The organism is Streptomyces sp. NPDC048514 (assembly GCF_043199955.1).
GTDB lineage: Bacteria > Actinomycetota > Actinomycetes > Streptomycetales > Streptomycetaceae > Streptomyces.
Window position 1 is genome coordinate 117565 of the sequence record NZ_JBICWT010000010.1, and the last position, 55555, is coordinate 173119.

The window sequence follows — 55555 nt, forward strand, 5'->3', positions numbered from 1 at the left end:
CCCGGGCATGCGCCCGGGCCCCGACTCGGCGGCGAGATTGACCCCTTCGAGGGAACGCTTCCGCGTGGCGCGCCGATCCGCTCCGCCCGTGCGCGCTCTGCCCGGCCGGGCCCGGCCCGGGCGGTGGGCGGGCGGCGGCCACGCTCCCGCTGCGATGCGGAGCGCCGGCTGGGGTCAGCTGCCCGAGACGGCCAGCTGGTCGGCCAGCCGGTGGGCCTGTGCGAGGAGCGCGCCGTAGGTGGCCAGCTCGTCGGGGTCGTCCGTCACGGAGCGGACCAGGTCCCGGCGCAGTTCCTGCAGCGTCTCCCGTAGGTCCGCCACGGCCTCGTGCAGTTCGTCGTAGCGCTCGTCGGTGAACCGGCTGTGGCTGTAGAGCCACAGCGCGTGGGCGGTGCGGCAGAGGAACTCGGCGTAGCGGCGCGCGAGTTCGGGGCGCGGTGCCGTGCGGCCCTCGGCGGCGGCCTCCAGCACCGTCCGGGTCACTCCCGCGGTGTGCACGGCCGCGCAGTCCAGGACCACGACGGCGTCGTCGTACTCCTTGCCCATCGCCGGGACGGTGCCGGTGCGGCGGAGCCGCAGGTTCCCGCGCAGGCTCTCCCGGCTCCAGCCGACCGCCGAGTGGGCCTCCTCCACCTGCTGGCGCAGTCGCAGGGCCCGGTCGTGCCAGACGCCGGCCTCCTCGGCGTCCCAGCGCCCCTCGGCCAGCCCGTCCGCCACGGCCCGAAGGATGTCGTGGGCCTCCTCGGTCGCGTCCCGCAGCACGGCCTTGCTGTCCCGCAGATACAGCGGCGGCCGGATCAGCGCGTTGACGGCGATCCCGACCACCGCGCCGAACAGCGACTCGCCGAGCCGTGCCGCGGACGTGGCGACGGTGACCGAGCCGTTGGTCAGGACGAACAGGGCACCGGTGGCCGCGTAGATGCCATGGCTGCCGAGGCGTCCCCACTGGCCGAGCAGCATCGCGAGCGGCAGCACCACCGCCATCGCGACGACCGTGTCGTGCAGGAGCAGACCGATCACGGTGGCGACGACCGTACCGGCGGCGATCGCCGCCAGCTGCTGCAGGCCGTGCGCGATCGACCGGTACACGGTCGACTCGACCAGCACCACCGCCACCCACGGCGCCACGAACGCCACCGGCGCGTGCAGCCACCAGCCCGCCACCGCCCAGGCCACCCATGCGGCCAGCGCCCCCTTCAATGCCTGCACGGTCAGGTCGCGCTCGCGACCGGGCCCGGCACAGGCCGCTCGTATCCAGCGCGCCGCGTCGAGCAGATCACGCCCCAAGGACTGCCACGTCATTCGTATCCCACGCACACGGCCCGGGTGCCACCCCGGGCCCCGTCCATGCCCCCGGCCTGCGTCTCACGCCGTTGTGAATGCCTTCGCGTCGAAGGGGTACGACGACGGCGGCGCCGTCTCCTTGGGACGAGGAGGCGGCGCCGCCCTTCTGGACACGCCCCGTGGCGGCGGGCTGCTACGGTCTGCAGTCCGTCGTTCGCACACCGTCAGTATTCGCCCGTCGCTCCGGGCCCATGGTCATACGAGCGACGATCGCCTGTTCCAGGGAACAGCTGATCCCGTGTTCGATCAGGGCAGGCAAGCAGGCGGGCAGGCGGGCTGCCGGGTCGTCGGGCCCTCGCGGAGGCCGAGGCGGAGCCGGTGCGTCACGACGGTGCCGTGCGCAGGGCGTTGAGCACCGCCCAGACGACCGAGACGAACGGCACGGCCACCACCGCGCCGATCACCCCGGCCACGATGCTGCCCGCGATGACCGACACGGCAACGACGAGCGGGTGCAGCCGCACCGCCCAGCTCAGCACCAGTGGATGCAGCACATGCCCTTCCAGCTGGCCGATCACGACGATGAGCACCAGCACCGCGGCGGCCGTGACCGGCCCGCGCCCGGCGAGCGCGACGATCGTGGCGACACCGAGCGCGACCGGGGAGCCCACCAGCGGCACGAACGCCGCGAAGAACTCCAGCAGTGCCAGCGGCAGCGCGAGCGGCACCCGCAGCACGAGCAGAGCGACACCGACCAGTACGGCGTTGGTGGCGGCCACGATGATGATGCCGCGCGTGTACCCGGCGAAGGTCCGCCAGGCCGCCTGCCCCGCGCGGTCCCAGGACGGCCGGGCGCCGCCCGGCAGCAGCCGGTCGCGCGCCCAGCCCCACAGGTGCTCACCCGAATGGAGGAAGAACACCGAGGCGAACAGTGCGAGCACACCGCCCGTGACCAGCTCGACCACCCGGCCGAACTCGTTGACCGCGCTGCTCAGCAGGGACGACCGGTGCGCGGACACATAGCGGGTCAGCTGGTCCTGGAGGTCGGAGAGTCTGCCGGGGCTGAGCCGGAACGGCGGCCGCTGCAGCCAGTCCTGGATACGGTGCACACCGCCCCGGAAGTCGTCCACCAGCCGGGGCCACTCGCCCGCCACCGCGTTGCCCACCAGTGCGAGCAGGGCCAGCAGGCACAGCAGGCTGCCCACCAGGACCACGGCCACGCTCAGCGGCCTCGGCAGCACCCGGGCGAGCAGATCGGTCGGCGGGCGCAGCACCGAGGTGACGACCAGCGCGAGGAACAGGGCGACGGCGATGAGCTGGAAACTGCCGAGGACACTGAAGACGCCGTAGACGACGACGCCGACGGCGATGAGCCGCCAGGCGTAGGCCGCGGCGATCCGCAGCCACGGCATCGTCCGTACGGCCTCGAGTCCCTGCGGGCCGGGGCGTGCGGCGGCCGGCAGCCGCACGGAGTACGCGGGCCGGCTGCCCAGTACCGCGCCCTTGGCCCGGCGTCCGCCGCTCCGCCCGGCCGCCCGCCGACGCGCATCGCCCACCACTGCTCCCGCCTGTCTCCGTCCCGGTCGCTGACGGTCGGTCACATCCAGAGAACGGTAAGCGCAAGGCGGGGGAGCGCCCCGGCAACGCGCCCGCGCTCCCGGGCGCGGGACGGTCACAGGAATTTCACGAGCGGCGAGGCTGGGGGGCGCGAACCGGGGGACCCGGCTGGTCTCATCGGTTCGGAGGGAGAACCTCCTGTGATCATCATCGCGGTGCTGCTGCTTCCGGTCCTCAGCGTCCTGCTGTACGGACTGGACCAGGTGGAGGACCGGTGGGTCGCCCGGCCCCCGGGCCCCGGCTCCCGGCACGCACGTCCCGGGAAGCAACGCCGTACGCGGGCGGGCGGTCCCTGAGTGGCGGGCAGCTCGCACCGGGTTTGCGGGGGCGCGCGTCAGCACCGGGCACGCGGAAGGGCGGCCGCCTGGTATGCGGGCAAGCCCCCGGCGAGCGGGCGAGCGGGCGAGCGGGCGAGCGGGCGAGCGGGCGTGCGGGCCGCACCCGCGTACGCGCGCGGGGCGCCACGTGGGCGGGCGGGGCGTCTACCGGTCCGTCCGTGCGGCCGTCGCTCCGTCGGCGCACCGCCGGTAGAGGGAGACGGCCTTGCCGAGTTCGATCCGCTCCCGCTCCGGCAGGGTGCCGCCCTGGGCGTAGTCCAGGAGGTGCTCGGCGACCGTACGCAGTTTGACGTTGGTGCGCTGCGAGACCTCCCGCAGCGTCCGCCAGGCCTCTTCCGGCGCGAGCCGCCCGAGGACGACGACGGCTCCGATGGCCTGATCGATGACGGCGTGCGAGGTCACGGCCTTCCGCAGCTGCTGATTCTCTTCCACAAGCCGGGCGTTCTCCGCCGCCAGATCGGTACTGGAGAGCAGGGCCAGCGGCTGATGCCGGGAGAGGGCGAAGAAGGCCATCGAGCACCTTTTCCGGAAGGGGGCGTCACCGCATAGCCTGCCCGGTAGGCACGTGCACATGCAGTGAACCGGCAACGCCGATCACGGTCACGCCGGGCATTCCGGCGCCGTGCGGCGACGCCGTGCCGCGATGCCCGTGCGGTGACGCTCGTGCCGTGGTGCCCGTGCGGTGACGCTCGTGCCGTGGTGCCCGCCCGCGCTCCCAGGCGCACTCCGGCCGGGATGCCGGGTGAACTCGCCCGCTCCTAGGTGTACTCGGCCGCGCGGCCCACCGGCAGCAGTTCGCGGATGTCCGCGGGCAGCGCGCCGGCCATCCGCTCGGTCAGTTCCGGGGCGAGGGCGGCATCGAGCACCTCCAGCACGGCGACGGCGTCCCGCAGCGCTGTCTCCTCGTCGGTGCCCGCCCGGTCGGCGACACGGCCGGCGAAGGCGGTCAGCCCGAACCGCTCGCCCGTCGCGCCCGAACCGGTCCCAGACCGGCCGGTCGCCTCCCGCATCGCCGCCGCCATGTCGGGCGGCAGCTGAGCGGCCACATGCCGGGCCAGTCCGGCGGGCAGCCGCTCCGACAGGGTGCTCACGACCGCGTGCGCGGCCCGCTCGGCGGTATTCCGGTCGGGCAGGTGGGCAAGCACCTGCACCTTTCCGATCAGCTCCTCGTGATGCATGACACCCGTCCCTTCGTCAGGAGCACCTCTCGACGCCGTACGTCCCGCGGCGGTCCGGCGGAGGGCGCCGGGGCGAGGCGGCCCCGGCCGAGTACCCCGCTCGCGCCCACCCTCGCGGCCCGGCACGCCGGCCGGTCGCCGTACCCGGCACACGGCGGTCTACTGGTGATCCGGACTCCGGACACCGGTGTTCCGGAGTCCGGCGGACACCCGAGCCGGTGGCGTCGTGGCCTCGCCGCGGGGCAGACGCCGTGACGAGCACAGGCGGAGCGACGTGCGAGGTGTGCATGGCAGGAGTGGGGCTGGCGGCACCGTTGTGGGACATCCACAACGGCCAGGGACCACGGCAGCTGGCCGAGCTGGGACTGGCGTTGCTGCTGTCGACCCTGATCGGCTGGGAACGCGCGGCCCAGCAGAAGAGCGCCGGCATGCGCACGCACACGCTCGTCGGCATCGCGAGCGCGCTGATGATGGAGGTCTCCCAGCACGGGTTCACCGCGGTGCTCGGCCTGGAGAACGTCTCCTTCGACCCCTCCCGGGTCGCGGCGCAGATCGTCTCCGGGATCGGCTTCATCGGCGGCGGACTGATCTTCGTGCGCCGGGACGCCGTACGGGGCCTGACGACGGCCGCCACCGTCTGGCTGACCTGCGCCGTCGGCATGGCCTGCGGGGGCGGGCTGCCCGTGCTCGCCCTGGCCGTGACGGCACTGCACTTCCTGGTGGTGCGCGGCTACCCCCGGTTCTCGGCCCGCCTGATCCCCGGCACGGCCGCGGCCGTCTTCGAGGCGCGCCTGACCTACCGGACCGGCACCGCCCTGCTGCCGCGCCTGATGCAGACATGCACCCGGCGCGGATTCAGGATCGTGCAGTTCAAGGTGGAACGGCTGCCGGGCCGCACGGACGACGCCGCACGGGTGCTGCTGGAGCTCGAGGGCACCGACGACCCCGCGCGGCTGACGGCGGAACTGTTCCAGGACGAGGGTGTGCTCGACATCGAGCTGATCCCGGCGGCGGACGACGAATGACCGGCGGGCCCGGCGTTCGGACGATGGCGAGCGGTGGGCCCGGCGCCGGACGACGAATGGCCGGCGGGCCCGGCGTTCGGACGATGGTGACCGGTGGGCCCGGCGCCGGACGGCGCATGACCGGTGGCGTCGCTGTCCGTCGAGCCCGTCACGACTCGCTCGGCGTGTCGCGGCGGCCGGGTTCAGCTCTCGGTCGTCCGCTGTGTCCACGTCCAGGCGTACTGCAGCCAGTCCGCCACCGTCAGGGCGCCGAAGCCGCCGCAGACCAGCCGGGTGAACCGGGGCGCCGCCGCATAGGAGCAGATCAGAGTCCCCGCCGCCCAGGCGGACGTACAGAACGGGCAGGCCAGCAGGTCGCCGACGGCCCGCCGGACCCCGCTGCCCCGGGGGTCGTCCAGGACCTCGCTGCCCTCGCCCGCACCCGTACGACGGGTGAACGGCGCCCGGAGGAAGCTCGTGACCTTGTCCCGGGTCAGCAGCCGTGACGCTCTGTAGGAAGCGGTCCCCAGCAACGCCACGTCCCACGCGGGCACCTCCCGGGGCAGCCGGACCCCCCGCTGCCGGGCCACCAGCGCGAAGCCGCCGGCGCCCGCCACGAAGACGGAGGCGAGGACGGCGTAACCGCCCAGCGGGACGTCGCCCTGGTCGTCGTAGTGTGCGGCGTCCGTCGTCATGAGACCTCCCAGACCCCCCGCGGTGCATGCGCGCCCCGTCCGGGCACGAGCAGCCCGCACCGAGTTCCCCCGCGCGACGGGTCGACACGTGACCGGCGGCCCGGGGAACCGGGGTGGGGCGCGGTACGTGGGACCGAGGCGGGGCGCGGCGCGTCGGCCGGCGTGCGGGGGCCCGGCGTGGCAGCGGTGCTTGGGCCGGCGTGGGGCCCGGCGTTGCGGCGGTGCGGGGGCCGGCGCGTGGGCCGGTGTGGGGCCCGGTGTTGCGGCGGCGCGTGGTCCGGGGTGGCGGCGGCCGTCCGGGGGACCGGCGCCGGGCGCGGCGGACGTGGGCGGAGCCACATATGACCTGGAGCGCATCCCCTCCCGGCCCGACGGGATGCCGGGCTACGGTTGCGTGGCGCCCTGACCCCCACGTGTTTCGGACGGCCCGGCTGTGCCCACTGATCTGTCCCCCCTCATCGCCGCGACGGCGCGCTGGCTCACCGGCGCCTATCCGTCGTGCGGCGGCGCACTGGCCACCGCCCTGTGCGAGGCGCAGGCCCGGCAGGCCGTGACCGTCGCCGCGTGGCTGCGCTACCCGACCGAGGTCGACGCGGCTCTGGTCACCATGGCGGGCCCCGGGGGCGCCGCCCGCCTCGACTGGATCACCGGAGCCGAGCCGGCCGGCGACCGGCCGGCCGAGGAGTGGGCCTGGCGCACCTGGGTGGACGAGGTCGTGGCCAGCTGGGCGGCGGGCCTGCTGACCGACCCCGAGCTGGCCGGACTGGCCGTCGCCGCTCTCGCCGACGGTGAGCACGCCTCGGGAGCCCCGGTCGAGTTCCGGCGGCTGGTCGCCCCCGGCGACGGCGACCGGCGGGCCGCCGCCCTGCTGCGCCACCCAGACCTCCTCGCGCCGGTGACGGGCCTCCACCACGAACAGCTCCTCGACCGGCTCGCGCCCGGCAGGGCCGTCGCCGCCTGATCCGATGCGCTCCGGATGGAGCAAGGGAACCGAGGCGGGCGGGCGAAACGCCGCGACGGTTCTTCACGGCGTCCCGGACAGGGACGAACATGTCGTGTCATGGACATTCTGCTCGTCGCCAGCGCGTTCAACAGCCTCACCCAGCGCCTGTACACCGACCTGTCGGACCACGGGCACCGCGTGGACGCCGTACTCGCCTCGCACGGCCCCGACCCGGTCCGGGCCGCCGTACGCGAACTGCGTCCGGATCTGGTCGTCGCGCCGATGCTCAAGACGGCCCTGCCGGAGGACGTGTGGCGGGAGCACACCTGCCTGATCGTGCACCCCGGGCCGCCCGGCGACCGTGGCCCGTCCGCGCTGGACTGGGCGGTCGCCGAAGAAGCACCCCGGTGGGGCGTGACCGTGCTCCAGGCGGAGGCGGCCATGGACGCGGGCGCGGTCTGGGCGGCCGAGCAGTTCCCGGTACCGCCCGTCGGCAAGAGCGACCTGTACCGGGGCGAGGTCTCCGACGCGGCCGTGACCGCCGTCCTCACGGCCGTACGACGCTACGCCGGCGGCTCCTACAAGCCCCTCCCGCAGACCGACAAGTCGATCGGCGTCGTCTGGCGCGACGCCTTCCGGCAGGAGCGGCGGCGCATCGACTGGGAACGCGACGACACCGCGACGGTCCTGCGCAAGCTGCGCGGCGCCGACTCACAGCCGGGCGTCCTCGACGAGCTTCTCGGCCGGGAGGTCTTCCTGCACGGCGGGCATGCCGAGGACCGGCTGCGCGGCCGCGCCGGCGAACTTCTCGCCCACCGTGCGGGCGCCGTCTGCCGGGCCACCCGGGACGGCGCCGTGTGGATCCCGGAACTGCGCCCGCGCCGGAACTCCGGCGACCCCGCACCCTTCCGGCGCCCTGCCATCTCCGTCCTCGCCGGCCTCACGGATCCCACAGACTCGACCGGCCTCACAGACCTCACAGGCGAAAGCGCGGCCGCACGCCTGCCGGAGGCCCCCGTCCCCTTCGAACTGCCCTCGGACCGGCGCACCTGGACCGATGTCCGCTACCGGCAGCGCGGTGACGTCGGCTTCCTCGGCTTCTCCTTCCCCGGCGGCGCGATGAGCACCGGCCAGTGCCGCCGGCTGCTCGCCGCGTACGAGTTCGCGCTGACCCGCCCCACCCGGGTCCTCGTGCTCGGTGGAGCCCGCGACTTCTTCTCCAACGGCATCCACCTGAACGTCATCGAGGCGGCCCCCGACCCGGCCGGGGAGTCGTGGACCAACCTCAACGCCATGGACGACCTGGTCGAGGCGGTACTGCGCACCACCGACCGGCTGGTGGTGGCCGCGCTCGGCGGCAACGCGGCCGCCGGCGGCGCCATGCTCGCCCTCGCCGCCGACGAGGTCTGGTGCCGTATCGGCACCGTCCTCAATCCGCACTACCGGCGCATGGGCCTGTACGGCTCGGAGTTCTGGACGTACACCCTGCCCCGCCGGGTCGGTGCGGAGCAGGCCGAGCGACTGACCACCGAGGCGCTGCCCGTCAGCGCCGCCACCGCCGAACGACTCGGCCTCGTGGACCGGCTGGTGCCGGCCACACCCGAGGGCTTCACGGCCGAGACCGAGCGACTGGCGGCCGGGCTCGCCGGCGAGCCCGGCCTGGACCGGCGCGTGGCCGCCAAGGCCGCGGCCCGCGCCGCCGACGAACGGCAATGCCCCCTCACCGACCACCGGCGGACCGAACTCGCCCGCATGCACGCCATCTTCTTCGACGCCGGCGCCCCCTACCACGCCCTGCGGTCGGCCTTCGTCCGGAAGACGCCGAGCGGCTCGCCCAGGCCCCTCGCCGCACCGGCCGGAGACCTCCGGTGACGCCGCGCATCCTGGTGGCCGGCGTCGGCAACATCTTCCTCGCCGACGACGCCTTCGGCCCCGAGGTGATCCGTGCCCTCGAACACCGCCCGCTGCCGCCCGAGGTCCGGGTGCACGACTACGGCATCCGCGGCATGGACCTCGCCTACGCCCTGCTGGCCGGCTGCCACACCGCCGTGCTGGTCGACGCGGCCCCGCGCGGCCACCGCCCCGGCACCCTCTCCCTGATCGAGGCCGAGCCCCCCGACGGCACCGTCGCGCCGGAGGCCCACGGCATGGACCCGGCGAAGGTGCTGGCCCTGGCCACCCACCTGGGCGACGAGCCCCTGCCCCGGGTGCTCGTCCTGGCGTGCGAGCCCCAGACGCTGCCCAGCGGCGACGACCTCTTCCCGGACCTCAGCACCCCGGTCCGGGAAGCCGTCGGCCGGGCCGTGGACGCCCTGCACGCGCTCGTACCCGCGCTGCTCGCCGATCCCACCGGCCCCCTGCCGGCATTGGGCCGCCCGATGGAATCAGAGGCCCCGCGCCCGGCTGCGCTGCCGGACGCGGCGCCCGGCTGAGCCGAAGATCGGTGGGACCCGGGCCGCACGCGACGCGGCCCGGGCCCCGCCCCCGCATCCGAGGAGCAGCCCCATGTGCCGGTCCGACGTCAAACAGGCCGTCCTGGCGAAGAACGACGATCTGGCCGCGAACCTGCGCGCCGACCTCACCCGCCAGGGCGTGACCGTGGTCAACCTGCTGTCCAGCCCCGGGAGCGGCAAGACCGAACTCCTCGGCCGCGTCCTGGCCCGCGCGGTGGAGCGCGGCGTGGCGGTGGCCGCGCTCACCGCCGACCTGGCCACCGAGAACGACGCCGTCCGGCTGGCCCGTTCCGGCGCACCCGTCCAGCAGGTGCTCACCGACGGACTGTGCCACCTGGAGGCCCGCCAGGTCCGCGCCCGGCTGGAGGGCTGGCTGCCCGCGGACACCTCCGTGCTCTTCGTGGAGAACGTCGGCAACCTCGTCTGCCCGGCCTCCTACGACCTGGGTGAGACCCTGCGGATCGTGCTGATGGCCGTCACCGAGGGCGAGGACAAACCGCTGAAGTACCCCACCGCCTTCGGCTCCGCCCATCTGGTCGTCATCACCAAGACCGACCTCGCCGAGCCGGCCGGCTTCGACGAGGCCGCCTTCCGGGCGAACGTGCACCGGGTCAACCCGGGGGTGGAGATCGTACGGTCCTGCGCCCGCTCCGGCGTCGGCGTGGGCACCCTCCTGGACCGCGCCCTCGCCGCCCGGGACGCGGCCCCGGTGCACCGGCCGCCCCTCGCCCCGCACCCGCACGGTCACCACCACCCCGCCTCCGCCACCCCTGCCGTATGACCGCCCCGGCCGCCGGACCGGTCCGGCGCAGGCTCACCGTGCACGGCACCGTGCAGGGGGTCGGTTTCCGGCCGCACGTGCACCGCCTGGCCGCCGGTCTCCGCCTCGCCGGATTCGTCGGCAACACCGGCGACGGGGTGCTCATCGAGGTCGAGGGACCGGCGCGGGAGGTGGACAGTTTCTGCGACCGGCTCGCACAGGAGCCGCCACCCCTGGCCGCCGTGACCGGCATCCTCCGGGAGCCCCTGCCCGCCACCGGCGAGAGCGGCCCCTTCGCCATCCGCTCCACCGACCGGGCCGCCGGCCGCACCCAGCTCCCGCCCGACACCGCGACCTGCGCCGACTGCCTGCGCGAACTGTCCGATCCGGCCGACCGCCGGCACCGGCACCCCTTCATCACCTGCACCCACTGCGGCCCCCGCTTCACCATCGCCACCGGTATGCCCTACGACCGTGTGGCCACCACCATGGCCGGTTTCCCGATGTGCCCCGCCTGCGCCCGGGAGTACGGCGATCCGGTCGACCGGCGCTTCCACGCCCAGCCCGTCGCCTGCCCCCAGTGCGGCCCGCGGGTCACCCTGGTCGCGGCCGACGGCCTCGGCGTGCGCCCGGCCCGCGACGCGGACGCCCTGGCCACCGCCCGGGCCCTGCTCGCCGCCGGGCGGATCGTCGCCGTCAAGGGCGTCGGCGGCTACCACCTGGCCTGCGACGCCTCCGACGCCCGGGCCGTCACCACCCTGCGCGGCCGTAAGGAGCGGGGTGGCAAGGCCTTCGCTGTGATGTGCGCGGACCTGCCCACGGCCGAACGGATCGCGGTCCTCACCGACGCGGAACGGGCCGCGCTCACCAGCGCCCGCCGCCCGATCGTCCTGCTGCGCCGCCGCTCACCGGCAGCGGGCCCCGCCCTCGCGGGGGAGGTCTGCCCCGGCAGCCCGCACATCGGCGTGATGCTCCCCTACACCCCGGTCCACACCCTCCTGTTCGGGCTGCCCGGCGATCCCCCGGGCCCCCGGACGCTGGTCATGACGAGCGGCAACCGCTCCGGCGAGCCCATCGTCACCGACGACACCGAGGCACTGACCCGGCTGGCCGGCCTGGCGGACGCCTGGCTTCGCCACGACCGGCCCATCGCCGCCCCCTGCGACGACTCCCTGCTCCGGGTCCGCCCCGACGGCACCGAACAGGTGCTGCGCCGTTCCCGCGGATACGTGCCCCGCCCGCTGCGCCTGCCGGTCCCGGTCCGCCCCACCCTCGCCGTCGGCGGCGACCTCAAGAACGTGCCCTGCCTGGGCGAGGGCGACCGCGCCTGGTTCGGGCCGCACATCGGCGACATGGGCGAGCTGGCCACGCTGGAGGCCGCCGAGCGGGCCGAGCGGCACCTCATCCGCCTCACCGGAGTCACCCCACGGCTGGTGGCCGCCGACCGCCACCCCGGCTACCACTCCACCGCCCGGGCCCGCACCCGCGCCGCCCGGCTCGGCCCGGCGCCCCCCGCTCTGGTCCAGCACCACCACGCCCACATCGCCGCCTCCATGGCCGAACACGGCCTCGACGGCACCGTGCCGGTGATCGGCGTCGCCTTCGACGGCACCGGGTACGGCGACGACGGGACGGTCTGGGGCGGCGAGATCCTGCTCGCCGACTACACCGGTTACCGGCGCTTCGCCCGCCTGGCCCCCGCCCCGCTGCCCGGTGGTGACGCCGGTGTGGTCAACCCCTGCCGGCTGGCGCTGGCCCGGCTGTGGGCGGCGGGACTGCCGTGGGATCCGGCGGTGCCGAGCGTCCTCGCCTGCTCGGACACCGAACGCGCGGTGCTGCGCCGGCAACTGGAGCGGCAGGTGGCCTGCGTCCCGACCTCCAGCATGGGCCGGCTCTTCGACGCCGTGTCGTCCCTCGTCGGGATCTGTCACCGCTCCGGATACGAGGCCCAGGCCGCGATGGAACTGGAGGCGGCGGCGACCCGGGCGCGGGAGGCGGACGCACAGGCGTACCCGTTCGGTCTCGGCGACGAGGGCGGCCTCGTGTGCAGTCCCACGCCGATGCTGGAGGCGCTGCTCGCGGACCGCCTCCGTGGTACCCCCGCCCCCGTGCTCGCGGCCCGGTTCCACCGCGGCGTGGCACGGACCGTGGCCGAACTGTGCCGGCGGGCCCGCGCGGCCGGCGGCCCGACGACCGTCGCCCTCACGGGAGGCGTCTTCGCCAACGCCCTGCTGGAGGAGGAGAGCGCCGCCCTGCTCGCCGCGGACGGCTTCAGGGTGCTCCGGCACGGTGAAGTACCCCCGAACGACGGCGGGTTGGCGCTCGGCCAGCTGATGGTCGCGGGAACAGCAAACAACCAAGAGACGGAGTGACCCATGTGTCTGGCAGTGCCCGGCAAGGTCGTGTCCATCGATCATCGCGCCGATCCCCTGACCGGTCTGATCGACTTCGGCGGCGTACAGAAACAGGCGTGTCTCGAGTACCTGCCCGACGTACGGGTGGGGGAGTACGTGATCGTCCACGTCGGGTTCGCGCTGCAGCGCCTCGACGAGGAGTCAGCCCGGGCGTCCCTGGAACTGTTCGAGCAACTCGGGCTCCTCGAGGAGGAGTTCGGCGACGCCTGGCAGCAGGCGGAGCGGCAGGAGAGCGGGAGTGAGGCCCGGTGAAGTACATCGACGAGTTCAACGATCCAGGGCTGGCGCGCCGGCTGCTGGACGAGATCAGCGCCACGGTCACCCGGCCGTGGGCCCTGATGGAGGTGTGCGGCGGCCAGACCCACTCCATCATCCGGCACGGCATCGACCAACTCCTGCCGGAGAAAGTGGAGTTGATTCACGGTCCCGGCTGTCCGGTGTGCGTCACCCCCCTCGACGTCATCGACAAGGCCCTGGAGATCGCCGCCCGCCCCGACGTGATCTTCTGTTCCTTCGGGGACATGCTCCGCGTCCCGGGCACCGGCCGGGACCTGTTCCGGGTCAAGGGCGAGGGCGGTGACGTACGGGTGGTGTACTCACCGCTCGACGCCCTCGACCTCGCCCGGAGGAACCCGGACCGCCAGGTCGTGTTCTTCGCCATCGGCTTCGAGACGACGGCCCCCGCCAACGCCATGGCCGTCCATCAGGCCCGCCGCCTCGGCCTGGACAACTTCAGCCTGCTGGTGTCCCACGTGCGGGTCCCCCCGGCGATCGAGGCCATCATGACGGCCCCCAGCTGCCGGGTGCAGGGCTTCCTCGCCGCCGGGCACGTGTGCAGCGTCATGGGCACCGCCGAGTACCCGGAGCTGGCCGAGAAGCACCGGGTGCCCGTCGTGGTGACCGGCTTCGAGCCGCTGGACATCCTCGAAGGCATCCGCCGGGCCGTCCATCAGCTGGAGCGCGGCGAGCATCGGGTGGAGAACGCCTACGCGCGCGCCGTGCGGGACCAGGGCAACCCGGCCGCCGTACGCATGATCGAGGACGTGTTCGAGGTCACCGACCGCAACTGGCGCGGCATCGGCCGGATCCCGGCCAGCGGCTGGCGGCTGACCGACGCCTACCGCGGCTACGACGCCGAGCACCGCTTCGACGTCACCGGCATCCGCACCGAGGAACCCGCCGTGTGCCGGGCCGGCGAGGTCCTGCAGGGGCTGATCAAGCCGACCGAGTGCGAGGCGTTCGGTACGGCCTGCACTCCGCGCACCCCGCTCGGCGCCACCATGGTCTCCAACGAGGGCGCCTGTGCGGCCTATTACCTGTACCGCCGGATGAGCAACCCGGCACCGCACGGATCCCGGATCCCGCGTGAGGAGATGAACCCCGTTGGCTGATCTCGCCACCGAAGCCACCGAAGCCACCGAAGCCACCGAAGCCACCGAAGCCACCGGAGGCGCCGGAGCCGCGGGAGCTGCCGGGCTCGTCGAGGCCGCCGGCACCGCCGCGGGGGCCGTCGCCACGGCCGTCGACCCCGCCGGCTGGACCTGCCCCGCACCCCTGCGTGACCAGCCGGTCGTCGTCATGGGCCACGGCGGCGGCGGCGCCCTCTCCGCCGAGCTGATCGACCAGGTCTTCGCCCCCGCCTACGGCAACCCCACCCTGGCCGCCCTCGCCGACTCCGCCGTCCTCGAACTGGGCGGCGCACGGCTCGCCTTCTCCACCGACTCCTACGTCGTACGGCCGCTGTTCTTCCCCGGTGGCAGTCTCGGCGACCTCGCCGTCAACGGCACCGTCAACGACCTGGCGATGAGCGGTGCCCGGCCCGCCTACCTCTCCACCGCCTTCATCCTGGAGGAGGGCGTGGAGCTGGCCGTCGTCGAGCGCGTCGCGCGGGCCCTCGGCGCGGCGGCCGAGGCGGCCGGCGTCACCGTCGCCACCGGCGACACCAAGGTCGTGGAGTGCGGGCACGGTGACGGTGTCTACATCACCACCGCCGGCGTCGGCCTCGTACCCGAGGGAGTCGACATCCGCCCGCAGCGCGCCCGGCCGGGCGACGCCGTCATCGTCAGCGGCCCGATCGGCCTGCACGGCGTGGCGATCATGAGCGTGCGGGAGGGCCTGGAGTTCGGGGTCGAGATCGCCTCCGACACCGCGCCGCTGGCCGACCTCGTGGCGGCCATGCTGGTGGTCACCAAGGACATCCACGTCCTGCGCGACCCCACCCGGGGCGGCCTCGGGGCGTCCCTCAACGAGATCGCCCGCGCCTCGGGCACCGGTGTGCGGCTGCGCGAGCGTGCAGTCCCGGTCCCGGACGAGGTCGCGAACGCCTGCGGCTTCCTCGGCCTGGACCCGCTGTACGTGGCAAACGAAGGCCGGCTGGTCGCCTTCGTGCCCCCGCAGCACGCCGAGGCCGTCCTCGCGGCGATGCGTGCCCACCCCCAGGGCGCCGGCGCCGCCCTGATCGGGGAGTGCGTGCCGGACCACCCGGGCATGGTCGTCGTCGCCACCGGCCTCGGCGGCACCCGGGTGGTGGACCTGCCCCTCGGGGAGCAACTGCCCAGGATCTGCTGAACCGGCCCCCGGCCCCGCCGTCAGGTCGGGGCCGGGACCGGCTCGACGTCCGTGATCTCCAACTCACGGCCGCTGCGCAGCTCCCGCGAGGGCCGGTCGCAGGCCGGACACCAGAAGAACGGCGGCATGCCGACCGCGAACTCCTCGGCACACCCACCGCACCACGCCAGCGCGGTGACCTGCTCCACCACTAGCCGCGCCCCGGCGAGCGCCGTGCCGTCGCGCGCCACCTCGAAGGCGAAGTGCAGCGCGTCGGGCACGACGCCGGCCAGCTCGCCGACCCGGACGGTCACCGACGACACACCGTCCGCGCCGTCCGAGCGGGCGATCTCCTCGGCCTGCTCCACGATCGCGGTCGCGATCGACAACTCGTGCACGGCGGCCCCTCAGGGGTAGCGGCGGTTCGCGCGCAGCCCACCGGTCATCCGGTAGATCCGCAGCTCGCGCACCATTCCGGGCAGCTCCTTGATGAGGAGAGCCGTCACCAGGCCACCCACCAGGGCGGCCTGTGCCATCAGCACCTGGCGTCCGGTCGTCACCGTCCTCGCCGTCCTCGCCTTTCGGCAGCGCTTCTTCACGGTCACTTCCCGCCTCTCATCCCGGTGAGATGTTCGGCATGACGTCCAGCAGGGCGTCGTGCCGCTTCCAGTGGATCCCGGTGGAGCGGCGGGCGTCGGAGGTGCCGTCCCGGTGGAATCCGGTCTGATGGTCGTGCGGGCCCCTGTTGCCCTGGTGCAGCCCCGCCACATGCCGGAGCATGTCGGGCTTCGCCTGAGGACGGCCCACTCGGATGGTGCCCATGATCGATCTCCTTCCAGGCCCTCACGACCGCTCGGTGAGCTCCGCGAAGAACCGTTCCACGGCCGGCCACACCCGGCCGCCACCGGACAGGCCCCGCCACTCGCGGCGGACCAGGGCGACCATCCGGTAGCAGTCGTCGACCGGCACGATCCAGTGTTCGTCGAGGCCGCGCACGGTGTTCACCAGCAGCGCCTCCACGTCGGGTGCCACGGACGCGAGCTGCGGACACGTCGCGACCATCCGCTGCCAGGCCGCCGCGTCCACCTCCCAGCGCATCGCCCCCGCCGGGCTCGGTCCCTGCGCGGTGACCGTGCCGTCGGGACGTGGCACGAAGAACACGAGCCCCACCGGCACGCCCAGCAGCGCCGTGTCCACGGCCGGCAGCCGGACCCGGCGCCGGGGCACGAGCCGGTACCGGCCCGCCCCGTCGTCGGCGAACAGCACCGAGCACGCCCGGCACACGCACCGCACCTCGGCTGCCTCGGCGTCGTACAGGTGCGGGTGCTCGCCGGGCACGTGCGCGGCGCACAGCTCGCAGCGCTCCTCCTCGGCCGCCGCCGCCCGGTCGGCGGCGGAGCGGATGACCCGGGCCAGGGCTCCGTCCACGGTCACCGCGCCTCCTGCGACTGCGCCGCGGTCCGGCGCGTCAGTGTGGTGAGCGGGACGAACGCCGGGGCCGGGCGCTCGGCGTCCGGCGGCGCGGTCTCCACCGCCGTCAGCTCCGGCGCGGCCGCCAGCACCGCGGCCTCGACCGCCCCGGCGACATCGGCGGACCCGCTGCCGCACCCGCCCCCGCAGCCGCCGCCCGTGCTCAGCCGCACCCGGCCCACCCGGCCGTCGACGCCGGCCCACTCCACGTCGCCGCCGCGCTCGCGCACCGCGGGCCGCAGCCGCTCGACCGCCCGGGCCGCACGCCGCTCCGCGGGCTCGGGGTGGACCTGGTGCAGCACCAGCAGGTGCCCGAGCAGCTCGTCCTCGACGAGGCGCTCCCGCAGCGGCGCGTCCGCGTGGTCCAGCACGCGGCCCAGGGCCTCGCCGTAGACCTCGGTCAGCAGGGTCACCGCTTCCAGCGCCGGGCCGGGCGCGGACTCCAGCTCCGCCAGCACCTCGTCCAGCCGGGCCAGCCGGGCCTCCACGGCCGGGTCCGGCAGCCGGACGGCGTCAGCCATGATTCGCCCCGTACGTGGGCGAGTGCACGGTGGTCAGGGTCTTGCCCTTGCCCATGTACATGTGCACGCCGCACGGCAGACACGGGTCGAAGCTGCGCACGGTGCGCATGATGTCGACGCCCTTGAAGTCGTCGGGCCCGTTCTCCTCGAAGATCGGCTGGCCCTGGACGGCGTCCTCGTAGGGGCCCGGGGTGCCGTAGATGTCCCGGGGGCTGGCGTTCCACGGGGTGGGCGGGTACGGGTGGTAGTTGGCGATCTTCTTGTCCTTGATCACCAGGTGGTGCGAGAGGACCCCGCGCACGGCCTCGTGGAACCCGCAGCCGATCGCCTCGTCGGGCACCTCGAAGTTCTCGAAGACCTTGGTGTCGCCGTCGCGGAGCATGCCCATCGCCTCCTCCAGGAACTGCAGGGCCATGGCGGCGGCGTAGGCGACGAAGTACGGCCGGGCACGGTCCCTCTCAATCGTGTTGCTCCACTTCGGGATGTGCCACTCCAGCGTGGTCTCCGGCAGCGACTCGCCCTTGGGCAGGGAGATGCGCACGCTGTTGCCGGTGGCCTTCACGTACGGCGTGTCGACCAGGCCGCTCAGCGCGGTCGACCACAGCCGGGCGAGGGGCCCGCCGCCGGTGTCCAGCGCCAGGTGCTCGCCGCTCTCCGGGTGAAGCCAGCGCGGGCTCATCACCCAGCTGTAGTTGCCGTCGAAGTCACGCTTCTGCGGCACCGGGACCGTCGTCTGGTTCCACGGGTGGCGCATGTCGACGGGGTTGCCGAGCGGGTCGTGGGTGACGAACGGCTGCTCGTTGACCCAGTCCTCGTAGAAGGAGCTGCCCAGCATGATGCGCAGACCGAGGTTGATGTCGATCAGGTTGTTGGTGACCAGTTTGCCGTCCACGATGATGCCCGGGGTGACGTACATCGCCTTGCCCCACCGGTTCATGTTCTCGTACCGGTAGTCGACGACGTCCGGGTCCTGCCAGGCACCCCAGCAGCCGAGCAGGATGCGCCGCTTGCCGACCTCCTCGTAGCCCGGCAGAGCCTCGTAGAAGAAGTCGAAGACGTCGTCGTTCATCGCCACCGCCTTCTTCACGAAGTCGATGACACGCATCAGCCGGGCCAGGTAGTCGGTGAAGGTGTTGGGCTGCGGCATCGTGCCGACGCCGCCCGGGTACAGCGTGGACGGGTGGACGTGCCGCCCCTCCATCAGGCAGAACATCTCCCGGGTGACCCGGCTGACCTTCAGCGCCTCCTTGTAGACCTCGCCCTCGAAGGGGTTGAAGGCCTTCATGATGTCGGCGATCGTGCGGTAGCCGTGGATGTCCCCGCGGGGCGCGTCGGTGCGCTCCGCGCGGGCCAGCACAGCGGGGTTGGTCGCCTTGACCATGGCCTCGCAGAAGTCCACGAACACCAGGTTGTCCTGGAAGAGCGTGTGGTCGAACATGTACTCGGCGGCCTCGCCGAGGTTGGTGATGTGCTCGGCCAGTTTCGGCGGTTTGACGCCGTAGGCCATCTGCTGGGCGTAGTTGGAGCAGGTGGTGTGGTTGTCGCCGCAGATCCCGCAGATGCGCGAGGTGATGAACCCGGCGTCGCGCGGGTCCTTGCCCTTCATGAAGACCGAGTAGCCGCGGAAGAGCGACGAGGTGCTGCGGCACTCGACGACCTCCTGGTTGGCGAAGTCGATCTTCGTGTAGATGCCCAGGTTGCCGATGATCCGGGTGATCGGATCCCAGGACATGTCGACGATCTGGGCCGGTTTGCGCGCCGTGCCCCGGGAGTCGGTTGTGGTCATGTGCGGTGGTGCCCCTCGCTGTTCGGGTCCTTCGGGACTGAGGCTGGTCGGAGGAAGGGTGAGGTCACGCGCGCCAGCGCGGGTCGAAGCCGCTGGTCAGCTTCTGCTTGTTGTGGCGCCACTTCGGCTCGTGGTTGACCATGTCGTTGGTCAGTCCGCGCAGCCGGCGGATGACGGCGCCGTACGGCTTGATGACGAGGGACGACAGCGTGCCGCCCGGCGGCTCGTCCATGAACGGCATGAACGCGTCCGGGAAGCCCGGCATCGTGCAGCCGATGCAGATGCCGCCCACGTTCGGGCAGCCGCCGATCCCGGCCATCCAGCCCCGCTTGGGCACGTTGCAGTTCACGACGGGCCCCCAGCAGCCGGTCTTCACCAGGCACTTGGGCGAGTTGTAGTCGAGGCCGAAGTCGGCCTGCTCGTAGTACGAGCCCCGGTCGCAGCCCTCGTGCACGGTCTTCCCGAACAGCCACTGCGGGCGCAGCATGTGGTCCAGGGGCGGCGGGGGAGCGGTACCGGCCGCGTGCTGAAGTACCCAGATCAGGGTCTCCATGAAGTTCTCCGGCTGGATGGGACAGCCGGGCACGTTCACCACGGGGAGTCCGGCCTGCGACGTGAAGTCCCAGCCGAGGTAGTCCGCGAGCCCCATGCAGCCGGTCGGGTTGCCGGCCATGGCGTGGATCCCGCCGTACGTGGCACACGTTCCGGCCGCCACCACCGCCCAGGCCTTCGGCGCGAGCTGGTCGATCCACCAGTTCAGGGTCTGCGGCTCGCCCGTCTCCGGGTCGTTGCCGAACGACGTCCAGTAGCCGTCGCCGTCGATGATGTTCTGGTTCGGGATCGACCCCTCGATGACGAGGATGAACGGGGCCAGTTCGCCGCGCGCGGCCGCCCGGTAGGGCGCCAGGAAGTCCTCACCGCCCAGGCTAGGCGACAGCACCTTGTTGACGAGGTTCACCTTCGGCAGGCCCGGGATCAGACCGAGCACCACGTCCTCGATGGACGGCTGGTCCGCGGCGGTCAGCGAGACGGTGTCACCGTCACAGCTCATGCCCTCCGAGATCCACAGGATGGTGATCTCGTCGAACCCCTTGCGCGCCTCGGCCCTGCCGGGCTCGGAGCCGACTTCGCTCGTTCCGCTGTGTGTGGTCATGTCTGCGGCCTCCGTTGCAGCCGTTCTCGGAGTCGGTCGTGGGTCGCGGCCGTCGGGGCCGCGAGGGTCGGTACGGGGAATTCGGCGGGACCGTCCTCCTGCGGACGGGCCGGCACCGCCCCCTTCGACCGGAACGGCCGCCCGACCATCCGGAGGTCGTGCGCCGGCACCTCACGTGCGTCCATCGAACCGTCCTTCCTCCGGCCGGTCGGCCGGCCGCGCGGGCCGCGGGGACTGCGGCCCGGCCGACCGGAGGGGACCCGGCCCGTCCGCACCGGCCAGCGGTTCGACCTCGTCGGGCCGGAAGTAGTGGAAGCGGCCGTACCAGCCGTGCAGTTCGGCCGCGGGATCGTCGTCCACGGTGACGGCGAGATGCACACTGCCGTCGACGTCGTGGAAGACGGCGGAGACCTGAGCGGTCCGCCCCTGGAGGAACATGTCCTGCGCGTCGGCGCCCCGGCCGCGCGGTCGCAGGCGCACCCGGCTGCCGCCGCCGACGGGCACCCCGTCCACGAGCACCGTGTCGGTCGTCGGGGACAGCCCGTCGTCACCGCCCTCCTGCCACCAGGCGGGCCGCCCGGCGGCCTGAGCCCGAAGGGGGGCCACGGAACCGGTTCGCCCGGAGCGCTCGGCGGCCGCCGAGCCGGTCCGTGCCGGGGCCAGGGAGCGGATGGTGCCGTGCAGCCGGGCGAGGACCTCCCGGGGCATGGTCTCCACCCGGTCGAGGATCTCCGCGGCGCGCGGATCGGTGGCCCGCGCCTCGGCCTTCTCCTCGTCGGTGAGCAGCATCGTGCGCAGCGTGAGGATCTCGTCGATCTCGGCCGCGTCGTGCAGATCACCGGGGCTCTCGGGCGCCACCTGCGGTCGGTCCGGCAGGATGATCGGCGCGGACAGCATGACGACACCGGTGTCGCCGTCGTCGGGGTCGCCGTGTGTCCCGCTTGTCTGCGTCCCGGGGACGGCCGAGGCCGTCCCGCTTGTCTGTGCCCCGCCTACGACCGAGGCCGTCTCGCTTGCCTGTGCCCCGCGCGGGGCACAGGCCGTCCCGTTCTCCCGCGGCGCGCCGCCGAGCACGGGGAACGTGAACTCGTTGCGGCAGTCGCGCACCCGGTCGGCCAGGGCCGCGGGCGGGTCGATCAGCGAGACCAGCTCCACGCCGCTCCCGCCGACCAGGGTGTGCGTGGCGATCAGCGCCTGCCGCAGTGCCGCGCCGCGCGGCGCCCGGACGTCCACCGCCTCCCCGGAGTTCTCGGTCCGCACCCGCAGCCGGCACAGGTCCGGTGCGAGCCGCTCGGCGACGACCGTCGTGCGGGCCCGCACCTCGAGGCGCCGCCGTACCGTCCGGCCCGCCCCCGCCGGCAGCGGTTCGGACTCCGCGCCTGCGGGCGCGCCGACGTCGGCGGTTCGGCCGCCCCGCAGCAGTTCCTCCAGCGGCACCGCCAGCTCGGTCTCGCGCGGCACCGCCTCCTCGAACGTCAGATGGACGACACCGTCGGCCGTCCGCAGGGACTCGACCGGGCGGTGCCCACCGTCCCCGCCGGCCGCCTCCACCTGCTTGTCCTGCATCTGCAGATACCGCACCCGCACCCGCACGACCGCGTCGTCGCTCCGGACGCGCAGCAGGCACTCCGTCTGCTGGTACCAGGAGTCGGCGGAGCCGGAGATCCCGGGCGTGACCGGGCCGTCCACCTCCACCCAGTTCCGCGGCAGCAGGACACCGAACTGCCAGCGGACCCGGTTCTTCGCCGAGGACCGGCGGTACGGATACAGCAGGTAGCCCTCGTACAGCACGGCGTCCGCGACGGCACCCAGCTGCTCGAACGCGCCGCCGGGCCGATCCCGGGGCACATCGGCGCCCTCCATCACGGCAGTGCTCGCCGCGCCTGCCGCGCCGGCTCCGTCCGCCATGCCGCCTCCTCGCCATCGGTGCACCCGGGCATCACTTCCACCACGGTCACACCAGTCACCGGCCCGCGCCCCTCCGGCGCACCGTCATTGGGCCGGTCAGGGGAATCGGTGCCGGTCCGGCCCCGAGGTTCGGCGCCGGCCGCCGCCGTGCGCGGGACGGCAGGTTCACGTCGACATGGCCAGCCGGGGGATCCGCGCCCCGTGCACGACCGGCCCGCATTCCTTCGCCACCGCGCGATCACCGAACGAACCGTGCGCCCTCCGTCCGGCCGCCGGGGCCCGTGGTGCGGGGCCCGGCACGGCCGCCGTGAGTGATCGGGCGAATGGGGCACGGCGCAAAGGAGAGATATGCAGCTACGGCCCTGACGGCGAGAGCCCCGTCGGTGTGGGCGGTCTGTTCAACCCTCAATGGCCGCACGGGCGTTCGGGCATCTGTCGGGTGCGGACCCCTGCCCGTAGACTGCCGGTCCGCGGTCATGAGGGCGCGGTCGACGGGGGGAGCCGTCATGTCCCAAGGTCCGTACGACCCGAACCACCCGAACCATCCCGGCCGGCCGTTCGCCGGGCCGCCACTGCCACCCATGCCGTCGAGCCCGCCACCCATGCCGTCGGGCCCACCGCCCATGCCGTCCAGCTCGCCACCCGCGCCGCCGGACGCCCTGCGGGCCGTCGCGGTCGCGCTGCTCAACCTGAGCGGCCTGGGGCTCGGGTACCTGCTCGTGCGGCGCCGGCTGCCGATGGCCGTCTGCTGGGTGGCGACCGGCGTCCTGCTGTTCGTGGCGCTGCCCGCCGACGCCGACGGTGTCCCGGGGGCCGCGGTCGTCGCTTACGCCGTGTTCCTGTCGGCGGCGGCCGTCCACGGCGGTCTGGTCGGCCTGCGCACCCGGCTTGTCCGGCCCGGAAGCGCGATGCTCGCCGCCCTGCTGGGGGTGCTGCTGCTCGCCGTACCGGCCGGCGGCGCCGTCTGGTACGAGGACGCGCACGACGAAGCCGTGGAGCAGGCGCTCCTGGACCGGCTGGACCGGGCCGACCAGCTGGTGGCGAAGAGCGGCCGGCAGTCGTTCACCGAGGCCACCTCCGGCTACCGGACGGCTTTGGACGTCTACCGCGATCTCGCGGAGCAGCACCCCGGCTCGCGCGCCGCCCGCCGGCTCCCCGACAGCCTGCGGACCTACTACACGACGGTCGGCTCGGCCTACGGCCACCGCGAGTACTGCGACGCGATAGCGCCGCTCACGTACCTGCGCTCGGTGCCGCGCACCATGCCCAGGAAACAGCTCGGATCGCTGACGGGCTGGCCCGACGACCGGCTCGCCACCTCGCTGTACGAGTGTGGCGCGCGACAACTGCGGACGGGCGGCACCGACTGGGTCACGCGCTTCGGCGACCTGCTGGACACCTTCCCCGAGTCCGGACCGGCGGCCAAGGTCGTACCCGCGGTCGACGCGGCGGTGTCCGAGGAGCGCAAGGCGGTCGGCGGCGACGAACCCTGCGCGGCCGTCGAGCGGCTGCGCGACCTCAACACCCGGATCAGCGACCTGTCGACGTCGGCGGGAGACAGCGGCGGCGCACTGGCGAAGGCGGCCGGGCGCGCCCGGAGCAGCGGGGACGCGGGGGAGTACTCCTGCGGGGTCGACCAGTACGAGGACGGCGACTTCGACGCCGCGCAGAAGACGATGGAGCAGTTCGCCGCCGGCAGCGGGCACGCGAAGAACCGGGACCGCGCGGAGAAGATCGCCATAGCCGCCGAAGTGGCCCGGACGCTTCCGGCGGCCGGCCGGAAACTGCCCACCACCGCCTCCGGCGGCAGTATCTCCGTCACGGTCAAGAACGACAGCCCGGACGACATCACCGTCCTCTACACCGGTCCCGTGACCGGCAGTTTCAGCCTGAAGGGCTGCGGCCGCTGCACGTCGTACTCGCTCGCCGACACGCTCGTCACCGGCTTCAAGCCGTGCAGCGACAGCCGCAAGGACTATCCGCAGCGCACCATCCGCCTGCCCGTCGGCACCACGTACTTCGTGCACAAGCCGCACGGCACCGGCAGCGCGACCCCGGCGTCCGACACCGCCGAACTGCGATCCGGCTACGTCTACACGGAGTGCGCCTACACGAGGAAGACCCTGGGCTCCGGGTACTGACCCGCGGTCGGCCGGTGGACGTCCGCGAGGCGCCGTCGTGGTCTTCGAACACGTCCTGGTCACGGCCGGCGAGCTGAGGGGCCGGGGACGCTCCGAGGGGAACGACGGCGCCGGTGGCCGATGCCACGAGGCCTCACTTCCGGGGCCGATCGGTCACGCCCGCGTCGCGCAGGGCGTCGGCGAAGGCGGGGGCGACCGGGTTGTAGGGGCACCGAAGATCCCTGACCGTCCCTCTCCCGGCGAGGACCGCGCACACCGCCGGCGGCTCCCGGCTCAGCCCGCCGTGTCGTCGACGCGCATCCGCACCTGCTCCTCCAGTCGCGACAGACTGCCGTCGAGGGCGTCGTTCACCGCCCGCTCGCCCGGGTCGTGCCCCTCTTCCAAGAAGGACAGGTGCACGGTCACCTCACTGGTGCCGCTGCCGATGCCGGCAACCTGGAGCCAGCCGGTGTAGTCGCCCTGCTCCCGGGTGCCCCATTCCAGGCGCATCTGGTCCGGCTCGGCACGCAGCAGGGCCGGCAGGTCCTGGCCCGAGCGGTCTTCGTGGACGGTCACGGCGGGCGGGTCCTGCACGTGGACGTGCAGGGCGTCGGGGAGCCAGGCGTCGAACCGTGCCGCGTCGGCCGCCTGGTCGAAGACCTGCTCGGGCTGTGCGGGCATGGTGCGGGAACGTTCGTACTCGGCCATGGTCGTAGCGCCCCTCCGGTCGGAAGTCGTACCCCGGCCGCGTGCCCAGTCGGCGGCGTCCGAAAAGTACCCGTTCACCGGGAGGGGGCCCCGGCCGGCGGGGCCCCGGTTCTCACAGGCCCAGGGCGATGGCCGTGCGGGTCAGCTCGGCGGTGTTGGTGATGTTGAGCTTGGCCCGGATGCGGCGCAGGTAGGCGTCGACGGTGTGCGTGGAGAGTCCCATGTGGCGGGCCGTCTGCAGGTAGGTGCGGCCGGCGGCGATGTGTCCGAGCGTCTCCCGCTCGCGCGGAGCCAGCGCGGGGGCGGGGGCTTCGGTGTGCGGAAGGGCGAGAGTGGCGCTCATGGGGTTTCCTCCGGCGGACGGCTCGGGGGTGCCGCAGTGAAGCGACAGCGGGGAAGGTCTCTGACCGATTAGGGCGTTTTGCCCTCGTTTCAATAGATTGAGCGCCCAGCGTCTTGAGGGTGTCCGCCGACTGTCACAGGCACGTCACAGGGGCGGGGGGGGGGGGGGGGGGGGGGGGGGGGGGGGGGGGGGCGGGGCGGCCGCCCCCCCGGGGGGGGGGGCGGGGGGGGGGGGGGGGGCGCGCCGGGCCCGCCCCCCCCCCCCCCCCCCGGGGGGGCCCCGGGGGGCCCCGCCCCCCCCCCCCCCCCGGGGGGGGGCGGCCCGCCCCCCCCCCCCCCCCCCCGCGCGCGCGGGGCGGCCCCCCCCCCCCCCCCCCCCCCCCCCGCCCCTGTGTCACACCGGTCCTCCGGTGGTGCCGCCTGGTGTGCCGTCGGCTCCAGCGGCCGTCACGCCACCGCGTCGCGCGCCGTCCGTTCCACCAGTGAGACGCCGTCGGTCATGGACCTGCTGCCGTTCGAGAGGACCGCGACGAGACACCGGTGCCCCTGCACGGTGACCCGGCCGATGCTGTTGACGTCCCACAGGCCGGACGTGCTGCGCTGCAGCCAGCCGTTCTTCAGTGCCCGCGGGGATCCGGAGCCGGACACCGCGGTGACACCCCAGCTCTGCTCGGGTGCGACATGGCTCATCAGGCCGCGGATGTAGGCCCTGGACCGTGCGTCGAGCGCCGGGGAGTGCGCGTTCGCCGTCGTGCCGCCGTCGAACACGGCGCGGAGCAGTCGTATCTGGTCGCTCGCGGTCGTGCGGGTCAGCCCCCACTTGGGGCCGGTGCCGGGCGTGGTCGAGGTCAGTCCCAGCCGCTTGTTGGCCGCGGCCAGCCCGGAGGCCCCGCCGATCTCCCGCCACAGGGCGTTGGCCGCCGCGTTGTCACTGTGCCGGATCATCGGCTCGGCCCGCCCGCGTTCCTCGGCCGTGAGGTGCCGTTTCGCGTCCTGCGCCTTGAGCAGCAGCGCCGCGAGGATGTCGACCTTGACGATGCTCGCGGTGTCGTACGCCGTGTCCGCGCCGTGGACCACGGGCGTGCGGCCGCCGCCGTCCAGGTCGAGCACGGCCGCCGTCGCGTGCGCCTTCCCCCTGCCCTGGCCGGGCGGCGCGTCGGCTGCGGCGGCCTGCGCCGGGGACAGCAGGCCGAGGGGGAGCAGTGCGGCGGCCGAGGCGACGAGGGCGCCCGCCTTGGAGCGTGTTGTGGGGGAGGGGTGGGACGACATGGGTCATGAACGTAGGCAAAAAGCGCCCGGCGCGACGTGGCTCCCGTCACTCCGGAGCCCGTTCCGCGCCGATTGTGAGAAGAGCCACCGTTGGGGCGCATTGGGGAGCAGGGTCGCTTTCGTGACGGCGTGTACACGCGGCCGGAGCCGCCACCCTCGCCTATCGTCGGCCGGACACCGACATCCGGAGTGATAATGGAAAAATCGGATGAATTGGTCGGTGTGGCCGAGGGTGTGGCGGTCGTACCCGTCGCTCCGCCCCTGCGCCGCATCCGGCAGTGGCCCCTCGGCGCCGTACTCGCGATCGTGGCCGGTGTCACGGCCCTGCTCCTCCTCGCGGACTCGGAGTGGCTGAGCCGCCCGGCCGTCCAGGCCTGGCGCACCGTCTGCCTGGCGATCACCATCCAGGCCCTCCCCTTCCTCCTCCTCGGCACCGCGCTGTCCGGCGCCATCAACGCCTTCGTGCCGGCCGACCTGTTCACCCGCGTCCTGCCGAAGCGGCCCGCCCTCGCCGTGCCGGTCGCCGGCGTGGCGGGTGCGGTACTGCCGGGCTGCGAATGCGCCTCCGTCCCGGTCGCCAACAGCCTGATCCGCAGAGGTGTCACCCCGGCCGCCGCTTTCGCGTTCCTGCTCTCCGCGCCCGCGATCAACCCCGTCGTGCTGACGGCCACCGCCGTCGCCTTCCCGGGCGATCCCGCCATGGTGGTCGCCCGGCTGCTCGCCTCGCTCGTCACGGCGGCCGTGATGGGCTGGCTGTGGCTCTGGCTCGGCAAGGAGAAGTGGCTGCGGCCCGTCCTGCGGCACCGGCACACCGGCCACCACCGCGGCCACAGCCGCTGGCACGAGTTCCGCACCGGCTTCCAGCACGACTTCCTGCACGCCGGCGGCTTCCTCGTACTCGGCGCCATGGCCGCCGCCACCTTCAACGTCGCCGTGCCGCGCGCCGTCCTCGACACCTTCTCCGGCTCGCCCTGGCTGTCCGTGCTCTTCCTCGCCGGGCTCGCGGTACTGCTGGCGGTCTGCTCCGAGGCCGACGCGTTCGTCGCCGCCTCGCTCGCCGGATTCTCCTCCACCGCCCGGCTCGCCTTCATGGTCGTCGGCCCGATGGTCGACCTGAAGCTCATCGCCCTGCAGGCGGGGACCTTCGGCCGGGCCTTCGCCTGGCGGTTCTCCACGGTGACCACCGTCGTGGCCGTCACCGTGAGCGTTCTGGCCGGAGGTGCGCTGCTGTGAACCGCCCGGTCCAGAGCCTGCTGCTGACGCTGTCCGGTCTCGGCCTGCTGCACGCGGCCCTCTTCACCGACGTCTACCTGCGTTACGTCAAGGCCGGCCTGCGCGTCCCGCTGGTCGTCTCCGGCGTGGTCCTGCTGCTGCTCGGACTGGCCGGAGCGGCCGCCCGGGTCGGACGGCACGACCCGGACACCGGGCACGGGCACGATTCGGACCCCGGGCAGGGGCACGGCTCGGACCCCGGGCAGGGGCACGGCTCGGACCCCGGGCAGGGGCACGGGCACGACCATTCGGTCACCCCGCGCGTCGCCTGGCTGCTGTTCCTCCCGGCACTGAGCCTGCTCTGGCACGCCCCGCCCGCCCTCGGCGCCTACACGGCCGCACGCTCGAACACCGAGCCGATCGTCGCGCAGAAGGGATTCGCCCCGCTGCCCGCGACCTCCCCGCTGCCGCTGACCCTCACGGAGTTCACCAAGCGCGTCCGGCAGGACCGCAGCGGGGCCGTCCGGAGCCGCGCCGTCCAGCTCACCGGCTTCGTGACCCCGTCCGAGGACGACGGCGGCTGGTACCTCACACGCATCATCTTCACCTGCTGCGCCGCCGACTCGCAGACCGTCAAGGTGCGCATGTACGGCACCGAGGCGCCACCCGCCGACACGTGGCTGGCGGTGACCGGCACCTGGCATCCTCGAGGCGCCCTCGGAACGAGGACGGCCGAGGCGGCGCTCGACGTCACGGACACCCGGCCCATCGCCCAACCGGTGAACGCCTACACCGACGACCTTCCCCTGCGACCGTCCTGACCGGTGGCCTCCCGCCCCCGCCCATCCGGTCATACCGACTGCCTGCGGCGGCGTCGGCGCGGACGCGCGCCCGTCGCGTCGGACCGTCGCATCGGACCACCGTGTACGGCGGCTAGGGCGCCGGCGGCGGTGCCACTGTGGAGTGGACGGTCCCGCTGCCCGGCGCCTGGGCCCGGCCCGCCGGGTCTTGCTGGGGGCGCGCGCCCGGCTTGCCGGCGACCTGCCGGCGCGTGGCCCTCGCACGCGATCCCGGCCCCACACGGCCGCGATCCGGGCTGAGGTGCACGATGGAGTTGTGGGCCTCGGTGGCTCGGTACGGGAGACCGTCCGGTTCGCCGTCCGCCCCGCGCGGTACCTGCCGGGCGCGGACGAGCGGTGCGCCGTTCGGGCCGGCTCGGGCACCCGGAACCGCGGACGCCCGGCGGGACCGGCACCCGGAACCGCCGGAGCCGAGCTGACCGGCTCCCGGAACCGCCGGAGCCGAGCGGACGGGCTCCCGGGACCGTCGGACGCCGAGCGGAGGGGCCCCGCCGTGGGGCGGAGCCACCGGCGCACGAGAGGAGGCGGTGACGATGACCCGGACACCCTCCACGACTGTCACGCCGGTACGGCTGTGGCGGTGGCGGCGCAACCCGCTGCGTCGGCACAGCGACGTCGTCGAGGCCTGGATCGTGCTGGCCACCTGGGTGCTGGCCCTCCTCGGCGGTGCCCTCGCGGGCTTCGCGGCGGCGCAGGCCTCCGACGCGGCGTTCTCGGCGCGCCGGGCCCAGCTGCACGCCGTGTCCGCGGTCCTCACCGACGACGCGGCGAAGACCCCGCCCGCGGGGACCGGTTACGACGACGGGCGGGTGTGGGCCGCGGTGCGCTGGACGGAGGCGGACGGTTCCGTGCACACCGACCGGACGAAGGTCTTCGCGGGCGCCCCCGCCGGAAGCGGGGTGACGGTGTGGACGAACCAGGCGCACCGGGTGGTCCCGGCGCCCGTCACCGGAGCCTCGGCGGGCCTGCAGGCGGGCCTCACCGGAGCCCTCGTGGCCCCGTCGGCCGCCGCTGCCGTCTGGGGCGCGGGCTGGGTCGTACGCGGCCGGCTCATCCGGCGGCGCATGGCCGAGTGGGACGAGGAGTGGAAGCAGATCGGACCCCGGTGGGGGAACCTCAGCGGCGCCTGACCGACGGCCGCGTCCGCCGGGAACGGCGACGGAGGACAGCCGGTGAGGCCGAACGTCCGGATCAGGCGAACGTCCGGGCCCAGCAAACGTCCCCGCCCGCCGAAAGTCCTCGCCCGGCGATCGACCGGGCCCGGCGGCCGGACGGCGACTGCCGACAGCCGGCAAGGCGAACGGGCGGCAAGGCGTACGGGCGCGTGGTGAGGGGCCGGCTGGCGAGGGGCAGGGAAGGGCGGGAAGGGCCATCCACTTCTCGCGGATCCTGATTGCGCGGTGCACGGTTCCACGACCGCTTCTCCGCGTCTGTACCGGAGTCCTTCCCGCCAGTCCCAGCACACCACGAAAACCCCCGGACCACCAGGGCCGGAGCCGCCGAGCGCGCCCCTCAGGCCTCCAGGGCCTCGCGGACGCTCGGGTAGCAGTCGATGAGAGTGGTGAGGCCGACGATCTCCAGGGTGCGCAGGACGGGCCTGCTCACGGCCGCCAGTGAGAGCCTGCCGGCGTCACCGTGTGCCTGATGGGCGGAGATGAGGGCGTTGATGCCGCTGGAGTCCATGAAGTCCACGCCGGCGAAGTCGGCGATGGTGCGTGCCGGCTTCGCCGGCTCGTCGGGCGCCAGGGCAAGACGGAGGAGACCGGAGGTGTGGTGGTCGATCTCCCCGGTGACCGTGACGACGGTGATGCCGTCCACGACGGACCGGTCGATCCCCAACCGGTCCGGTCCTGCCGTTTCCTCGGTGTCTGCTGTGTCCGCCACGAGTTCCTCGACAACGTTCGACGATCCTTGACCAGAGCTTCCCCTCTCCGGTGGTTGCCCAGGATCGCGCCGACGATGCGTGACCGGGCCCGCGTTTCGCATCCGCGTTCGGCAGGCGTGCCCGCCGCGAACTCGGGTATACGCCCGTGCGTGAACGGGGTGACGAAACGTGCCGCAGAGGAATCGGGTGCCTTCGACGAGGGCTTCGTCGGGGTGGGCCGCGGGCCGCTGCACACCACGCTCGAGCTGGACGGCCTGGACGGCGGATGCATCGCCGAGGCCCGCGATCGGGCGGAGTGGTTCCTCACCCGGCTGCAGGCGGCTCACGGTGTGCCGGTGACGGCCCGCACGATGCATCTGACCCGCTTGGTGGTCAGCGAGCTGGTCACGAACGCGTGCAAGTACGCGCCGGGGCCGGTGCTGCTGCGGGTGGGGATCACCGGCGGGGCGGTGGAGGTCGAGGTCTGGGACAGCGGTCCCGTCCTCCCGCTGGCCAGAGCCGCCGACCCGGGCCGGGTGGGCCAGCACGGTCTGGAGATCGTGATGGCCGTCGTCCAGGGCTTCGAGGCGCGCAGGGAGCCGGTCGGCAAGTGCGTCACCGCCCGCATCGCCCTCTGGGACGACCCCGTGGGCGGGCTGACCGACCCCGCGTCCCACTGAACCGACCCCGTCGCCGGGCTCCCGGGCGAGCCGTACGGTGCAACCACCAGCGCCCCACCTGACCACGTGGTCAGGTGGGGCGCTGGTTCGGGGCGGATGGTGCCTGGGGCCGTCCCGGCGTCGTCAGTGCCGTACCTTCACCCGGCTCAGCGCGGCCACGCCGACGGCCGCGAGGGCGATCTGGATGAGCCATTCGATCCAGTCGACGCCCTTGGTGTCCGCGACGCCGAAGCCGGCCGCCACGGCGCTTCCGATGAACGCGGCGATGATGCCGATCGCGATCGTCCACAGGATGCCGATGCGCTGGCGGCCGGGGACGACGAGCCGGCCGAGGACGCCGATCACGATGCCGATGACGATCGCACTGATGATCCCGGAAATCTCCATGACTGGTGGGCCACCCCTCTGTCGTTGGTGACGTACGTGTGCCCGTTCGAAATCGCGCCACGCCTGTCGGCACCGGGTGCGAACCTGAGCGGACGTCAGACGGCGCTGCTCGGCACCGCGCTGCTCGGGCCGTTGTACCGGCGGGGTGACCACCGCCGCTCGACGGGTGCGCGGACCGCCTGCGGGAGACCCACGGGACGGCGGGCCGGGCCACCGCCGCCGACCGGTTCCGCGGTCGGGCGCCCCGTACCCGCGGCCGGGGTGTGACGGCGTGTCAGGTAGGCGGACGCCCGGAGGGCGGCTTCGGGCAGACGGTTGCATGAGATCCCTCACCTGTGAATTGCGTACGGATCCGTGCTGTTCGGACCCCGGGTTTGTTACATTGCGCAACTGAGCAACCAAGGTGAACCGCCGCTTCACCTGCCCGTACACCGCCGCGCTGAGTCCGGCCGTCCCTTCCGACGCCCAGGCCTGACGGGCCCGACCGTTCATGGGAGTGGGAGATGAGCGACCCGTGGGACGGGCCTGCCGGGCAGGTCACGCGCAGCCCTGGCGCACGGGTGCCGGGACAGCGTGCCGCCGGGCCCGGCGGGGCGCGGCCGCCCGGTAGCCGTGCCGCCGCCCGCCCGGGCGCCGGCCGACGGGCACCCGGGAGCCGGCCCGCCGGCCGCGGCAGGCGCGTGCTGAAGATCCTCGGGGTCTGCCTGTCCGCGCTCATCGTCGTCACCGCCGGCGCCGGCTGGTGGTTCTACCAGCACCTGAACGGCAACATCCACAGCTTCTCGCTCGACGGCAAGGGCGGCACCGAGAAGGCCGACGCCTTCGGCCGTACCCCGATCAACATCCTGGTCATGGGCTCGGACGGCCGCACCAGCAAAACGGACTGCAAACTCGGCGGCGGCTGCTCGGCCACCGGTGTGCAGACCGGCAGCAACGCGGACGTGCAGATGGTGATGCACATATCGGCGGACCGCTCCAACGCCACGGTGATGAGCATCCCCCGCGACACCATGACCAAGGTCCCGGCCTGCAAGGACAGCGCGTCCGGCCAGTCCACGAACGGTTACTACGGGCAGATCAACAGTGCGCTGCAGTACGGTCCCGCCTGCCAGGTGGCCACCGTCCACCAGCTCACCGGCATCCCCATCGACCACTTCGTCAAGCTGGACTTCTCGGGCGTGGTCAAGATGTCCGACGCGGTCGGCGGCGTCCCGGTGTGCGTCAGCGACGACGTCTACGACACCTACTCGCACCTGAAGCTGTCCGAGGGCACCCACACCCTGAAGGGCGTCGCGGCCCTGGAGTTCGTCCGGTCCCGGCACGGTTTCGGTGACGGCAGCGACCTGGGCCGGACCATCTCGCAGCACATCTTCCTCAGCGCGATGATCCGCAAGTTCAAGAGCGCGGGCACGCTGACCGATCCCGGCGCGGTCTACGGCCTCGCCGACGCGGCCACCAAGGCGCTGGCCGTGGACGACGGCCTGGGCAGCGTGAAGAAGCTGATCGCGCTCGCGGACGACGTGAACAAGGTCCCTGCGAAGAGGATCACCTTCGCGACGATGCAGACGGCCCCCGATCCGGCCGACGAGGACCGCGTGGTGGTGGGAGCCGGCGCGAGGACCCTGTTCTCCACGATCGCCCACGACCGGCCACTGACCACCGGATCCGGGAAGAAGTCCGCGGCGGCCTCGGCCACCGCGAAGGCCACGGCCACCGCCGCCGCCGTACCCGCCTCCGAGATCGCCGTGACGGTGGAGAACGGGACGCCCATCACCGGCCGCGCCTCCGCCGTCGCCGCCGCCCTCACCGGACAGGGCTTCAGCACCGGCACGACCACCGGCAACGCCCCGAGCCCCGCGACGACCACCATGCTCGCCTACGGCACCGGCCGGGAGGCAGAGGCGCGCACGGTCGCCCGGGCGCTCGGCCTGCCCGCCTCGCATCTCGAGCGGGGCACCGGCACCGGCCTGACCCTCGTGGTCGGCGCCGACTGGCCCGGCGGCACCAGATTCACGGGCGGCGGCTCCGCGCCCGCGCCCGCCGACACCAAGGCCGCGGTCTCCGGCGCCCATGCCTCCACCGCCGACCAGGCCAAGACCTGCGCCAAGGTCAGCCCGTACAAGACGGTCACCCTCGGCGGCGTCTCCATGACACCGTCCCAGGCGTACGCGGCGGCGCGGAGCAAGCCCGACTCCGACGACTGAGAACCGGCAGGACCGGAAGAACCGCAGGTCCGTAAGCACCGGCGGGACCGGAAGAACCGCAAAACCGGAAGCACCGGCGGGACCGGAAGAACCGCAAAACCGGAAGCACCGGCGGGACCGGAAGAACCGCAGGTCCGTAAGCACCGGCGGCACCGGCTTCGGGTCCGTGGCGCCGGGTGGGGTGGAGGGCCTCAGACGGCGCCAAGGGGATTCCGCAGAGGGAAGCAGGGCAGGGCCGGCGGCCGGCCGGCATGATCGACGGACAGGCCCACCGGCCGCGGTGACCGGGCGAACGTCTCAGGTCTCGCGCCAGCGCGCGACGCACCACGAGAAGAGGCCGAACGCGGCCAGGCCGATCGCGATCAGGGCGAGCAGCCAGGGTCCGGCGGGCAGATCCCGGAACGCGCGCAGGGTGTCGTCCATGCCCTTGGCCTTGCCGGGCTGATGCTGCACGGCCGCTACGACGGCGAACACACCGGCGACGGCGAAGACGATCCCACGCGCCGTCCCGCCCGTCACCCCCAGGACGTCGGTGACCTGCTTCGCCCGCTGCGACATGGCCGCGGTCCGCAGGTTGTCCCGGAACTTCTTCTGCGCCGCCCGGACCGCGATCCACAGCCCCGCGACCACCACGGCCACCCCCGCGATCCCGACGATCCACTGGCCGCCGGGCCACTTGAGCATCAGGCCGGTGACGTCGTCGGTCTGCTTGTCGGAGGAGCCGCTGCCGCTGCCCCGGTCCCCGGCCGCATAGGACAGCACCGAGAACGCCAGGAAGACGTAGAAGACGAAACGACCGGCGTTGGCCGCCCGTTCGGTGAGCTTCGAACCGTTCGGACCCGTCCCGGCGAAGACGGCCTCCGAGAGCCGCCACAGGCCCATGCCGGCGAGCGCGATGCCCACGATCCACAGCATCACCGACCCGAACGGCTTGTCGGCCAGCTCGCTCAGGGCTCCGCCGCGATCCGCCTGGCGCCCCCCGCCGTCACCACCGAAGGCGATCTGCAGAGAGATCACGCTCACGAGGATGTAGATGAGCCCGCGGGCGGCGAAACCCGCCCGGGCCGCGGCAGCCATCGCCGTGCTGTCGGCCGCGCGGCGTGCCTGGAACCGTCCCTGCAGTGCCGATGACTGTATGCGCATACAACGCCGATGCCCCCGGGTGCCCGTCCGACACCTCTCGGGCGTCCCTGACCTCGCGCGCCGTGTCATCCGGACCGCTGCGAGGCGGCCGCGCTGGGGCGCAGATCGGCGAGGGTGAGGGGATGGACCGGAGGGTCGGGAAGGACGAGACGTGAGGTGGTGTGCAGGCGCCGGTCGACGTGCAGCAGCTCGCCGGGTTCCATGAGCCGCCAGTGCGGGTTCTCGTCCATGGGCTCGCTGGCCACGACGACCGAGGGGCGATCGCCCAGTTCGGCCGAACGCACGCGCATCCGGCCGTTCCGGCCGCTGTGGTCGAGGTGCCGCGATCCGTGATGGCCGCCCGCGGGACGCTGGAGGACGTACAGCTCGTGGGTCGCGGGATAGCGCAGGGCCCACAGGTCGCCGGCGGTGACGAGGATGATGTTGAGGGCGTACAGGGGGAGGTTCTGGGCGGTCCAGCGTGCCGCGGAGACGATGCCCGCGGAGACGTCGCCGCCGAGTGCCGCGGCCTCCCGGGTCACCAGGGCGAAGAAGCGCTCGGAATCCGTGTCCCCGTGCACCAGGGAGCGGTCCTCGCCCAGGTGGCGGTCGAGCACGTCGAGCCCTTCGATCACGCCGTTGTGCGCGAACAGCCGCCCCTCCTGCTCGAAGGGGTGGGTGTTGCGCACGTCCAGGCCGCCGGTGGAGGCGTAGCGGATGTGGGCGAGGAAGGTGGTCGACTCCAGCTGCCGCGCCTCCCGGGCGAAGTCACGGTCCTCGTAGGCGGCGATCGGGGCCTTGTGCACCTGTGGGGTGCCGTCGGCGGCGAAGTAGCCCAGCCCCGTACCGTCCGGTTCGCGGTGACTCTGTGTGCTGAGACTGTCGGGGGCGTCCAGCAGCCAGAACGTGGCGTAGGTGCGCAGGGGAGCGCTGCTCAGCCCGAAAAGGCGGCACACGGCGTCCTCCTTCGTCGCCGATCGGCATCGAGGACCGACCCTCCACGGCCATGGTCGCGCGCCCGGCGCACCCTCGCACGGCGTCCGCGCCGGCGCGGTGACCGGGCGCCGTACAGGCGGTCGAGGTGGGGGCCTCAGGCCTGGCCGCGGCCGGCGGCCGTGCGGCGCCGCTGTGCGGCACAGCCGTCGGGGTGCGGCCCACCGTCCGGTGGGCCGCACCCCGAAGAGGCACGCCGGGCGTGTTCGTCAGCCGCCCACGTGCCAGCTGAACCCGCCGTTGTGCGCGGCGACGGCGAACAGCACCAGCCACAGGACCACGTCGACGATGCCGAGGACGATGCCCGCCTTCGCCATGCCCGCGCCGTTCTTGACCGCCGCCTGACGCCGGGCGACGGCGCCGAAGACGATGGCCAGCGGACCCAGGACGATGTTCAGGAGGAAAAGGCCCACGATGCCGCAGCAGAGGCTCGCGACCGCCAGGCCATTGGTGCGCGAACGGGAAGAAGCGGCAGAGGAACTGCCGTAACTCGTCATGACTGCTCCCATGTTGACGGTTGTCAGGCCGAAAGGACTTGTTTCTTCTTGGTTTTCGCTTGACCGACCGGATGCCCTCTTCCCGCGCATCCATGTCGGCGGGACTTCGGGCGGGCCGAGCCGGGACGGCCGTCGAATCCCGCTACCGGCAGGCATGCACGCCGAGTGTCGGGGTAGGCGGCGTTCGTTCCACAGCGCCGGCGGACGGTCGACGACGCCGGCAGATATCAGCACCGATCCGGGAGGGGAACACCATGACGACGCTGACCGTGGGGGGCCGGGAGACGCGGACGGCGGTCGGGTTGCCCGAGGTCGCCGATCCTTCGGGTGTGGCGCCGAGGGATGCGCGGGAGTTGTCCAGGGTCTTCTTCGATCAGCTGGCGGTGCTGGAGGAGGGGACGGCGGAGTATCAGTACGCCCGGAACACGCTGATCGAGATGAACATGTCGTTGGTGCGTTTTGCGGCGGCCCGGTTTCGTAGTCGTGGGCCGGAGGAGATGGAGGACATCGTTCAGGTCGGCATGATCGGTTTGATCAAGGCGATCGATCGGTTCGAGTTGACGCGTGAGGTGGAGTTCACGTCGTTCGCGGTGCCTTACATCGTGGGGGAGATCAAGCGGTTCTTTCGTGACACGTCGTGGGCGGTGCATGTGCCGCGGCGGTTGCAGGAGGCGCGGGTGCAGTTGGCGCGGGCGACGGAGGAGTTGCGTGGCCGGTTGGGGCGTACGCCGACGGTGGGGGAGTTGTCGGAGCTGATGTGTCTGTCCGAGGAGGAGGTGGTGGAGGCCCGGTTGGCGGCGAACGGGTACAACTCCGCTTCTTTGGACGCGGCGATCGGTGGCAGTGAGGACGGTGAGAGTGCGCTGCAGGACTTCATCGGTGCGGAGGACGCGGCGTTGGGGTTGGTGGAGGACTTCCACGCGTTGGCGCCGATGATCGCGGAGCTGGACGAGCGGGACCGGTTGATCCTGCATCTGCGGTTCGTGGAGGAGTGCACGCAGGCGCAGATCGGTGAGCGGTTGGGTGTGTCCCAGATGCATGTCTCGCGTCTGCTCTCCCGCACGCTCAAGCGGCTGCGTGAAGGCCTGCTGACGAACCACTGACCCGGCCGTCCGTCTCCGAGCCCGCCGCACCGCGGCGGGCTTCGTGCGTGTACGGCGCCGCTCGCGGGCGTCCCTGGAGGCCGGCCCGCCGCCGTCCCATCCCCTGCTCGCTCGCTCCGGCCACCTCGGCGGCCGCCCTGTCTCACCCGGCCAGCAGGGGCCGGAGGCAGGCGTAAGCCCAGGCGTTCAGCGGGGTGGGGGTGGTGGTGATCAGGGCCCGGGGCTGCTCCGGCACGAGACCCCGGGTGCCGGCGATCACGCCGACGATGCCCTCCACGGCCTTCGGCGGCAGACCGGCCGAGCCGAGCGTGGCGCGCACGTCGTCGTCGGCGACGGACCGCAGGCGGACCGGGCGCCCGAGCACCTCGGAGAGAACCTGTGCCACCTGGCTGAACGTCAGGTCCTCGGGGCCGTGCACGGCCTGGACCAGCCTGCCCCGCCACGCCTCGTTCAGCAGGCGGGCCGCCACGACCTCGCCGATGTCACGGGGGTCGACCCACGCGATCGGCTGATCGGGGTCGGCCGCGGTCGTCAGCGTCCCCTGGCGCAACTCGTCCAGGCTGAGCAGGAGATTGCTGAAGAAATAGCCGCACCGCAGGTGGAGGACGTCGGCGCCGCTCTCGTCGAACAGCTCCTCGATCCGGGCCAGGCCGTCGATGTGGCCCATGCCGTGCCGCCGCTCCGCCCCCACACTGCTCAGGAACACGATCCGGGCCACGTCGCCGTCGCGGGCGGCGGCGGCCAGCGCGGCCGCGGTGCGCCGGGAGGTTTCGACCGGGTCGTCGGCGGTGTGCGGTGTGGGATCGACCCAGAACACGGTGCGGGCGCCGGCGGTGGCCGCACGCACGTATCCGGCGTCGGTGAGATCCCCGCGCCGCACCTCGACAAGGCCCCGGGTCTGCGCGTCCAGCCGGGCGGGATCCCGGACGAGTACCCGGGGACGGACGCCGGCCTGGACCAGCAGCCGTACCACCCGTGAGCCGACGTGTCCGGTCGCTGCCGTGACGGCGATGGACATCGTGGGGCCTCCTTCGCGCGTCCGAAAGGTCACCGCACATCCTAGGGACCCGGCGGCCTGCGGACGGGACGGCGGATCGCCGAACACCATCCCGCCGCCGTCCGGCTGTCCATGCATCCCCAGCCCGTCGGCGCGCCGAAGTTCGGCATCCGGCAGGGCTGAAGCACGGACCGGGCCGGGCAACACGCGCTCCTCTGCGTAATGAGTATGCGACAGAGTGTCATGAAGACCCTCGGCGGGGCCCGTCACTCGAATGGAGTAGGCCGCATGGCGGACGGTTGTGGCCGCGCGGAGGCTCGGAAGGGCCCGTGTTTCCGGCGCCCGCCGGACCAGGGGCCCGCGGGAGCCGGGAGATTCAGGGAAACCGGGGAGCCCCAGGGAGAGCGGAAAGGAAAAGCCATGAGCCAGCAGGCAGCGAGGCCCACCGGGCCGGATCCCTCGGACGGCACGTGGCCGCCGCGTCAGTCGGCCGCCCACGGTGGTGGGTGGGCGGCCGGCGGAGTCACGTTCGCCGGAGTCCTGATGCTGTGCACCGGCATCCTCTCCATCCTGCAGGGGATCGCCGCCGTCGCCAAGGACGACGTGTACACCCTCATCGGCGCGTACGTCTACAAACTGAACCTCACCGGCTGGGGCACGATCCACATCATCATCGGTGCCCTGGTGCTCGTGACCGGTATCGGTCTGCTCAAGGACATGACCTGGGCCCGCTTCGCCGGACTCTTCCTCGTCTCGCTGAGTCTGATCGCGCAGTTCCTCTTCCTGCCGTACTCGCCCCTGTGGTCGATCATCATGATGTTGATCGACGTCTTCATCATCTGGGCTCTGGCCACCCGGCAGGAAGCGGCGAGCGCCGTTGCCGACGGCCGGAAGGGTGTGTGACCGGCGGGTAGCCGCCGAACGACGGTGACCAAGGCTCGAGGCGCGGCACCCCCCAGCGGGCCCCCGCGGGCCCGAACCGCCGTCATCGCCGTGCCGGAGGCCGGCCCGGAGCCCGGGCGCGCCGAGCCGCGGCCGGGGCCGGGCGCGCCGAGCCGCGTCCGCCCCCGGCGCGGTCAGCCGCTGACGCTGGCGGCGCCCGTCTCCAGGTGTCCGGTGAACCGGCGTGACCATGTGAGGTCGCCGCTCACCCTGCGGCGCCAGTCGCTGATGTTGGGGCACCGGGCCGGCTTGCCGAGGGCGGTCGTCCAGGTCTCCAGGAAGCGCAGTACCGACGTGTGCTCGAACACCTCCGAGGAGACCCAGCCGCCGCGCGTCCAGGGCGAGACGACGATCATCGGGACGCGGAAGCCGAAACCGTACGGCACCCCGTTGAGGAACTCCCCGGCCGTTCCGGCGGGCGGCGCCTGCGGCGGCACGTGGTCGAAGAAGCCGTCGTTCTCGTCGTAGTTGAGGAAGAGGACCGAGTCGAACACGTCCGGGTCGGCGGCGAGGGCCCGGTACACGAGGCTGACGGAGTGGGCGCCGTCGCCGGGCGGGGCGTAAGGGTGCTCGGAGAACGCCTGGTTGGGGACGATCCAGGAGACCTGCGGCAGTGTGCCCGCGAAGACGTCGGCTTTGATGGCGGCGGCGATGTCGTCCGGTGTCGAACCGGAGACCTTCGGCACGGACGACATGCCCCGGTCGTACAGCGGATCTCCGGACTTGGCGCTCGCGAACTTCCCGAAGTAGGCACAGCCGTTGTCCCCGTAGTTGTCCGCCGCGTTCTGGTAGACCTTCCAGGTCACTCCGGCGGCCTGGAGCGCCTCCGCGTAGTTCTGCCAGGTCAGGCCGGACTCGTCGCCGCCGTCGTAGCTGGCGGCGTCGACCTTGCCGCTCCACGGATAGGTGCGGTTGGGGCCGGTGGCGCTGAGGGTGGAGCAGAAGTAGGCGTCGCAGACGGTGTAGTTGTCGGCGAGCGCATAGTGGAACGGGATGTCGGAGCGGTCCAGATAGCCGAGCGAGCGGACGTTGCCCACGCCCAGGACCCAGTTGTCCATACGGCCCTTGTTCCAGGCCGCGTGCTGCGAGGACCACGAGTGGGGCAGGTCGCCGCTGCACTGGGCCAGCGTCTCGCCGTCCTTGCCGCCGGCGGCGGGGGTCGCGCTCAGCTTCCAGGGGTACTGGCGGCCCGCGCCGTTCGGCTGGGCGAAGACCGCGTGATCTCCGCTCAGGGTGATGCCGCTGCGGTCGTCGAAGCCGCGGACGCCCATCAGACGGCCGAAGTAGTGGTCGAAGCCGCGGTTCTCCTGCATGAGCAACCGGTCGCCGCGGATCAGGCGCCTGCCGGATCGCAGGAGGCCGGGGCCGAGGCCGCCGGGGTGGGGCGGGTGCGGCGCTCGGGCCGCCAGGTGGCTACGAGGGCGGCGGCGAGGAGCAGTTCGGCGATGTCGCCTCCGTAGTACATGATCTCCGCGCCGCCCCGGACCTCCGGGATGGGAGCGTGCACGTCGGCCCAGAAACCGCCGTACATCAACTGCGCCATGACCGAGTGCGCGGCGATGGCGCAGCCGAGGCAGATCAGCCGGGCCCGTACGCCGAGGCGGCGCGGGGCGGGATCGGGACCCGCCACGGCATGGGCGAACAGGCACCCCGACAGCAGGAAGTGCGCGTGCAGCAGCCAGTGTCCGGCCGGGTGGGCCATGGCGAAGTCGTAGAGCGGCGTGAAGTAGAGGACCGCGAGACTCCCCGTGGACAGCAGCAGGGCGACGACCGGCTGCGCCGGAAGCCCGGCCGCGCGGCTGTGCAGGACACGGGTCAGACGGCGGGCCCGGGACGCGGGAAGCGCACGCAGCAGCAGGGTGACCGGGGCTCCGAGAACGAGAGCGAGCGGGGCGTACATCCCGACGAGCAGGTGCTGGGCCATGTGCCCGCGGAAGTCGCTGTGGGCGAACGGGGCAAGGGGCGGCAGCAGCGCCACGCCCAGCAGGCACAGTCCCGTCAGGAAGCAGACACAGCGCCAGAGGCTCCAGGCCCGCACGGGGTTGCGCCGCCGTGCGCGGTGTACCAGGACCAGGTAGGCGCCGGCGCAGACCAGCAGGGCCACGGCCGGCAGCACGATCTCCAGCGCGCTGCCGTCCCCGGAATGCCGCATGTGCATGTGCTGCATGTGCTGCGCATGCAGCATGTCGTGCATGTCGTGCGTGTCGTGCGGGTGCCGGGTGCCCGTGTGCATCAGGAGACGTGTCCTGCTCGCCCGGCGTCAGGGGCGGTGGGATCGATCGGCCGGCCGCCACGCTGGAGGAGCCGGCCGCCCGCGACCAGCAGCGCACCGAGAAGGAGGAAGGCCATGTCCCACCACAACTGGTGCGGCCCGCCGTGGACGTGGTGGATACCCAGGATCTGGTGGTCCAGGAGGCCCTCGACGAGGTTGAAGACGCCCCAGCCGGCCAGGATCCAGCCCCACAGCACCCGAGAGGTCCACACCCGGCGCCGCTCGGTAGTCACCCGCGCGTAGAGGATCGCCAGACCGGTCAGGACGGCGAGCCAGCACACCGTGTGGAAGACGCCGTCCCAGACGGTGTTCATCTCCAGGCCGGAGACGGTGTGCGGATCGTAGTACCTCACTCCGATGCGATCGTGGTTGGTGCTGGTGAGCATGTGGTGCCACTGCAGGAGCTGGTGCAGCAGAATGCCGTCGACGAAACCGCCCAGGCCCACCCCCAGCACTATCCCGGGCAACTGCAGGCTCTTCGGCGCGGTCTCGGCCCTGATTCCACTCACGCTGGTTGCCATGACCCTCGTCTCCGTGGGCGTCAGCCGTCCCTGTAGAGAATTACCAGTTCCCCCGTTCCACCGCCGTACCAACCTCGGCCATATGCAGACGCCCCGCCGGGGCCACCGGAACCACCGGGGCCGCGGCAGCCGGGCCGAGCCACATGTGCGGTATGCGGACCCGCACGGGGTAAGCGGAACCGCGACGGGTGGACGAACCGGCACGAGGAGCCCCTGATGACCGACGACGCGTATCTCTTTCTCGTGGAGGACCCGGCCACGCCGCTGGGCGTGCCACCGACCGCCGTGGGCGAACTGGGCTGCATGCAGACCGCCGCGGTGCGCGCGTGGCTGCAGGCGCAGGGCGTGCCGGCGGCGTCCCCGCGGCTTCGGCTGGTGTCCCCGGAGGCCACCGCGGCCATCCCGGCGGACGCCGAGCGGCTGCCTGTGCCGTTGAGCGACGAGGAGCTGAGCCGACTGCGTCACCAGACGGTTCCGGAACCGCTGGCCGCGGTCGAGAACGAGCTGCTCGCCTACCGGAACTGCACGGACGGCCGCGGCGAACTGCTCGCGCGAGCACTGGCCGCGGGCGTCGCACCGCACCGCATCGCAGAACTCACCGGCGAGGACCCGGCCGAGGTGACAGCGGCCGCCGGCCGCTGAGGCGACGCCGCCGGCGCCGCGCCGGCCCCTCCACAACTCGCGTCCCGGCACACGGGCCGCGGCGGCCGGCGGTGGCCGGCTCGCGGGGATTGCGGTGACCGGCGGCCGGCCCCACGGGCTGCGGTGGTCGGCCGGCCGGCCGGTCGCGCCGCCGATCGGCTCCTGGGCACGGTGACTGCCGATGACCGGCGGCGGGGCCGGGTCGACACGGCGGACGGAATGGCGCAGGGTTCACCTCATGTCCGAATTCGCCATGCCGTTGCCCGCCGGCTACCGGAGCCGCGCGGCAACCACCGCCGAGGCACGAGTGGTTCACCGCTTGGTCGGCGACTGCGAGCGGAAGCTGCTCGGCCGCGTGGTCACCGGCTTCGACCGCGTCGCCGCCGACCTCGGCCTGTCGGACCGGCAACCGGAGTCCGACTCGGTGCTCGTGCGCGACGGTGCGGGCGAGACGGCCGGCTGGGGCTGGGTCGGGGGACGGCGCGCCAGGGTCCACGTGCACCCCGGTCACCTGGGGCGCGGGCTCGGCCGTTCGCTCCTCGACTGGGCCGAGACACGGGCGGGGCTACTGGGGGCCGACCGGTTGTCCCAGTCGATCCCCGACAGCGACCGTCCGGCGACCGCGCTCCTGCGGTCCCGTGGCTACTTCCCGCTCGTCACCGAGTGGCTCCTGACCATCGCGCTGCCCGCGGAACGGGAGGTGCCCGAGCCGCCGGCGGGTGTCACCGTACGGACCTTCCGCCCCGGCGACGAGGAGGCGGCGTACGAGGTGACCGAGGACGCCTTCGACGAGTGGCAGCCGCGGCGCAAACCCTACGCCGAGTGGGCCCGCCTCACGGTCGAGCGGGCCACGTTCGAACCGGCCGCCTCACCCCTGGCCTTCGCCGGCGGCCAGATGGTCGGTTTGGTGCTGTCCTCGCACGACCCCGGCAGCGACGAGGGGCACGTCGAGCGGGTCGCCGTCCGACGCGACCACCGCAACCGGGGGATCGCCCGCACGCTGCTGCGGGAGGCGTTCCGCACCTTCCACCACCAGGGCAGGGGCACCTGCACACTGTGGACGCACACGGACACCGGCGCGCTGTCGCTCTACGAGCGGATCGGCATGACGGTCCAGCGCAGTGCGACGGTCTACGGCAAGGCCCTCTCGGAGCCGGGACGCACCACGTGACCGACCGCGCCAGCGCCTGATTCGGTGACGCTCACCCGCCCTGCGCGAAGGCCGGGGCGGGTAGCATCAGTACGTCGGCGCGGGGGAGAGGGGCGGACGTGTCCTTCCGCTATTACCTGTACGTCAGCGATGTCAAGGTCGACATGCTGCTGTCACAGATCGACCCGAAGTGGGCGCGCAAACGCGTCACGGAGCTGAGTCTCGGCCTGAAGATGGCCGGCGCCAGACACAGCGTCGAGAGCGCGGGCCCGGACCGGTTCGCCCGGCTGGAGCGCGTCCTGGACCATCTGTCGGACCACGGCGACCTGGCGGACGTGGACGAGCCCGGCCAGTACGTGCACGGGGTGCTCCCCATGCAGTGGGGCCCCATCGGGGACGGGAACGCCGTCTACTTCGGCGGGCACAGCGAGCGGACCATCGTCGGCCTCGGGGGCTCGACGACGCACGTCCTGAGCACGACCCACGGGGAGACGCCCGCCGGACACCGGATGAGCGCCTCCCTGATGCCGGCCCTCCTGACCCAGCTGGCCACCCTGGCATCGGGCGACGACGATCCCGGACCCGACGCGCTGGGCGCCGTCGTACAGGCCAACTCCGCACTGCGCGGCCCGGTACAGCTGGTGGAGTTCGTGGCGAAGAGGATGCTGCACGGTCCGCACCCCTACCCCGAGTTGTATCCCGGTCAGGACCGGGCGGTCCTCCTGGGCAGCCCGCTCTACGTCGCCCTCGCGGAGTGAGCGGGTTCGGCCGGGGCCCGGCGGACGGCGGCGGAGTGCCGGTGTCGCAGCGGATCGACGCGGCCCGGAACGTCATGACGGAGCTGGCGGTCCACCTGCTGCTGCTGGAGATCGACGCCGACAGCGCCCGCATCGTGGCCATGATGGACGAGACCGCGCTGCGGCGGCGCAGCCGGGGGCCGTACAGCCAGGAGAACCTGCCGTCCGAGGCGATGGAGATGGTCGACTGGGTCAAGCTGCACCTGTACCACAGCCCGGAACGCCCCGGGTTCCTGGTCGAGGCGGGCGGTCCCTGGCCCGCGCTGCTGCTGCGGTTCCCGCACAGCGGTGTGCTGGTGCGCTACGTCGTGCCGGAGGCCGCGCCACCGGTGTACGTGGCGCCCCCCGGCGAATGGGACCTGACCGGGTTGGTCCTGAGGGCGCTCGAAATGCTCTCGCACTCCCTGCGAGCCGTCGCCGCCCGGTTCGGCGGCGAACCGCCCCTGACGCTGTCGCTGAGCTACCCCGACAACCCCGCCTACGAGGCCGAACGGGCGCGCTCCTCGGCGCCCGACCGGGTCGTACCCGTCCTCCCCACGCTCGACATCGACCGGAGCGGATTCTCGGCCGAGCAGCGGGCGGTGCACGACGCGGCCCTGCGCGCCGCCACGTACGAGAAGTGGTTCGAGAGACTGGGGCGCACGGGGTTCACCATGAACACCGGTGGAGCCCGTATCCGGGATGCCGGCGGCTGAAGCACGGCGGCCCCGGCACGGCGGACCGTCACGTCGTCGTGCCGGCACGTCGTCACGACGACATGACGACAAGACGACAAGACGGTGGGACGGCGAGTCGGTACGACGTCACCTGGTTCGTTCCAGGGACTCGGCCAGTGCGGACGCCGTGCGCACCCGGATGCCCGGGGTGTCGACCAGTGCCTCGTCGATCGCCTCCGCCAGGCGCCGCGGCACCGACGCGGCGCGCTCCCGGACCGGGACGACCGGATCGCGAAGGGCGACGGCGACCGGATCCCGGCCGGGCGGGAAGTCGCGGGGTGTGGCACCGGTGAGCATCCAGTACAGGCAGGCCGCCGTGGCCCAGACGTCGACCTCGGGCCCCGCGTACTTGTAGTCGATCAGCTGGGCACGCGGCATGAACGGAATCGTCCCGCCCATCGCGCCGGTCCTGGTGTGCCCGGACAGGCCCGCGCGCTCGAACGCCTTGGCCAGACCGAAGTCCGCGAGGCGGACCAGGGGATGACCGTCGGCGGCCGTCCCGGCGCACAGGATGTTCGCCGGCTTGACGTCCCGGTGCACCAGGCCGCGCGCCATCGTGACGTCGGCGTCCGACTGGCTCGGGGAGGGCAGTTCGGCATGGTGGGCGTAGGACAGGGCGGCGAGCACCTGCCGGACGACCGCCAGCGCCCGCTCCACGGGCACCGCACCGTCGTGACGGGTGCCCAGTCGTTCCAGGCTGCCGTCAGGGCAGTACTCCGTGGCGAAGTAGAAGGCGTTCCGTTCCTCGCCGTCGGCCCGGAGGGCGAGGATGTGGGGATGGCGCAGCGCGCGAATGCTCATCAGCTCGCGGCGGAACGCGAAACGCGCGCTGTCGCCGACCGGTTGGGGTGCCCGCACCTGCTTCAGCGCGACGAGGTCACCGGACGACGCCTGCCGGGCCAGGTGGACGACCCCCTGCGAGCCGCGGCCCAGCTCCCGGACGAGTTCGTAGCCGGGGATCCGCACGGGCGGCAGCGGGGCGGACGTCGCGGGCCGCGCCGCGGCGGCCCCCGGCGGCCCGGTGACCGTGATCAGCAGCCGTACGTCTCCGATGCGGACCTCATCGCCGTCGGTCAACGGCCGCTCGACCAGGGGGCCCAGGCGCTCGCCGTTGACGTGGGTACCGTAGCTGCTGCCCAGGTCGCGGACCCGCAGCAGCGGCGGATCGACGTCCAGCCGGCAGTGCCGCCTGGATACCGCCCGGTGGTCGTCTGGGATACGGATGCGGCACTCGGCCGACCGTCCCACCTCACACGTCTCCGGCGTGCTGAACCCGTACTCGCCGACCCCGGTGCCGGTGTGCACGGACACGGTCACCCGCGCTGTCATCCGCCCTCCTCGTCGTCCCGTGCGTCGAGGGCGTGGCCCGCCGAGTCGGCGCCGGTGAAGTCGTAGTCGTAGTCCAGCTCCCACAGGCGAATGCCCGGCCGGAGATCGGCGGAGACGAGGTTACGGCCGTCGGCGGTGAAGGTGACCAGGGTGACGGGCTCGGGGTGGCCCTCGAGGGTGTGGACGCACCGGCCCGTCCGCCCGTCCCACAGCTGCAGATTCCGGTCACGGTCGGCGGTGACCACTTGGTGTCCGTCCGGACTCACGTCGAACGTCGAGGAGAAGACGGGCAGTGCGCACACCGTGCGGCCCGAGCCGGTCTCCCACACCTCGACCGTCGTCCCCGCGGGACTGGCGGCGACGCGCCCGTCCGCGCTGAGCGCCAGGGCGTCGACCCCGCCCTGGCGCTGGTAGAGGCGTCGCCGGGTCCGTACGTCCCATGCCGTCACCCCCTCGGAGGAGGTGACGTACAACCGGCTGTCGTCCGGGGCGAACCGCAGCTTGGCGAAGAACCCCTCGGCGGGGAACGCGAGCACCGGGACGCCGGTGCCGGTCGCCCACAGGCGTCCGGTGCGGTCCTCGTACCCGGCCGACGCGGCGAACCGCCCGTCGTGGCTCAACTCGACGACCCCGACCGGACCTTCGTGTCCCAGCATGGTGCGGACCAGCCAGGGCGCGACCGTCCCGTCGCGCCCGGAGCGCAACTCCCACAAGCACAGCGCCCCACCATGGTCACCGACGAGCGCGTGCCGGCCCTGCCGGTCGAGGGCGACCACCCGCACGTGCCCCTGGTCCCCGTACAACCGGGTGCTTCTCGTGCCGCTCTCGAAGTCCCACACGTGCGCGGACCCGCCCCAGTCGGCCGTGACGGCGAACCGGCAGTCCTCCGGGATGAGCACGGTGTGGGTGTTCGCCACCTTTTCCGCGAACGTGTGCACGTTCTCCCCGGTCTGCAGGTCCCACACCCGGACGTGCCCGTCGGCCCCACCGGTCACGGCGAGGTCCGCGTCCAGGCTCAGCCCGAGGCTCACCTCCGGTGTGAGGACCAAAGGCCCGTGGAGGTCGTACCGCTGCCAGATGCCCAGCAAATCGGTGCGCCGGCCCGCAAGGCGGCCGAAGTGGGCCCATGCCTCGCGCAGTTCGGGGTGGCGTTCGAAACCGGGCACGGCGCGCGCGGCCCGTAACTGCTCGCAGGCGGCCCGCATCCGTCCCTGTTCGGCCAGTGCGGCGGCGCGGTCGACCATGGCGTCGACCCGCGCCTCGTCGTCCGTGAGGGCGACCGCGCTCCGCGGACGCGCATAGCTCCAGGGGGCCCGGTAGCCGCCCGGGGCCAGGTGATGGAAGTGGACACCGCCCCACGTGTCGCCCAGGACGAGGACCCGGCCGTCACCGCTGAGGGCCGCGCAGTCCAGGCGTGCCCGCGGGGTCGGGAGGCCTTCGGGGCCGCTCTCGAACTCGGGCTCGATGGAGCGGACGCAGCGGCCGGTGCGTGTCTCCCACACGCGCACGGGCTGGCCGGCGTCCGAGGTCGAGGACGACACGGCCACGGTGGCATCGCCGTTCAGAGCCACCCGGCGGTAGGCGCCGAGCGTGTTGGGCACGGTGTCACGGACCCGGTCGGTCCGCGGCTCCCAGATCTGCACCATGGCCTTGTGCCGGCCGCTCAGGAGCGCGTGGGATCCGTCGGCGCTCAGGGCGATCAGATCGAACCCGGTGTGGTGCAGGTCCGCCGACTTGACGATCCGGGACACGGGCCGGCCGGTGGCGACCTCCCAGGCCACCACGCTGCCCTCCGCGTCGGACGCCGACACCGCGATCCGTCCGTCCGCGGAGAGCGCGACGGCCGACACGACCGATGGCTCGCTGTGGATCTCGGGCAGGATCCGGCCGGTGCCGGGATCGAGCCGCCGGAACGTCGACGGCGGGTGCTCGAGTTCACACCTCGGCAGCCGGCCGTGCCCACCGCCTTCCCCCTGCCCGGCCGGAGCGCTCCGCGCGCTCTGCACGCCCGGTCCGGTCTGCGGGGCCTGCCCGGTCCGCAGGCCTTGCCCGGTCGGCCCGGGCCCGGTGTCCCAGACCTCGATCGGCCCGCCCGCGTAGGCGACCACGGCACCGCCGGAGCCGTTCAGCGCGACCGCGGTGACCGCGGTGACCGCGGTGCCGGCGGAGACCGCCGAACGGCGGCTGCCTAGCACGCCCAGCCGCGTGCCGGCCGACACGTCCCACAGTTCGGCCGGTCCCGAACTGCGCCCGACCAGCGCGGTGCGCCCGTCGGGAGCGAGCGCGAGCGCGGTGACCGGGGCGGGTGCGGGGTCGGTGACCGGGGCGAGCGTGGGGGTGGGGCCGGCGTCCGCCTCCCGCGGGTCGTCGCTCGGTTCGGGCGGCAGCACATACCGGCAGCGGTGCTCGGCCGGCTCCCACACCCGCAGGCGGCCCTCCTCGCCGCCGGTCACCGCCACCGAGCCGTCGGCACTCACAGCGGCGGCGCGCACCGAACCCGCGTGGGCGGGGAGCCGCGCGCCCGGCCGCAAGAGTTCGCGCCGCGCCAACTCCGCCCGCCCGGCGGCAACTTCGGGAAGATCGGGGGCATCCGCGAGCAGGGCGCGGGCCGTCTCGTCGGCGCCCCGTTCGAGGTGCACCAGGCCGAGCAGCCCGTCCACCCGCGCGGGCTCGTCGTGCAAGGCACGCGTCGTACACAGGTCGGAGACGACGTCCTGGTCCGAGAGCGAGCCACGCCGCCAGCGGTACAGGGCCCAGTTGTAGACCGTGGGCAGGTGATGCGGGTCCACGTCCTTGGCCGTGCGCCACAGCTCCTCGGCCTCGTCCGTCCGGCCGAGGTCGAGGAGCGAGAGGGCCTGGTTCGACAGACCGTCGGCGAGCAGTCGCGCCTCCTGCGGCGCCGCTCGCGGGTAGGGCACGCCCACGGTCTCCTCGTAGAGCCGCAGCACGGCGTCGGCCGGCTCGTCGAGGCGGTGCGGGCGCCGGGCCGGATCGACCTCGAAACACCACCACAGCAGCTCGACGAGGGCCGGGGGCAGCAAAGGCGCCCCGGGAGCCGGGCGCCCGTACTCCAGGAAGTTCGCGAACACCTCCGGTGCCGACTGCCCGTGCCGGCACGGCGGAGACCCGACGAACATCTCCAGCACGCACAGGGCCCAGGACCAGACGTCGGTGGCGCGGCTGAGCGAGACCGTCGGGTCGTACACGGCCTCGGCCTGCTCCGGCGAGCAGTACGCCGGGGTCATCCCGCCGAAACCGGCCAGCAGGCTGTTCCCGGGCGGCACGACGGAGCGCTCGCCGGCCGCGGCACGGGCGCCCGCGAGACCGAAGTCGGTGACCTTCGCGACCCAGTCGGCGCCGGTGTCGACCATGACGTTGGCCGGCTTGACGTCCTGGTGGATCACACCCTGGCGGTGCGCGTGGTCGATTCCCCAGGCGATCTGCACGGCCAGATCCAGGATCCGCGCGATCACGCCGCCCACGTCGGGCCCCGGCTCCTCGTACAGCCGCCCGTCGCTCACGAGTTCGGCGAGGGAGCCGCCCTCGACCCACTCCGCGAACACGCACGGCAGGTCCTGGACCCGGCGGACGTAGGCGCAGCCGACGACATGCGGGTGCGGGGCGAGGCCGACCCAGGTACCCGCCTCGGTCTCGAAGGCGCTGCGCCCGGCCGCCGTGGCCATCAGCTCGGGACGCGACACCTTGACGGCGAGGTCCGTGTGCCAGCCGCGGTGCCGGACGCGGTACACCAGGCCCATACCGCCCCCGTCGAGGACGTCGAGCACTTCGTAGAGGCCGAGGACGACGTCCCCGCGCCGCCAGCTCGCCATCGTCGTCGCCATACGCCAACGATGCGTGCCGGCACGATAATTGACAACCACGAGGCGCTGACCCCACCCGCCCGTGGGACACCCGTGGGACACGCTGCTCGTGGGCGTCGGCGTCGGCGTTCGCGTCGGCACCGGCGACGTGAGAGCAGGCCCCGGTGCAGGCGCCGGCGTCGGCGTTCGTCAGCGGGCCGACCGCTGGGCCGCGACGATCGCGTTCACGGTCGACTCCGCCCCGGCCAGCCGCTGCACCCGCTCCGCGAAACCCGGGAACTGGGACGCGATCTTGGTGAGGAACCGCAACTCGATCGGAGCGACGTTGATCTCGGCCACATCGCGTTCGACGGCCCGGGTCACGCCCTTGACGACCTGCTGCGGCGAAACGGTCCGGACCCCGCCGGGCGTCCGCGAGCCCGTCTTCGCGAACATGCCCAAGTCACGTACGAAGCCCGGCTGGACGATCGAGACGCCGACACCCGTGCCGTGCAGATCCTGGCGGAAGGCCAGCGAGAAGCCGCGCAGCCCGAACTTCGACGCGTTGTACAGGGACGACGACTTGGTGGCCGCCATCCCTGACAGCGACCCGACGAAACAGATGTGCCCGCGCCCGGCGGCCACCATGCCCGGTGCGAGCAACCGCGCGAGCATCGCGGGCGCCCGCAGGTTCACCGCCAGCGCCCGATCGATCTGGGCCGGGGTGTAGTCGAGCACGTCGCCGCTGGAGGGCAGGGCCGCGTTGGCGATCAGTATCTCCGTGCCGGCCGCCTCCTCGGCGAGACGCCGCACGTCCTCGGGGTCGGCGAGATCGGCCAGGATCGTGCGAGCGCCGTAACGGTCGGCGACGGGTTCCAGCGCCTCCTGCCGCCGTCCGGTGAGTACGAGGCGAGCACCTCGAGCGGACAGTTCGGCGGCGAGTTCGCTGCCGATGCCGCCGGTGACCCCGGTGAGCAGAACAGTTGCCCCAGCTATGTGCACGGCCATCCTCCAGTCCCGTTCGTTCGAACGAACAATAGGGAGGCCGGGGCGGCCCTGTCCACCACGGCCGCCGGCGGACAGGAGCGGTGGCGGGTAAGGACCCCGGCCGCATCCACCGCGAGAGAGCACTGGTGGAACAATGACGGACATGCCGAACGCCCCCGCCCCCGCACCGATGCGCCAGCGCATCATCACAGCCGTCCTGCGGATCATCGGCGAGGACGGGGTCGCCGCGGTCACCAACCGGCGGATCGCCAAGGAGGCCGGGGTGTCACTCGGCTCCGTCACCTACCACTTCGAGACCCAGCACGATCTGCTGCGCGAGAGCCTGCTGTACTTCGTCCGCGAGGAGGCCCGGTACTTCACCGAGCTGGCCGACCAGTGCCGCACCGACGGCATCGACATCGAGGACGCGGCGTCCCTGGCCGGGCAGGTCGCCTGCGGAGCGGCACTCGACAGTGCCCGTCTCGCCCCGTTCGAGCTGTATCTCCACGCCGGGCGCGACGAGCGGCTGCGGGAGTCGGCGGCCGAGGCGTTCCGGGCCTACGACCTCCTCGCCACGCAGATCCTCAGCGCGCTGGGCGTCCCGGACGCGGAGCGCCTGGCCGCCACCACGGTCGCCCTGGTGATGGGCATGCAGCTCAGGCGGCTGGCCACGGGCAGCCCGGTGGACGACCTGGTCGACGCCCTCCTGCTGCTCGTACGCGGTGCCGCCGAGCGGTAGCCCGGGCAACGGTCCGCCGCCGTCAAGCTGAGGCGATCTTCCTGGTGCTGGTGCTGGTGCTGGTGCTGGTGCTGGTGCTGGTGCTGGTGCTGGGGCGCGGCGGCGGCGTGCTGGTGCTGGTGGTGCGCCGGTGCCGTTCTCCCGTGTCCCGCGCCGGTGCCGGTGCCCGGGGGCGGTGCCCCGGCACCGGGTGCGCCGGTTTCACGTCAGCCGACGGCACAGCAGCGCCGCGGGGCCCGCACCGCTGCCGAACCTCGTGGTGAAGGCGATGCCGGCGGCGTACTCGTCGGCGGCGCACTGGCCCTTGTAGGCGCCGGACGCGAACTCACCGCCGCCGGCGCCGGCCGGACGGTTGTCGGACCGGTCGAACCAGACGGTCCGCGCGGCGCCGCCCAGTGCGCTCCGGCCCGGTACGCACAGCGCCGCCGACACACGTCCGCCCCGTTCGCTGTAGCCGACGAGGAACCCCCCTGCGGGGCACTGCAGCTTGGTGTACCCGGACGCCCAGTCACCGCCGGCCGGTACGTACCGCTCGTCGGTGACGACGCTCTGGCCGCCGGACGGGGCCCGCAGGTCACCGGCGCCGCTGTCGGTGCACAGCCCGCGCCCACCGCTGTGGGCGAGGCCGACGAGCCGCAGCCCGTCCGGGCAAGCCGCCTTGTACGCCCCGGAGTCCCAGTCTCCCGCCGCCCGTACGCGGACGGACGCCACAGCGTCGCCGTGGTCGATGGAGAGCATCCGCCAGACGGGAACCGCGGGCACGGGACCGGCCTCGCCAGGCGCCGTCATGAGATGCCGCCATGCCGTACCGCGCCAGTCGCCGGCGTCGAGGATGCCGGAACGGTGCCCCGACGCGTCGTAGCTCAGCAGTGCCCAGTCGTCGTGGCCCGCGTAGCCCACGAGTGGCCAGAAGGCGAAGTCGGCGTCCCGGTCGGCGAGATGGTCGGTGAAGCCGGTGAACCATGCGCGCGCCGCCGGGTCGGTCTCACCGGCGCCGATTCCGAACTCGCTCACCCAGAGGGGTGCGGTGTGGTGCCGGCCGGTCTCCTCGACGAAGAACGCCTCGTCCTCCAGCACCGCGTACAACTGATCCCGGCCGAGGTCCTGGTAACGGGCGTCGTGGGTCTCACCGATGCCGGTGGCGCCGCTGTGGCGGGGGCCGGTGTATCCGTAGAAGTGCGCGGAGTAGACCAGTTTGTGCGGGTCGACGAGAGTGTGGGACAGGGTGCGGGCGGGCGTGAGCACAGGACGGCCGTGGGGGAGTCCGTCCACGGGGACGCCCGTCCAGTTGATGCCCTCGACGACGATGAGCAGGCGGGGGTCGGCCTCGGTGAGGATGCGGTCGGCGGCGTCCCGGGCGGCGCTGTACCAGTCGTGTTGGTCACCCAGGCCCCAGTTGGGGTCGTCCAGCACATCGCGACGGACCTCGTTGTACAGGTCCGCGCCGACCACGCCGGGCACGGTCGCGTACCGGCGGGCCATGAAGACCCAGTCGTCGGCCCACTGCCGGGTGGACTGCCCGCTGTTCCACCGCTCGTTGCCGTCGACGCCGCAGCACCAGCGAGAAGTGTTGGTGTGGTTGTTGAGGAACACGGCGAACCCGCTCCGGCTGAGCGCGTCGACCACGGCGTCGTAGATCTCCAGGGGTGTCCTGCCCCGCAGGCCGGGGTTGGCGGCCACAGCGGTGTCGGGGACCGGGGTGGTGTGGTGGATCATCTCGTTCGAGAACGGAAGACGGATCGTGTTGATCCCCAACTGCTGGAAATCGCTGATGAGTTGGGGCAAGGGGGTGCGGTCGAGGCCCAGCGGGATGCCGTGGGAGTCCTGCCCGGCGTGGTGGTTGGCGGGGTCGGCGGCGCTGCCGGTCCCGGTCCAGGAGCCTTGTGCTCCGTCCCAGTTGGCGCCCTTCAGCCGGAAGCGGTCGCCGCGGGCGTCGACGATGTAACGGCCTCGGGTGGACAGCGGCGCAGACCAGCCGGCCGGCTCGGTGACACCGGCGCCGTGTGGCACGGCAGCCGCGGGCGGCGTGGCGGCGCCCGCGGCGGTGGGGGGCGGGGACGGTGTGGCGGCGCCCGCGGCGGTCGGAGGCGCGGCCAGGAGCAGGAGACCCGCGGCAGCGACGGCCAGGCGCTGGGCGACAGGTGCGATCGGCATGGAGGCGGCCCTCACGTGTGGGGGTGGGAGAGAGCGGGTGGCCGGAGCGACCCCGTCCCGGCTGAGCGGAGTGTCCACCACCGCGCGTGGCGAGGGAAGTCCCGAGACCCCCGGGATGCAGGCGCACCACGGCCCCACCCGCACCGTGAGGCGGAAAGGCACCGGTGCCCTGTGCGGCGCGGGCGGAGCACGCCGAGGTGGAGCCGGTCGCTCGGAGACGGCGGTTCAGGTACTCGACCTCGTGAAGTGGGTGACGGGACGATCGAGGCGTTCTCCGTCCACGGTGATGTCGACCGCCTCGTTGTAGAAGGCGAGCAGCCCCTTGACGGCGGCCACGGCGGGCAGCGGATCGGGGTAGCTCCACAGCAGGTCGGACGGTACATCCGCATCGCCGCGCCAGGACCAGTACTCGGCCGTGCCCTTGTAGGGGCAGCCGGTGCGGTGGTCGGTGGGGGTGAAGAGGTCGAGACGGACGTCCTCGCGGGGAAGGTAGTAGCGGGTGGGCAGGCCCGTCTCGAAGAGGAGGACCGGGCGGCGGGTGTTCGCGACGACCGTGCCGTCGACCTCGACCCGGACATGCCGGCTGCTGGGGATGGCGTCGACCCGTTTGTGCGGGTCGCGAGGGTGGATGAAGATCTCCTCTTCCTCCTCGTACCAGTGGTCGAGGCCCTTGCCGGTGCGCCTGAACCACTCGAAGGCGATGTGTCCTGCCAGGTCGTCGTCGGCGAACGTCCAGGCGGCGTTCGGCAGCAGCTCGCCGTCGATCTCCAGGTCGTAGAAGACGGTGGACCCGGTGTGGGCGCCGGTGGGCGGGTTCTCCGCCGGGCGCAGCAGGTCGGCGCGGACCTCCTCGCGGGGGAAGGCGTACATCGGGACGGGGAGACCCGGTTCCCACACGAGGACGGGGTGACGGCTGTCGACGACGGTGACCTCGCCCCGACGGCCCCTGACCCAGCGCTCACTGGGCTCCCAGAGCAGTCCCCGCGGGGTGCGGCGCGACGACTCGGCGGTGTCGAGTGCGGTCATGTCCGGTTCTCCCTCTCTCCACGGGCCGGGTGACGAGCCGGCGGGCGTGAC

Annotated in this window: 52 protein-coding genes and 1 pseudogene; 23 read left to right on the plus strand and 30 right to left on the minus strand. The window is 73.1% G+C overall.

Annotation, left to right across the window (positions count from 1 at the left end; genetic code table 11):
• Nucleotides 1–174 precede the first annotated feature (174 nt).
• On the minus strand, nt 175–1302 hold the full coding sequence (locus ACGFT2_RS22745) for an aromatic acid exporter family protein (protein WP_393281197.1): 1128 nt from the start codon (nt 1300–1302) through the stop codon (nt 175–177).
• Nucleotides 1303–1667: 365 nt separating this feature from the next.
• The gene (locus tag ACGFT2_RS22750) at nt 1668–2840 is read right to left on the minus strand and encodes an AI-2E family transporter (protein WP_393281198.1); all 1173 of its coding nucleotides are present in this window, start codon (nt 2838–2840) and stop codon (nt 1668–1670) included.
• Nucleotides 2841–3041: 201 nt separating this feature from the next.
• On the opposite strand from ACGFT2_RS22750, the gene ACGFT2_RS22755 reads away from it, so the two are divergent.
• Nucleotides 3042–3197 carry a hypothetical protein gene (locus ACGFT2_RS22755; protein WP_393281199.1) on the plus strand — a complete coding sequence of 52 codons (156 nt, stop codon included), beginning with the start codon at nt 3042–3044 and terminating at the stop codon, nt 3195–3197.
• Between the two features lie 186 nt (nt 3198–3383).
• Here the strand turns inward: ACGFT2_RS22755 and ACGFT2_RS22760 are convergent, their stop codons facing one another.
• Together ACGFT2_RS22760 and ACGFT2_RS22765 are read right to left on the minus strand one after the other, a co-directional pair.
• Nucleotides 3384–3752, minus strand: a complete 369-nt coding sequence (locus ACGFT2_RS22760; protein WP_393281201.1) for an ANTAR domain-containing protein — start codon at nt 3750–3752, stop codon at nt 3384–3386.
• 245 nt (nt 3753–3997) lie between these two features.
• Entirely contained in the window at nt 3998–4417 is a 420-nt protein-coding gene (locus tag ACGFT2_RS22765) for a DUF2267 domain-containing protein (RefSeq protein ID WP_393281202.1), read from the minus strand.
• Nucleotides 4418–4704: 287 nt separating this feature from the next.
• On the opposite strand from ACGFT2_RS22765, the gene ACGFT2_RS22770 reads away from it, so the two are divergent.
• Nucleotides 4705–5442: an MgtC/SapB family protein gene (locus ACGFT2_RS22770; protein ID WP_393281204.1), complete on the plus strand. Its 738-nt coding sequence runs from the start codon at nt 4705–4707 to the stop codon at nt 5440–5442.
• Between the two features lie 182 nt (nt 5443–5624).
• Here ACGFT2_RS22770 and ACGFT2_RS22775 read toward each other — a convergent pair whose 3' ends face one another.
• Nucleotides 5625–6116, minus strand: coding sequence for a DUF1360 domain-containing protein (locus ACGFT2_RS22775; RefSeq protein WP_393281206.1), 492 nt, complete (start codon nt 6114–6116; stop codon nt 5625–5627).
• Nucleotides 6117–6549: 433 nt separating this feature from the next.
• Between ACGFT2_RS22775 and ACGFT2_RS22780 the strand changes: the two genes are divergently transcribed.
• The 8 genes from ACGFT2_RS22780 to hypE all read left to right on the plus strand — a co-directional run bounded on the left by ACGFT2_RS22780 (nt 6550) and on the right by hypE (nt 15254).
• Complete coding sequence (locus ACGFT2_RS22780) at nt 6550–7077, plus strand: hypothetical protein (RefSeq protein ID WP_393281208.1); 528 nt, start codon at nt 6550–6552, stop codon at nt 7075–7077.
• A 99-nt stretch (nt 7078–7176) separates the two neighbouring features.
• Nucleotides 7177–8931, plus strand: a complete 1755-nt coding sequence (locus ACGFT2_RS22785; protein ID WP_393281209.1) for a hydrogenase maturation protein — start codon at nt 7177–7179, stop codon at nt 8929–8931.
• Nucleotides 8928–9491 (plus strand): hydrogenase maturation protease, encoded by a 564-nt coding sequence (locus ACGFT2_RS22790; protein WP_393281211.1) that lies wholly within the window; start codon nt 8928–8930, stop codon nt 9489–9491. The genes ACGFT2_RS22785 and ACGFT2_RS22790 overlap by 4 nt, the downstream gene beginning before the upstream one ends.
• 73 nt (nt 9492–9564) lie before the next feature.
• Nucleotides 9565–10293 carry a hydrogenase nickel incorporation protein HypB gene (gene hypB / locus ACGFT2_RS22795; RefSeq protein ID WP_393281213.1) on the plus strand — a complete coding sequence of 243 codons (729 nt, stop codon included), beginning with the start codon at nt 9565–9567 and terminating at the stop codon, nt 10291–10293.
• Nucleotides 10290–12644: a carbamoyltransferase HypF gene (hypF, locus tag ACGFT2_RS22800; RefSeq protein WP_393281215.1), complete on the plus strand. Its 2355-nt coding sequence runs from the start codon at nt 10290–10292 to the stop codon at nt 12642–12644. Before hypB ends, hypF begins: the two co-directional genes overlap by 4 nt.
• A 3-nt stretch (nt 12645–12647) precedes the next feature.
• Nucleotides 12648–12938, plus strand: coding sequence for a HypC/HybG/HupF family hydrogenase formation chaperone (locus ACGFT2_RS22805; RefSeq protein WP_393281217.1), 291 nt, complete (start codon nt 12648–12650; stop codon nt 12936–12938).
• Complete coding sequence (hypD, locus tag ACGFT2_RS22810) at nt 12935–14077, plus strand: hydrogenase formation protein HypD (RefSeq protein WP_393281218.1); 1143 nt, start codon at nt 12935–12937, stop codon at nt 14075–14077. The genes ACGFT2_RS22805 and hypD overlap by 4 nt, the downstream gene beginning before the upstream one ends.
• Nucleotides 14078–14264: 187 nt before the next feature.
• Nucleotides 14265–15254 carry a hydrogenase expression/formation protein HypE gene (gene hypE / locus ACGFT2_RS22815; RefSeq protein WP_393281634.1) on the plus strand — a complete coding sequence of 330 codons (990 nt, stop codon included), beginning with the start codon at nt 14265–14267 and terminating at the stop codon, nt 15252–15254.
• Between the two features lie 20 nt (nt 15255–15274).
• Here the strand turns inward: hypE and hypA are convergent, their stop codons facing one another.
• The 8 genes from hypA to ACGFT2_RS22855 form a co-directional block, all read right to left on the minus strand.
• Nucleotides 15275–15631, minus strand: a complete 357-nt coding sequence (gene hypA, locus ACGFT2_RS22820) for a hydrogenase maturation nickel metallochaperone HypA (RefSeq protein ID WP_393281219.1) — start codon at nt 15629–15631, stop codon at nt 15275–15277.
• 9 nt (nt 15632–15640) lie between these two features.
• Nucleotides 15641–15793, minus strand: coding sequence for a hypothetical protein (locus ACGFT2_RS22825; RefSeq protein WP_393281220.1), 153 nt, complete (start codon nt 15791–15793; stop codon nt 15641–15643).
• 55 nt (nt 15794–15848) lie between these two features.
• On the minus strand, nt 15849–16055 hold the full coding sequence (locus ACGFT2_RS22830; protein ID WP_393281221.1) for a hypothetical protein: 207 nt from the start codon (nt 16053–16055) through the stop codon (nt 15849–15851).
• A gap of 21 nt (nt 16056–16076) precedes the next feature.
• The gene (locus ACGFT2_RS22835) at nt 16077–16667 is read right to left on the minus strand and encodes a DUF5947 family protein (RefSeq protein ID WP_393281223.1); all 591 of its coding nucleotides are present in this window, start codon (nt 16665–16667) and stop codon (nt 16077–16079) included.
• Complete coding sequence (locus tag ACGFT2_RS22840; RefSeq protein WP_393281225.1) at nt 16664–17224, minus strand: NifU family protein; 561 nt, start codon at nt 17222–17224, stop codon at nt 16664–16666. Before ACGFT2_RS22840 ends, ACGFT2_RS22835 begins: the two co-directional genes overlap by 4 nt.
• The gene (locus ACGFT2_RS22845) at nt 17217–19010 is read right to left on the minus strand and encodes a nickel-dependent hydrogenase large subunit (protein WP_393281226.1); all 1794 of its coding nucleotides are present in this window, start codon (nt 19008–19010) and stop codon (nt 17217–17219) included. Before ACGFT2_RS22845 ends, ACGFT2_RS22840 begins: the two co-directional genes overlap by 8 nt.
• A gap of 64 nt (nt 19011–19074) precedes the next feature.
• The gene (locus ACGFT2_RS22850; protein WP_393281227.1) at nt 19075–20163 is read right to left on the minus strand and encodes a hydrogenase expression protein HypE; all 1089 of its coding nucleotides are present in this window, start codon (nt 20161–20163) and stop codon (nt 19075–19077) included.
• Between the two features lie 171 nt (nt 20164–20334).
• On the minus strand, nt 20335–22071 hold the full coding sequence (locus ACGFT2_RS22855; protein ID WP_393281228.1) for a hypothetical protein: 1737 nt from the start codon (nt 22069–22071) through the stop codon (nt 20335–20337).
• A 602-nt stretch (nt 22072–22673) separates the two neighbouring features.
• Here ACGFT2_RS22855 and ACGFT2_RS22860 point away from each other — a divergent pair.
• A complete protein-coding gene (locus ACGFT2_RS22860) occupies nt 22674–24212 on the plus strand; it encodes a hypothetical protein (RefSeq protein ID WP_393281636.1) in 1539 nt (512 codons plus the stop codon).
• Nucleotides 24213–24485: 273 nt separating this feature from the next.
• Here the strand turns inward: ACGFT2_RS22860 and ACGFT2_RS22865 are convergent, their stop codons facing one another.
• From ACGFT2_RS22865 to ACGFT2_RS22875, 3 genes are all read right to left on the minus strand, one after another.
• The gene (locus tag ACGFT2_RS22865) at nt 24486–24899 is read right to left on the minus strand and encodes an SRPBCC family protein (protein WP_393281229.1); all 414 of its coding nucleotides are present in this window, start codon (nt 24897–24899) and stop codon (nt 24486–24488) included.
• Between the two features lie 112 nt (nt 24900–25011).
• Nucleotides 25012–25242, minus strand: coding sequence for a response regulator transcription factor (locus tag ACGFT2_RS22870; protein ID WP_393281230.1), 231 nt, complete (start codon nt 25240–25242; stop codon nt 25012–25014).
• Nucleotides 25243–25688: 446 nt separating this feature from the next.
• Nucleotides 25689–26510: a serine hydrolase gene (locus ACGFT2_RS22875; RefSeq protein ID WP_393281231.1), complete on the minus strand. Its 822-nt coding sequence runs from the start codon at nt 26508–26510 to the stop codon at nt 25689–25691.
• Nucleotides 26511–26705: 195 nt separating this feature from the next.
• Here ACGFT2_RS22875 and ACGFT2_RS22880 point away from each other — a divergent pair, with 195 nt between their 5' ends.
• The 3 genes from ACGFT2_RS22880 to ACGFT2_RS22890 all read left to right on the plus strand — a co-directional run bounded on the left by ACGFT2_RS22880 (nt 26706) and on the right by ACGFT2_RS22890 (nt 29712).
• Nucleotides 26706–27743 carry a permease gene (locus tag ACGFT2_RS22880; RefSeq protein WP_393281233.1) on the plus strand — a complete coding sequence of 346 codons (1038 nt, stop codon included), beginning with the start codon at nt 26706–26708 and terminating at the stop codon, nt 27741–27743.
• A complete protein-coding gene (locus ACGFT2_RS22885; protein WP_393281234.1) occupies nt 27740–28543 on the plus strand; it encodes a TIGR03943 family putative permease subunit in 804 nt (267 codons plus the stop codon). Before ACGFT2_RS22880 ends, ACGFT2_RS22885 begins: the two co-directional genes overlap by 4 nt.
• A gap of 572 nt (nt 28544–29115) precedes the next feature.
• Nucleotides 29116–29712: a hypothetical protein gene (locus ACGFT2_RS22890; protein ID WP_393281235.1), complete on the plus strand. Its 597-nt coding sequence runs from the start codon at nt 29116–29118 to the stop codon at nt 29710–29712.
• A 382-nt stretch (nt 29713–30094) separates the two neighbouring features.
• Here ACGFT2_RS22890 and ACGFT2_RS22895 read toward each other — a convergent pair whose 3' ends face one another.
• Nucleotides 30095–30466, minus strand: a complete 372-nt coding sequence (locus ACGFT2_RS22895) for an STAS domain-containing protein (RefSeq protein ID WP_393281237.1) — start codon at nt 30464–30466, stop codon at nt 30095–30097.
• A gap of 213 nt (nt 30467–30679) precedes the next feature.
• Here ACGFT2_RS22895 and ACGFT2_RS22900 point away from each other — a divergent pair, with 213 nt between their 5' ends.
• Nucleotides 30680–31126: an ATP-binding protein gene (locus ACGFT2_RS22900; protein ID WP_393281637.1), complete on the plus strand. Its 447-nt coding sequence runs from the start codon at nt 30680–30682 to the stop codon at nt 31124–31126.
• Between the two features lie 123 nt (nt 31127–31249).
• Here the strand turns inward: ACGFT2_RS22900 and ACGFT2_RS22905 are convergent, their stop codons facing one another.
• Nucleotides 31250–31513 (minus strand): GlsB/YeaQ/YmgE family stress response membrane protein, encoded by a 264-nt coding sequence (locus ACGFT2_RS22905; RefSeq protein WP_393281238.1) that lies wholly within the window; start codon nt 31511–31513, stop codon nt 31250–31252.
• A gap of 680 nt (nt 31514–32193) precedes the next feature.
• Here ACGFT2_RS22905 and ACGFT2_RS22910 point away from each other — a divergent pair.
• Nucleotides 32194–33717 (plus strand): LCP family protein, encoded by a 1524-nt coding sequence (locus ACGFT2_RS22910; protein ID WP_393281240.1) that lies wholly within the window; start codon nt 32194–32196, stop codon nt 33715–33717.
• 297 nt (nt 33718–34014) lie between these two features.
• On the opposite strand, the gene ACGFT2_RS22915 is transcribed toward ACGFT2_RS22910, so the two are convergent.
• The 3 genes from ACGFT2_RS22915 to ACGFT2_RS22925 form a co-directional block, all read right to left on the minus strand.
• Nucleotides 34015–34860, minus strand: coding sequence for a DUF1206 domain-containing protein (locus tag ACGFT2_RS22915; RefSeq protein ID WP_393281242.1), 846 nt, complete (start codon nt 34858–34860; stop codon nt 34015–34017).
• A gap of 65 nt (nt 34861–34925) precedes the next feature.
• Nucleotides 34926–35795, minus strand: a complete 870-nt coding sequence (locus ACGFT2_RS22920) for a class II glutamine amidotransferase (RefSeq protein WP_393281244.1) — start codon at nt 35793–35795, stop codon at nt 34926–34928.
• Nucleotides 35796–36041: 246 nt separating this feature from the next.
• Entirely contained in the window at nt 36042–36329 is a 288-nt protein-coding gene (locus tag ACGFT2_RS22925) for a DUF4190 domain-containing protein (RefSeq protein ID WP_393281639.1), read from the minus strand.
• A gap of 254 nt (nt 36330–36583) precedes the next feature.
• On the opposite strand from ACGFT2_RS22925, the gene ACGFT2_RS22930 reads away from it, so the two are divergent.
• Nucleotides 36584–37432 (plus strand): RNA polymerase sigma factor SigF, encoded by an 849-nt coding sequence (locus ACGFT2_RS22930; protein ID WP_393281245.1) that lies wholly within the window; start codon nt 36584–36586, stop codon nt 37430–37432.
• A 142-nt stretch (nt 37433–37574) separates the two neighbouring features.
• Here ACGFT2_RS22930 and ACGFT2_RS22935 read toward each other — a convergent pair whose 3' ends face one another.
• Nucleotides 37575–38450 (minus strand): NmrA family NAD(P)-binding protein, encoded by an 876-nt coding sequence (locus tag ACGFT2_RS22935; RefSeq protein ID WP_393281246.1) that lies wholly within the window; start codon nt 38448–38450, stop codon nt 37575–37577.
• Between the two features lie 399 nt (nt 38451–38849).
• Here ACGFT2_RS22935 and ACGFT2_RS22940 point away from each other — a divergent pair, with 399 nt between their 5' ends.
• Nucleotides 38850–39332 carry a hypothetical protein gene (locus ACGFT2_RS22940; protein ID WP_393281248.1) on the plus strand — a complete coding sequence of 161 codons (483 nt, stop codon included), beginning with the start codon at nt 38850–38852 and terminating at the stop codon, nt 39330–39332.
• A gap of 230 nt (nt 39333–39562) precedes the next feature.
• Here the strand turns inward: ACGFT2_RS22940 and ACGFT2_RS22945 are convergent.
• From ACGFT2_RS22945 to ACGFT2_RS22955, 3 genes and pseudogenes are all read right to left on the minus strand, one after another.
• A pseudogene (locus ACGFT2_RS22945) lies at nt 39563–40780 on the minus strand (alkaline phosphatase family protein); the annotation flags it as partial.
• Complete coding sequence (locus ACGFT2_RS22950; RefSeq protein ID WP_393281641.1) at nt 40705–41538, minus strand: cytochrome c oxidase assembly protein; 834 nt, start codon at nt 41536–41538, stop codon at nt 40705–40707. The pseudogene ACGFT2_RS22945 and the gene ACGFT2_RS22950, both read right to left, overlap by 76 nt.
• Nucleotides 41539–41603: 65 nt before the next feature.
• Nucleotides 41604–42164 carry a DUF2243 domain-containing protein gene (locus tag ACGFT2_RS22955; RefSeq protein ID WP_393281249.1) on the minus strand — a complete coding sequence of 187 codons (561 nt, stop codon included), beginning with the start codon at nt 42162–42164 and terminating at the stop codon, nt 41604–41606.
• 216 nt (nt 42165–42380) lie between these two features.
• Between ACGFT2_RS22955 and ACGFT2_RS22960 the strand changes: the two genes are divergently transcribed.
• From ACGFT2_RS22960 to ACGFT2_RS22975, 4 genes are all read left to right on the plus strand, one after another.
• The gene (locus tag ACGFT2_RS22960) at nt 42381–42806 is read left to right on the plus strand and encodes a DUF6003 family protein (protein ID WP_393281250.1); all 426 of its coding nucleotides are present in this window, start codon (nt 42381–42383) and stop codon (nt 42804–42806) included.
• A 238-nt stretch (nt 42807–43044) separates the two neighbouring features.
• A complete protein-coding gene (locus ACGFT2_RS22965) occupies nt 43045–43977 on the plus strand; it encodes a GNAT family N-acetyltransferase (RefSeq protein WP_393281251.1) in 933 nt (310 codons plus the stop codon).
• Nucleotides 43978–44075: 98 nt separating this feature from the next.
• Complete coding sequence (locus ACGFT2_RS22970; RefSeq protein WP_393281252.1) at nt 44076–44714, plus strand: DUF7019 family protein; 639 nt, start codon at nt 44076–44078, stop codon at nt 44712–44714.
• A 41-nt stretch (nt 44715–44755) separates the two neighbouring features.
• Entirely contained in the window at nt 44756–45448 is a 693-nt protein-coding gene (locus tag ACGFT2_RS22975; protein WP_393281253.1) for a hypothetical protein, read from the plus strand.
• A 108-nt stretch (nt 45449–45556) separates the two neighbouring features.
• On the opposite strand, the gene ACGFT2_RS22980 is transcribed toward ACGFT2_RS22975, so the two are convergent.
• The 3 genes from ACGFT2_RS22980 to ACGFT2_RS22990 all read right to left on the minus strand — a co-directional run bounded on the left by ACGFT2_RS22980 (nt 45557) and on the right by ACGFT2_RS22990 (nt 51600).
• Entirely contained in the window at nt 45557–46798 is a 1242-nt protein-coding gene (locus tag ACGFT2_RS22980) for a protein kinase (protein ID WP_393281254.1), read from the minus strand.
• The gene (locus ACGFT2_RS22985; RefSeq protein ID WP_393281255.1) at nt 46795–50640 is read right to left on the minus strand and encodes a protein kinase; all 3846 of its coding nucleotides are present in this window, start codon (nt 50638–50640) and stop codon (nt 46795–46797) included. Before ACGFT2_RS22985 ends, ACGFT2_RS22980 begins: the two co-directional genes overlap by 4 nt.
• Nucleotides 50641–50808: 168 nt before the next feature.
• Nucleotides 50809–51600, minus strand: a complete 792-nt coding sequence (locus ACGFT2_RS22990) for an SDR family NAD(P)-dependent oxidoreductase (protein ID WP_393281257.1) — start codon at nt 51598–51600, stop codon at nt 50809–50811.
• 139 nt (nt 51601–51739) lie between these two features.
• Between ACGFT2_RS22990 and ACGFT2_RS22995 the strand changes: the two genes are divergently transcribed.
• Nucleotides 51740–52324, plus strand: a complete 585-nt coding sequence (locus tag ACGFT2_RS22995) for a TetR/AcrR family transcriptional regulator (protein WP_393281259.1) — start codon at nt 51740–51742, stop codon at nt 52322–52324.
• 201 nt (nt 52325–52525) lie between these two features.
• Here ACGFT2_RS22995 and ACGFT2_RS23000 read toward each other — a convergent pair whose 3' ends face one another.
• Nucleotides 52526–54478, minus strand: coding sequence for a glycoside hydrolase family 5 protein (locus tag ACGFT2_RS23000; RefSeq protein ID WP_393281261.1), 1953 nt, complete (start codon nt 54476–54478; stop codon nt 52526–52528).
• Between the two features lie 225 nt (nt 54479–54703).
• Entirely contained in the window at nt 54704–55504 is an 801-nt protein-coding gene (locus ACGFT2_RS23005) for a DUF427 domain-containing protein (protein ID WP_393281263.1), read from the minus strand.
• Nucleotides 55505–55555: the final 51 nt, after the last annotated feature.

Excerpts from the sequence above, each read along its gene's own strand:
- ACGFT2_RS22745 (WP_393281197.1), bottom strand. The coding sequence starts at position 1,302 with ATGACGTGGCAGTCCTTGGGGCGTGATCTGCTCGACGCGGCGCGCTGG.
- ACGFT2_RS22760 (WP_393281201.1), bottom strand. The coding sequence starts at position 3,752 with ATGGCCTTCTTCGCCCTCTCCCGGCATCAGCCGCTGGCCCTGCTCTCC.
- ACGFT2_RS22765 (WP_393281202.1), bottom strand. The coding sequence starts at position 4,417 with ATGCATCACGAGGAGCTGATCGGAAAGGTGCAGGTGCTTGCCCACCTG.
- ACGFT2_RS22770 (WP_393281204.1), top strand. The coding sequence starts at position 4,705 with ATGGCAGGAGTGGGGCTGGCGGCACCGTTGTGGGACATCCACAACGGC.
- ACGFT2_RS22775 (WP_393281206.1), bottom strand. The coding sequence starts at position 6,116 with ATGACGACGGACGCCGCACACTACGACGACCAGGGCGACGTCCCGCTG.
- ACGFT2_RS22785 (WP_393281209.1), top strand. The coding sequence starts at position 7,177 with ATGGACATTCTGCTCGTCGCCAGCGCGTTCAACAGCCTCACCCAGCGC.
- hypB (WP_393281213.1), top strand. The coding sequence starts at position 9,565 with ATGTGCCGGTCCGACGTCAAACAGGCCGTCCTGGCGAAGAACGACGAT.
- hypF (WP_393281215.1), top strand. The coding sequence starts at position 10,290 with ATGACCGCCCCGGCCGCCGGACCGGTCCGGCGCAGGCTCACCGTGCAC.
- ACGFT2_RS22805 (WP_393281217.1), top strand. The coding sequence starts at position 12,648 with ATGTGTCTGGCAGTGCCCGGCAAGGTCGTGTCCATCGATCATCGCGCC.
- hypE (WP_393281634.1), top strand. The coding sequence starts at position 14,265 with ATGGGCCACGGCGGCGGCGGCGCCCTCTCCGCCGAGCTGATCGACCAG.
- ACGFT2_RS22830 (WP_393281221.1), bottom strand. The coding sequence starts at position 16,055 with ATGGGCACCATCCGAGTGGGCCGTCCTCAGGCGAAGCCCGACATGCTC.
- ACGFT2_RS22840 (WP_393281225.1), bottom strand. The coding sequence starts at position 17,224 with ATGGCTGACGCCGTCCGGCTGCCGGACCCGGCCGTGGAGGCCCGGCTG.
- ACGFT2_RS22845 (WP_393281226.1), bottom strand. The coding sequence starts at position 19,010 with ATGACCACAACCGACTCCCGGGGCACGGCGCGCAAACCGGCCCAGATC.
- ACGFT2_RS22850 (WP_393281227.1), bottom strand. The coding sequence starts at position 20,163 with ATGACCACACACAGCGGAACGAGCGAAGTCGGCTCCGAGCCCGGCAGG.
- ACGFT2_RS22855 (WP_393281228.1), bottom strand. The coding sequence starts at position 22,071 with ATGGCGGACGGAGCCGGCGCGGCAGGCGCGGCGAGCACTGCCGTGATG.
- ACGFT2_RS22860 (WP_393281636.1), top strand. The coding sequence starts at position 22,674 with ATGCCGTCGGGCCCACCGCCCATGCCGTCCAGCTCGCCACCCGCGCCG.
- ACGFT2_RS22865 (WP_393281229.1), bottom strand. The coding sequence starts at position 24,899 with ATGGCCGAGTACGAACGTTCCCGCACCATGCCCGCACAGCCCGAGCAG.
- ACGFT2_RS22870 (WP_393281230.1), bottom strand. The coding sequence starts at position 25,242 with ATGAGCGCCACTCTCGCCCTTCCGCACACCGAAGCCCCCGCCCCCGCG.
- ACGFT2_RS22875 (WP_393281231.1), bottom strand. The coding sequence starts at position 26,510 with ATGTCGTCCCACCCCTCCCCCACAACACGCTCCAAGGCGGGCGCCCTC.
- ACGFT2_RS22880 (WP_393281233.1), top strand. The coding sequence starts at position 26,706 with ATGGAAAAATCGGATGAATTGGTCGGTGTGGCCGAGGGTGTGGCGGTC.
- ACGFT2_RS22890 (WP_393281235.1), top strand. The coding sequence starts at position 29,116 with ATGACCCGGACACCCTCCACGACTGTCACGCCGGTACGGCTGTGGCGG.
- ACGFT2_RS22905 (WP_393281238.1), bottom strand. The coding sequence starts at position 31,513 with ATGGAGATTTCCGGGATCATCAGTGCGATCGTCATCGGCATCGTGATC.
- ACGFT2_RS22915 (WP_393281242.1), bottom strand. The coding sequence starts at position 34,860 with ATGCGCATACAGTCATCGGCACTGCAGGGACGGTTCCAGGCACGCCGC.
- ACGFT2_RS22925 (WP_393281639.1), bottom strand. The coding sequence starts at position 36,329 with ATGACGAGTTACGGCAGTTCCTCTGCCGCTTCTTCCCGTTCGCGCACC.
- ACGFT2_RS22930 (WP_393281245.1), top strand. The coding sequence starts at position 36,584 with ATGACGACGCTGACCGTGGGGGGCCGGGAGACGCGGACGGCGGTCGGG.
- ACGFT2_RS22935 (WP_393281246.1), bottom strand. The coding sequence starts at position 38,450 with ATGTCCATCGCCGTCACGGCAGCGACCGGACACGTCGGCTCACGGGTG.
- ACGFT2_RS22940 (WP_393281248.1), top strand. The coding sequence starts at position 38,850 with ATGAGCCAGCAGGCAGCGAGGCCCACCGGGCCGGATCCCTCGGACGGC.
- ACGFT2_RS22950 (WP_393281641.1), bottom strand. The coding sequence starts at position 41,538 with ATGCAGCACATGCACATGCGGCATTCCGGGGACGGCAGCGCGCTGGAG.
- ACGFT2_RS22955 (WP_393281249.1), bottom strand. The coding sequence starts at position 42,164 with ATGGCAACCAGCGTGAGTGGAATCAGGGCCGAGACCGCGCCGAAGAGC.
- ACGFT2_RS22960 (WP_393281250.1), top strand. The coding sequence starts at position 42,381 with ATGACCGACGACGCGTATCTCTTTCTCGTGGAGGACCCGGCCACGCCG.
- ACGFT2_RS22965 (WP_393281251.1), top strand. The coding sequence starts at position 43,045 with ATGTCCGAATTCGCCATGCCGTTGCCCGCCGGCTACCGGAGCCGCGCG.
- ACGFT2_RS22980 (WP_393281254.1), bottom strand. The coding sequence starts at position 46,798 with ATGACAGCGCGGGTGACCGTGTCCGTGCACACCGGCACCGGGGTCGGC.
- ACGFT2_RS22985 (WP_393281255.1), bottom strand. The coding sequence starts at position 50,640 with ATGGCGACGACGATGGCGAGCTGGCGGCGCGGGGACGTCGTCCTCGGC.
- ACGFT2_RS22995 (WP_393281259.1), top strand. The coding sequence starts at position 51,740 with ATGACGGACATGCCGAACGCCCCCGCCCCCGCACCGATGCGCCAGCGC.
- ACGFT2_RS23000 (WP_393281261.1), bottom strand. The coding sequence starts at position 54,478 with ATGCCGATCGCACCTGTCGCCCAGCGCCTGGCCGTCGCTGCCGCGGGT.
- ACGFT2_RS23005 (WP_393281263.1), bottom strand. The coding sequence starts at position 55,504 with ATGACCGCACTCGACACCGCCGAGTCGTCGCGCCGCACCCCGCGGGGA.